Source organism: Neptunitalea chrysea, assembly GCF_027924145.1.
GTDB classification, from domain to species: Bacteria; Bacteroidota; Bacteroidia; order Flavobacteriales; family Flavobacteriaceae; genus Neptunitalea; species Neptunitalea chrysea.
Genome location: NZ_BRVP01000002.1, coordinates 1 through 57,671, shown reverse-complemented (window position 1 = coordinate 57,671; position 57,671 = coordinate 1). Strand labels below are relative to the sequence as shown.

The following is a 57,671-nucleotide window of genomic DNA, read 5'->3' as shown; positions in this document are numbered from 1 at the left end:
TGAGTACATTCTCCCTTCTTGTACTTATTTTTAATTTTAGCACCTTTCCTTTTAAACGTTATTTTAAATCCAGAAACGATAAAGAATAAAATACTAATGGCGGCAACTAATAAAATAAAAGCCCAAATTATACTATTCTCCCCGGTATGAATGCTAAATCCCAAACGGTAAGCCATTTCAGAAAAAGGGTAATACTTTTCACTAACAACTTCTCCGGTACGTTGATTTATTAAAACTTCTCTATCATCAAGATAGAAACGATAAAAATCTGAAACATCTGTTGAGAACGGAAATTCTATAGATTTAATTTCTGTAAAAGATATATTATTAAAGGCTTCAAAATCTTCCTCAGAAACATTAGAAGTATCCTTTAAAAAGGCTTTATTTACTTCATGGCTAATACTGGTCTTTGAAACTATCTTTAATTGAAAAATGGATAATACCACCCCTGTAATACTTATTAAAATAATAGGTATTAATAACAATCTTCCGAGATATACATGTCCGAATTGAAAAAAATTATCTTTAACAATCTTAGACAAAATATTCCGTATCCCTTGTTGTCTTTTAATTATTAAAATAAATCCTGTAATACTTATTAAAAAAAGTAAAAAAGAGGTAATCATCATAAAGACTCTTCCTGTTCCATGCAGAAATAAAGATCGATGTAATGTTTTAGCAAACTTGTATACCTTTCCATCTTCTTTAATATGGCCTACTTTAAGCGCTGTAGTAGGATCTACATAAAAATCTGCAGCATCACCATCTTCTGTAATAACAGAAGCAACTACTCTATTATCAGGTTTTACACTTATCTCTAAAACCTCAAGATAATTTTGTTTTAAATTATGGATAAATATGCCCATAGGTTCATTACTTGCCTTAGGTATATCATAATTACTAACCTCAGATTCTAAAGGTGAAAAGGCAAGAATGCAACCTGTTATAGCCGCAATAGCAATAAACAAAAAAGAGCATACAGCCAATGTTAAATGGCTGTATCTCCATATTGATAAAATCATTAAAAATATTATTTAGAAATAAATCGTACGTAACGAATGTATCCCGTACCCTCAAACTTTCCGTTTAAATTTTCAGATGTTAAGGCTACTTCCAAATCGGTAGCATAATACTCCTGATCTTCTACTGCACTTTCAAAACGTATTTTATACCCTTTATCTACTGTATCCTCAGGAACATCAAGAACAATTACAGAACGTGCACCAGGATTTATGGTAGCACCACTAATAGCATCTACATCACTATTTGCATGACCAATTCCTCTGTACCAATCCTGTAACGATTCATACCATTCGTTATCATCTCCTACCATATAAAGTGTTTTTTTATAGGTTTCTTTATCATTTAATAAAGAAATCGCTATATAAGCACCTTCACCAGCATAATTTTTTGTTTGTAATAAACACTTCACGGTTTTATTTTGGTAGGTATTTGTACTCTTAAAGCTAAAAGAAACTAATGCTATTAATATAACAGCTACTACTCGATAAGCTACTTTTTTCATATTTAAATGCTATTCTATTATTTTAAAAAATTAATTTGAGCCTTTTGCTTTGTAAGCAATTCATTTTCTGAAGCTAAATCATAAGCTGTTTCATCAAAATCTGTAGCAATAGAAATAGCTGCACCATTGTCTACAAGAAAATGTAAAATTTTTGTATCCTTCGCAATCAATGCCGCTTTCAATAAAGGAGTATAACCATCGTTGTTTTTTGCATTTATATCGATTTTAAGTTCTGCAGCTTTTTCTAATAATGCAAAATTTTCTGTTTCTACAGCTAAGTGAAATAAATTATTACCATTTGGTTGACTCTTGGTTACATCAAATCCATACTCGCCTAAAATAGCTAACTTCTCATCGTTTATAGTTTTAGTAATACTTCTATTGTTAACCGAAGCTACCCAATAATATAATAAACTATTACCTTCTTTATCATTTAAGTTTAAAGATGCTCCTTTCTCTAAAAGATAGCTAACTATAGAAGAAGAATTATACTTAACAGCCCTAGCCAATGCATTTACGCCCTCATTATTTGCATGATTAACATCTTTAACTTTTACCAAAAGTAAATCTAAAATATCTTTATCACTTCTAGATGCTGCATTAATAAATGCTGTGTTACCCTCTTTATTTACCTGATTTACATCTATACCTTGCTCTAGAAAGTAAGAAATAAGGCTTATATCATCAGTTCTGCCACTTACTAATAATAAAGGGGTATTACCCTCTTTATCGGTTACATTTAAAGATACATCTTTAGATGCTAAAAACTTGAACGTTTTTAATGAAGGTACTCCTCTTCTTGTTCCCTTTGCTGCAAAAATTGCTGCATTAACACCGTATTCATTCGTTTTTTTAGGATTTACATCTTTTTCTAACAAATACTCCATAACAGGAATATTACCACCACGAGCAGCATAACAAAATGCACCTATTCCGTTATTATCTTCATCTTTGACTGATAAACCTTTGGATTCAAAATAAGAAATTAACGAAACATCCTTTAGTCTAGACATAATTAATTGCATGGCATTTGCCCCATCATGATTCGTCATTTTAATGTCTGCTCCATTCTTTATTAATACCTCATATAATTCTTTATTCGCTACACCTGCAAAGGCAGCAAAGTTAATAGCATTATATCCATGAGATCCTTCAAGGTTTACATCTGCTCCTTTTTCTATAAGCATCTTAACCATAGGATAATTTCCTTTATACGCTGCCCAAATTAAATAAGTTCTTCCATCATGAGTACGTCTGTCTACAGGTACTTCTTTTAAAGAAACTAAATAATCAACAACCTCTACAGGAGCACCTTCTAATATAGCTAAAGCCGTAGCATCAAAACTTCTGGAATTCATTTCCAAGACACTGTTACCTCCCTTAATTTTTTCTTTTACATCTTGAACCGTCGGATTCTTTTTCCAGTATTCGTTGGATAGAAAAACATTTTTCTGTCCCCAACTAATTGCGGTAAACAATAATGAAACTATTGCTATTCTTAATTTTATCATTTTAGTTATAACATTGTAATTTTTCGTTATCAAAAATAATTCTAAATAACGAATTATCCTAGAATGATTCTAAATAGATTAAAACAGCATCATTCTATTTTAGTTGCTTAACGGCAAAAATAAAATTTACATGAGTATATATCATCACTTATAAGAAATAATATATAATTTATATTATAGCTTCTAAATATTTCGTATACTAATCATATACTTTTAAGTACTTGCTAAATTGGAAAAGATAAAACATTATTTAAACCAAATTGCTCCAATCAATACTGATGATTGGAATCTTTTTGCTTCTAAACTGTCTTATGAAACATATCCTTCAAAAACAATCTTATTGAACCAAGAAGAAATAGAAAATCACCTATACTTTATAGACGAAGGCATTATAAGGTTATATTTTCAAGGAGAAGTTGATGATATTACATTTGGGTTCGGATTTCCTAATTCATTCATTAGCTGTTATGATTCGTTTTTAACCCGACAAAAATCTTCTTATTGTATGTCCATCTATCACAAAGGTTAACTTATGGCGAATTAGTTATGCTAACTTAAATACTATTTATATGCAAACCCCTATTGGTAATCTAATAGGTAGATTAATAGCCGAAAATCTGTTCATAATAAAATCTAAGAGAGAAATTTCATTCTTAAAAGAGACTGCTGAAAAACGATATCTAAATTTGTTTAATGAGCGACCAAATGTCATAAAAGAAATACCTTTAAAATATATTGCCTCTTATATTGGTATTACTCCACAAGCATTAAGTAGAATACGAAAAAGAATTTCTTAACCTAGGTTCATTTTATTGCCTTTAGAGACAATCTATATTTGTGAAAAAAATATTATGAAGCCTTTTATAGTTCTTTTAGCTACTTTTAGTTTACTACTTATTAGTACTAAATTGTATGGCAACACTTATGATTTTAAACTATCAGGACGAGTTGCATTAATTATTATGTTATTGTTCACTTCTATCGCACATTTTATATATACCAAAGGTATGGCTGCCATGATACCACAACCTATTCCTTATAAAAAAGAAGTAGTTTTATTTACAGGAATATTAGAAATTCTATTCGCTATAAGTTTACTGTTTCCAACTATATCCATTCAGGTTGGTTGGGGCTTAATCCTTTTTCTTTTATTGATAACTCCCGCAAATATCTATGGTGCTATAGCATCTATTAACTATCAGAATATAAATAGCCTAGGACCAGGAATTTCTTATCTATGGATACGTATTCCAATTCAAATTATTTACCTATGCTGGGTCTATTTTTTTATTATTAAGTAACTACTTAATTACTATACGTATTCAAAAAAAACCGTCTACTAATGTAGACGGTTTAATAGGTTCTAACCTAACCTTGTAATGGTTTTTCAACTATTCACTTTATAAGATGCAACCATTAAACTCTCTTAAAAGCAATAATATAATTATAAAAGGGAATTAATCTAAGTAACCAACTACCTCATAGGTTACACCACTTACATCTACTTTTTCATGGTTCTTAGATTAAAATTCTAATACAAGTTTCCAACATATTTTTTACACCTATAAATTAATTCTACGTTTACCTCCATTTTATATACAATTACCACTATTTAATAGATGAGAAAAATTGGCTTAATCATAGTATAAAATTTAACTATAAAAAAAAGGATCATCCCTAAGTAAGATGATCCCTTTTTTTGACGATAACCTAAAAGTTAAATAGTTCTAATAATGGTTACTAATAAATTCTTTAGTTCTCAAAATTTAGAATACGTATTACCATTAATACTCTCCCGATGAACTGCTATGAAAATGGGGGAATGCAATTATTAAACTAATGTTGTTATCAATTTTAATTATTAATCACATTTCAAATTTCGTTCTTTAATTACTTAAAATGAAATAGAATCGACATTGCCATAATTATACTGTACGGAATCCTGTATTTTATAGACGAACACGTATTTCTATCTACTTATTTAAGAAATTATATAAAAAAAGTAGATTTTTAAAGGCAATATACACGCTATTTGAACAGTAATTATGTTAAAGAATAATGAATTAGAATTGTTACGTATTTAAAATTGTTACTTTTGTGCATATGAAATCTCTTTTCACTCAAATAATTGGCTTCCTATTGGCATTAGTTGTCATGTTTTCTACGGTATCATATACCATAGATAGCCACTATTGTGGAGATCAGTTAGTTTCCAGGTCTTTAATACAAAAAGCCGTTACTTGCGGAATGGAAATTAAGAAAGAGACTTCTTCTACTTGTACCAGTATTTTAAAATCTAATTGTTGTAGAAATGAAACTTCAATAGTTAAAGGACAAAAAGAGTTACAAAATTCTTTTTTTGATTTATCATTTACGCAGCAAGCCATATGTACAACTTTTACCATTTCTTACCTTAATTTATTTGAAGGTTTAGAAAATACTATTGTCCCTTTTAAAGACTACCGGGCGCCACTGGTCGTCAAATCCATACATAAAATAGACGAAGTTTATATCATTTGATTTATAAATAATTAAGACTGTTATAGCATCTATTATGAAGGCTATAATATGAACCTGTTTCATTTATGTCTAATTATTTAACAATCATATATATATGCTTAACAAAAGCATCAAATTTTTTATAGACAACAAACTTGTATCCGTTCTGTTACTTATAATTCTAGTAACAGCAGGAATTATATATGCTCCTTTTCAATGGGATAAAGGTATTTTACCTACCAATCCTGTGGCGGTAGATGCGATTCCTGATATTGGAGAAAATCAGCAAGTTGTATACACAAAGTGGGATGGCCGTTCTCCTCAAGATGTAGAAGATCAAATAACCTATCCCTTAACCTCTGCTTTAATGGGCATTCCTGGAGTTAAAACCATTAGAAGTTCTTCTATGTTCGGTTTTTCTATCATTTATATCATTTTTGAAGAAGATGTAGAATTCTATTGGAGTAGAAGTAGAATATTAGAAAAGCTTAACGCACTACCATCCAAATTATTACCAACTGAAGTTCAACCAACTTTAGGTCCAGATGCTACAGGTCTTGGACAAGTTTTTTGGTATACCTTAGAAGGTAGAGACTCTTTAGGTAATGTAACAGGAGGTTGGGATCTGCAGGAACTAAGAAGTATTCAGGATTATCAGGTTAAATATACACTATCTTCAGCGAGCGGAGTTTCTGAGGTAGCATCCGTAGGTGGTCATGTAATGGAATATCAGGTAGATATTGATCCTGAAAAATTGCGCCAATATGGCATCACTCTCAATCAAGTGGCAAGTGCCATTAAAAAATGTAATACGGAAATAGGCGCCAGAACATTAGAAATTAATAAAGCTGAATATTTAGTGAGAGGTTTAGGCTATATTAAATCTATCAGTGATATTGGAAATTCTGTGGTAACTTCCATTAATTATACGCCAATACTCATAAAAGATATAGCAAAGGTTTCAAAAGGCCCTGAACCTAGAAGAGGTATTTTAGATAAAGAAGGTGCAGAAGTTGTTGGAGGGGTTGTTGTAGCCAGATATGGCGCTAACCCTATGAAGGTTATTTCTAATGTAAAAGAAAAGATAAAAGAAATAAACACTGCGTTACCTAGCAAAACCTTAACCGATGGAAGAACTTCTAAGCTCACCATAGTTCCTTTTTATGATCGTTCAGAACTTATAGCCGAAACTATTGGTACACTTGACGAAGCACTTACCCTAGAAATTTTAATTACTATCTTGGTAATCATGGTTATGGTGTTTAATCTAAGAGCTTCTATACTTATTTCTACCTTACTTCCTGTAGCCGTTCTAATGGTATTTATTGCAATGAAATGGTTTCAGGTAGATGCTAACATTGTAGCACTCTCAGGTATTGCCATTGCCATTGGTACCATGGTAGATGTAGGTGTTATTCTATGTGAAAATATTATAAGACATTTAGAACATCATAAAGGTACAAAATCAATAAATACAATTGTTTATAACGCTACCGCAGAAGTATCTGGTGCCATTGTTACGGCTGTATTAACAACCATTATAAGTTTTGTACCGGTTTTTACAATGATTGGTGCAGAAGGAAAATTGTTTAGACCACTGGCTTTTACAAAAACGTTTGCTTTAGCATCTTCCATTATTGTAGCTTTATTTTTAATACCACCTTTTGCTGCTATTGTTTTCAAAAGAAAATCAATTCAAAAAACAGCCTTTTTAATTGTGCAGTTTTTACTAATAGCTCTTGAGCTGGGAGCCGTTGTATATGGCTATTGGATTGGTCTTGCACTTGTTGCTTTTAGTATTTTTTCAATACTATTGAAACTAGGATATATTACAACACAACAAAATAACGTATATCAGGTAATTGTTTCGGTTGCTACTATTTCATTACTATTAGCCAACTATTGGAGACCTTTAGGCTTACAACATAGTTATATAACCAATCTGATTTTTGTTGCTTTAGTTTGTTTCGGTTTATTAGGCTTTTTCTCCCTATTCAGAAAAGCCTATACAAAAATTTTAGCATGGGCTCTAGAAAACAAACTTTTATTTTTAGCTATTCCGGCAACATTGGTTTGTTTTGCGGTGTATATTTTAAAAAATACCGGGAGAGAATTTATGCCATCATTAAATGAAGGTTCCTTTCTTTTAATGCCCACTTCATTACCTCATACAGGTGTCGAAGAAAATAAACGAATTTTGCAACAGTTAGACATGGCAGTAGCCACGATTCCCGAAATTGAAACTGTGGTTGGAAAATCTGGTAGAACGGAATCGGCACTAGACCCAGCCCCTCTTTCTATGTATGAAAATATAATTCAGTACAAACCGGAATACTTAAAAGACAACGAGGGGAGCCTTTTACGATTTAAAGTGAACGCAGAGGGTTTATTCATACTTAAAAACGGTGACTTTGCATATAACCCAAACATGCTTGTTAAAGAAGAAGCCATTAAAAAGAATACAATTAGCGATGTATATAAACTAACTTCTCAAGATTTAATTATTGATACACATGGAGAATTATTTAGAAGTTGGAGACCCTCAATTAAAAGTCCAGACGATATATGGAAAGCCATTGTTTCAGTAACCAAATTACCAGGTATTACATCGGCACCTAAATTGCAACCTATAGAAACCCGATTAGTTATGTTACAAACCGGTATGCGAGCACCTATGGGAATTAAAATTAAAGGACGTAATCTTAAACAAATTGAAAATTTTGGGGTTGCCTTAGAAAAAGTTTTAAAAGAGGCAACAGGTGTAAATAAGGATGCGGTATTTGCCGATAGAATTGTAGGGAAACCTTATTTATTAATAGACATTGACAGAGACAAAATTGCTAGGTACGGATTATCTATAGAAGCAGTTCAATACCAATTAAAAATTGCTGTAGGTGGTATGCCGTTAACCCAAACTATTGAAGGTAGAGAACGTTATAATATACGTGTTCGTTATCCCAGAGAATTACGTGATACGCCAACGGATTTGAGTGCTATTTATATACCAATAAATAGTGGTTCATCTATACCCTTAAGTGATATAGCAAGTATTAAATATGAAAAAGGACCGCAAGTAATAAAGAGCGAAGATTCGTTCTTAACGGGATATGTACTTTTTGATAAACTTGACAATTTTGCAGAAGTAAATGTGGTAGAAAATGCAAAATCATTAATTAATAAAAAAATTGAAAGTGGTGAGCTTAAAATTCCGAATGGAATTAGTTATTCATTTACCGGTACTTATGAAAATCAAATACGTGCAAATAAAACACTCTCTTTTGTAGTTCCTATTGCTTTATTGATTATTCTACTTATACTTTATTTTCAGTTTAAATCGTTAGCTACCTCCCTAATGATATTCTCTGGAATATTAGTTGCATTCTCAGGTGGTCTTTTAATGATTTGGTTATACGGCCAAAGTTGGTTTTTAAATTTCTCTTTTTTCGGAGAAAATCTAAGAGATTTGTTTCAAATGCATCCCATTAATTTAAGCGTAGCTATTTGGGTTGGATTTATTGCGCTATTTGGTATTGCAACCGATGACGGAGTTGTTATGGCTACCTATTTAACTCAAACTTTCAATAATGCTAAAAACGATTCCATAAAACATATTAGAACGCATGTTATTAACGCAGGGGAAAAACGGATTAGACCTTGTTTAATGACTACTGCTACTACCCTATTAGCCTTATTACCAGTATTAACATCAACCGGTAGAGGAAGTGATATTATGATTCCAATGGCAATTCCTGCATTTGGAGGTATGCTAGTAGCTTTAATAACCTTATTTATTGTACCCGTTTTATATTCCTGGAGAGAAGAAATTAAATTAAAAAAACAAAGTAAGTCATGAGAATAAATATACAAACACACTGCTTCTTATGCATTGTATTCATGCTAATTACTATAAACATGACTTTTTCTCAAAGCCTGGATAGTTTAATAAAAATTGCTATTGACAACAATCCCGAAATACAACAATTACAGCTACAATATGAGATTTCTAATGAGAAGATAAATGAAGTTGGCTCTTTATCAAATACAGAATTCGGCGTCGGGTATTTTGTATCGGAACCCGAAACAAGAACAGGGCCGCAAACCTTTAAACTTTCGGTAAAACAAATGTTCCCTTGGTTCGGGACATTAACAGCTAGAGAAAATTACCAAAATTCTTTAGCCGATGTTGAATTTGAAAATTTAAGCATTGCTAAAAGAAAGCTAGCACTTTCTGTGGCTAAGTCATATTATAAACTCAATGCAATTTATGGTAAACAAGTGATCACAGATAAAAATATCACCTTATTACAAACCTATGAAGAACTTGCTTTAAATGCTGTGGAAATAGATAAAGCTTCCCTTGTAGATGTTTTAAAAATTAAAATGAGACAGAATGAACTAATCGGAGAGATACAGGTATTAGTTGAGAACTATAAAGGAGAATTAGCGACCCTTCAACAATTACTAAACACTTCTGATACCATTACATTACGTGATTACAAAGTCCTTTCTATACCTTCAGATATAGTTCTTAACGAAACCACAGATAGTCTTCAACTACATCCTGAATTAATTAAATATGATAAACTATATAAATCTGTAAGCCAATCTGAAGTCGTAAATCAAAAAGGTAAAAACCCTATTATAGGTGTCGGACTCGATTATATAAATGTTGCTGAACGTACCGATATGTATGTTACGGATAACGGAAAAGATATTGTAATGCCCATGGTTACACTATCAATTCCGGTTTTTAATAAATCGTACAAATCAAAATCAAAACAACATCAATTAGCACAGGAGAAATTATTAGCCGCAAAACAAGAAAGATATAATCAACTCGTTGCTGTCTTAAAACAAAACATCGCTAATAGAAATGCTGCCAAAATTAAATTTGAAACGCAGACAAAAAATATTGATCAAGCAGACAAAACGGAAAAAATTTTAATGAAAAGCTACGAAACAAATACACTAAAATTTAATGATTTAATAGATGTTCAAGAGTTAAAATTAAAATTTCAGTTAATGCAAATCGATGCTGCTTTATCTTATTATTTACAAACTATAAATATTCATTATTTAAGTAATAACGCATGAAAAAATATATATCGTACATACTACTTTTAATTGTTGGTATTGCTTTAGGATGGTTACTTTTTCACACATCAACCCCTAATAATAACAATAATGAGAGCCATAATCATACAAATACAGAGCAATTATGGACTTGTTCCATGCATCCACAGATTATACAAAATAAACCTGATGATTGTCCTATTTGCGGTATGGAACTGATTCCTTTAGAACAAAATTCAAATGGTCTTGCACCAAATCAATTTAAGCTATCTGAAAACGCTATGGCATTAGCCAATATTCAGACAAGCATTGTTGACTCGACTGCTGATAACGAGAACGGACTTAATTTATCTGGAACTATTACAGAAAATGAAAAAGGAAATAAAACGCAAATAAGCTATTTTTCAGGTAGAATTGAAAAACTCTATGTAAATTTTGAAGGACAAAAAATAGCTTCAGGACAACAACTAGCTACCATTTATTCACCACAATTAATAACCGCTCAACAAGAATTACTTACGGCCATTAGCTTACAAGAAAGTAATCCTAAATTATATAATTCAGTGGTTAAAAAACTAAAATTATGGAAGTTATCAGACAGTCAAATACAAACCATAGAAACAAGTGGTAAAATAATAGAATACTTTCCTGTATATGCTACTATAAGTGGTACTATCTTAGAGAAATTAGTTAATGAAGGTGATCAAGTGAAACAAGGGCAAAGCTTATTTAAAATAAGTAATTTAAATACCGTTTGGGCAAATTTTGATGTGTATGAGAATAACATTAAACATATACAAAAAGGACAAGAAATAGGTATTAAAACAACCGCTTATCCTGGTGAAAATTTTTCCGGAAAAGTTACTTTTATCAATCCGGTTCTTAATACAACATCGAGAACAATTACAGTACGAACTGAATTAAAAAATGATAAACAGCTTTGGAAACCCGGCATGTTTGTAGAAGCACTTATAAAAACTAAAAACAACAAATCAACTAAAAAATGTTACATACCCGAAACGGCTATATTATGGACAGGTAAACGCTCTGTTGTATATATTAAAGTAAATAAGCAAGATCCTGTTTTTGAAATGCGAAACGTTACTCTAGGGCAAAAATCAGGGAATACTTATGAAGTTTTAGAAGGGCTACAAGCAGGTGATGAAATTGTAACCAATGGAACCTTTACAGTAGATGCAGCAGCACAACTACAAAATAAACCTTCTATGATGAACCAACCTTCTGAAAAAAATGCTACTCATGATAAGGAGATTGATACAATTAAGAGGTTTGAGGTTTCTAATATGTTTATGAAACAATTAAACTCCTTATACACTGATTACATAGCTCTTAAAACAGCATTAGTAAACGATGATTTTGAAAAAAGTAAAACCTATATACAAGATATTGATGAGAGTTTGGCTAAAGTAGATATGAAGCTTTTAAAAACCGCTGAAAGTCATAAAGTATGGATGAGTACTAAAAAAAACATTAATGACGCAGTTAGTTCTTTTAAAAAGGCTGAAACTATAGCACAACAACGCGATAGTTTCTATATCATTTCTCAAAAAATGATCCAATTAATTAAAGCCTTTGGCGTACAAAAACAAGTCTTTGTACAGTATTGTCCTATGGGCAATAATAATAATGGAGCTTTTTGGTTAAGCAACGATAATGAAATAAAAAATCCGTATTACGGTAATGCTATGTTAACCTGTGGAAATGTAGCAGAAACAATACCTGAATAAAAATAAGTTTTAATTAATAATAAATCAATTATGAAAAAAGTAATTTTAGCCATTGCTGCTATCGCAACCATTAGTTTTACCAGTTGTAATGAAACTAAAAAAGAAAAGGAAACAGAAAAATTTGATACTGCCAGTGTTGAAGGATTAGAAATAACCACTTTTGGAGTAAGAGGAAACTGTGGAATGTGCAAGTCTACTATAGAAAAAGCTGCAAATGGAGTTGATGGCGTAGCAAAATCTAATTGGGATGTAGATCATAAAGTAATTAAAGTTGCTTTTGATAGCACTAAAACTACGCTTACCGATATTAAAAAGGCCATTGCAGCTTCCGGTTATGATACTGAGAATTTTTCAGGTTCTGAAAGTGCATATGAGGGGTTACCTGCATGTTGTCATTACGATCATGAAATGAAAATGAATCAGTAAACTACTTCGAAGCATTTACTATCAACCACCAAGTAAGTAAAAAAGAGGCTGTCTTAAAAGTATTTATGACGGTCTTTTTGTTTTAGGTATTTTGTTTTTTTGTGAATCATACTTCTAAATCGGCTATTTGAGATCGTTCAAATTAAGTTATCCTTAATGTTCTAAGGATATTATTTAGATGTTTTAATTAAAGTATCTATTTTGTTTTTAATTCTATCGATAGTCATGTCATAATTAAACCAGTGAATCTTTTCATTTCTCCTAAACCAGGTTAATTGTCTTTTTGCAAATCTTCTTGTATTTTTTTTAACCTCATCAATTGCAAATTCCAATGTCCAATCACCTTTCAAATAATTAAAAAACTCTCTATACCCAACAGTCTGCAAAGCATTTAAATGTTTATAATCATTTAGTTGTTCAACCTCATGAAGCAATCCACTATCCACCATTATATCTACTCTCCTATTAATTCTATCGTATATCACTTCTCTATCAGCCTCTAAACCGACATAAATACTTTTAAAATTTCTTGAACCATTACCGGTATTCAAAAATGAAGAATAAGTTTTTCCGGTTCCAATACAAATCTCTAATGCTCGTACTAAACGATGCGGATTATTAATATCTACCTTGTTATAGTAATCAGGATCTTTTTCCAATAACAACACTTGTAATTCCTCTATAGCTTTTTGATTAAGCTCTTCTCTAATACTAGGAGAAACCTCCGGAAAATAATCTAATCCTTTCACTAAAGCATCTACATATAAGCCACTACCTCCTACAACAACAACGATATCTTTTGTTTTAAATAGCTTATTTAAAAGTTCAAGACCGTCTCTCTCAAAATCTCCTACACTATAATTCTCCGTAATACTTATATGCTGAATAAAATGGTGTTTTGCAGCCGACAATTCATCTGAAGAAGGTACAGCAGTACCAATAGCCATCTCTTTAAAAAATTGTCTAGAATCAGCTGAAATTATTTCAGTATCGAAGTAATTAGCCAATTTAATTCCTAAAGCTGTTTTACCTATAGCAGTAGGACCAACTACACAAATAATATATTTAGTTTTATCTAACTTCAATGATTTATAAACTTTTTTATAACCTATTTTAAAAGCTACAATTTTTCTCCGCAATTATAGCAAAATTTTGCCTCATCCGTATGGTTATCACATTGACAATTACTACAAATCTGTGTATTTAAATGTACTTTATTAGATTGTCTGGCAAATTCAATTGTTACAATTCCTGTTGGTACAGCAATAATTCCATACCCCAAGATCATTATCAACGATGCCACAAACTGCCCTAGATTAGTAGCCGGGGCTATATCTCCGTAACCTACAGTAGTTAAGGTTACAATAGTCCAATATATACTTCTGGGAATGCTCGTAAATCCGCTTTCTTCTCCTTCTATTAAATACATGATGGTTCCTAAAATAACCGAAATAATAAGTACTGTATATATAAACACTACTATTTTAGTTCTGCTTGCTTTAAGAGCCTCTTTAAGCTGAGAAGCCTCTCCTAAAAAACGTACTAATTTTAAAACCCTAAAAACTCTTAAAAGTCGCAACGCTCTAAACGCTATAAGAACATGTGAGCCAGCAAAGAAATAGGATACATATAGCGGTATGGTTGAAATAAAATCTATAAGTCCGTAAAAACTGAAAATATATTTTAGTGGGCGTTTAATACTAATTATTCTAAGAATATATTCTATAGTAAATAAAATAGTAACACTCCATTCTAAAATCAAAAATAAATCACCATACGTAACATTTATAGATGCTACAGACTCCAACATTACCAGTACAATACTAAAACATATTAGAAAAAGTAGCCCAATATCAAACCATTTACCAGCCTTTGTATCGGCCTCGTAAATAATTTCATAGAGCTTCTTTTTCCAACGTTCATTCATATTTAACTATAAGGCTTTCTTGTTCAAAATAAGTGTAAGATTAGTAATATCTACTAATTTACTAAATGCTTTTTTCAACTCATCATATTCTTCAGGTAGAAATACTGATTTATAAACATAAAAATCAGTTTTAAAACTAATGTTGTTACCCTGAGATATTACTTTAAAATTCAACTTAATTAAATTTTTGTATTCGTAGGTAAAACTTTCAGGGATGTTGGTAATATCGTAATTATCACTAAGTTTAATCAGCATATTTATGCTATACCCTAATGGATAACCGAAATCTACCGGATATGTTCTTTCTTTTAGTTTAAAAGGGTTCTCGTTAAACAACATTGATTTAAGTGGAGATAGAAAAACCCTATCTTCTTCCATTAAATCTTCATACGTAACATGATAATTCTCTATCAATACCTTTTCAGCATCTGAAGCATTGTAATTTTCATAATTACTGATAAAAGCATTATTATCATCACTCAAATCATTTTCTAACGATTCCAAATATACTTCTCTCCTCAAAGAATTAATTTTTTGCCTTTTACTTACCGCATGAAATCCGCTATATTTATTAGACGATTTAGAGATTATAGCTCCAACTGAATCTATTTCGTACTGGACAAAAATATTACTTTTAGACAATGATGTCATATAAATGTTATCCCATTTGCTTTCATTCTTAAAATCAAAAACTCGACCGTAATCATTTATTGCACGGATAGGTAATAATCCAAAAGGTAAATATGATTCTGTTATATCTAAATAATAAACTTTATCATCCAATACCAATTTCACTACAACGTAATTAAAATCGAGCATTACAGGATAAAGCAATGTTGGAAGACCATCTTCTCGTTCCCTTATTAATACCATATAAACATCAAACCCTGAAGCTTTTAACATATTTAATAAAACAAGATTCATTTCTGATCTAGAGCCTGTTTTATTTTCATAAGCTTTCTTTACATCTATATTGTTATATAACTTATAGGTTTCATCCCAAACCATTCTGTTTTGTAAAAAATAGTAAATAGATTTAGCTTTCTCTACTCCTTCAGGCATAAGAGCTATATCAACTGGTATCAGTTTTTCAAATGCTTTTTCTTTTCTAGCTTGTTTCCCTAAATCTTCCGTTTTTACTTCTTTATCTACTGCTTTCCATGTTTTTGTAAATGTTTGTTTAACACCTCTAAAATTTTCATACTCACTCAATTCATAATCTATACAAGCCTTATAGTTTTTACTTGACGTCATATATTTTTCCTCCTTAAAAGCAGGAATGTCTTTCATTACATAATTATTAATACCACAACCTGCATGAGTCCCTCCATAGATTACACAATCTCTTTCTAATTTTGAAGTATGAGAGGCAAGAGGAATGGTTCCTACTATTTTGGCATTATAGGTATAATTACCTGGTATTTTAGTTTCATACTCACTATATAGTTTAGGTATATCTGATTGAAAATTCCAAGACGGAAAATGTCTATCATAAGGTGAAGTTTTTGTATACTCGACATCAAATACCGTTCCCTCTTTAACTTTTGGTATGGTAAATTTCGCCAACTCAATACTCGATGAGTAATCTTCCTTAAAAATATCTGATTTTGAAACACTTATAGACTCACCATCAGCATTATAAGATTTCGCCTTAATACTCACAATCCGCTCTCTATGTCCACCTTTCTCACTTTTATAAAGGGGTATTTCAAAAGTAGCCTTATTAAAGCTTTTTTTATCAAAAATCTTATATCTTGCTGTGTATGTATACTGAATATAAAAGCCTCTATAACTATCGAATATTATTTCAGAGACCCCTTTTTCATATAAAATTAAAGCACCTGCTTCAGGGTCTTTATCATATGATTTCATCTGTAAAGATTTCGCATCAACATTCCCGTATTTAAAATTTACATCCTGAGAAAAACATAAAGAAAATACGGTGAATAAAATTGTCGTAAATAAAAATTTCATTGGTTAGGTTTTTAATTCAATAATCTTAATTACTTTTCTTTTTCTTAAATATGATTGAATTATATGTTGGGCATTCCCGTTATTTTGTAATGGGGTTACAATATTTTCTAACACGCTTAAATGATTAATCTGGTAATTCAAATTATAAAATCCGATACCTTTTAACTGATTCTTTTCTATTAAAATAACGCTGCGTTCATCTACGCTTCTCCCCTTGTCAACTATTGCCATATCAGGATATTGATACGTATATTTTAAAATAGCCTGTTCAAATCTCGTATTGTATTCTTCAATAGGTTCTTTACCAATACATGCGCCTTTACATTTGTCTATTGTATAATTAAAACAATTCTTTTTAGCTTCAGACAAGCCCAAAAGTTTATGACAAAGAATAAAATCATCTGCCATTTTATAAAGAGCATTCTTAGCTTCAAAAATAGAGGTAAAAGTCATTAGAGGAACTTCATCTTTAACATTTGAAACTTTATGTATGATAACCGTCTTATAGCCAGACGACAACTCTTTAAGATAAAAACCAAAATTAAATAATGTTCTTTTGCGGCTCTTATTTAATTTTGGTTTATTAACTTTTATTTCTTCATTTTCCTTTAATAAGGCTACTAATTCACTTCCGGTTTCTTCATAGGTTACAGCAACAACATCTTTCTGAATAATCAGCGCACTCTTATTCTTATTTGTAAAATGCTGGTTTACTCTTTTCTTTATATTCTTACTTTTACCTATATAGATAATTTCGCCATCACTCTTATGAATATAATATACGCCTGTAACCGTCGGTAATTGCTCTACAATATCTAATAACTTAGGAGCCATACGGTGCTCCATATCGCTTTTAATAGCGCCTTTTATTATTTCTTTAGAAGAATCTTTTGAAAGTAATAATTTAAATAACTTAACCGTAGCCATAGCATCTCCGTTAGCTCTATGTCTATCGCTCACGGGTATACCCAACGATCTAACTAATTTACCCAAGCTATATGATGGCTTATCAGGTATCAACTTTTTAGATAGCTCTACGGTACAAATGGTTTTTCTAGAATAATCAAAACCTAAACGTCTAAACTCCGTTCTTAGAATTCTGTAGTCAAATTTAGCATTATGAGCAACTATAATACAATCTTTCGTAATTTCAACAATACGCTTAGCTACCTCATAAAATTTAGGAGCTGTAAGCAGCATTTTATTATTTATACCAGTAAGCTTAACCACAAATGGCTGTATATCCTTTTCAGGGTTTACTAAAGAAATAAATTGATCTACAACTTGGTGTCCATCATACCTGTAAATGGCTATTTCTGTAATCCCTTCTTCATTAAACTTACCTCCAGTTGTTTCTATATCTAAAATTGCGTACACAAATATATCTTATTTTAAAACTACAATTTAGTGATAATTTCTGGCACCAAAAATACTACTACCAATTCTTACCATTGTACTCCCGTTTTTAATCGCTACTTTATAATCACCACTCATCCCCATAGACAGTACTTTCATTTCTATATTTAAAGTGGTTGTATTCTTAAGTTTATCAAATAATTTCTTCAAAGAAGAAAACTCTCTTTCTATTTGTTCTTCATTCTCGGTAAAGGTAGCCATTGCCATAAGCCCAACCACCTTAACATGTGATAAAAGTGAAAACTCTTCTAAAGCTAATGTTTCCATTAATTCTTCCTCACTAAAACCAAATTTGGTATCTTCTTCTGCAATATGTATTTGAAGCAAGCAAGAAATAACTCTATCATTTTTTTTTGCTTGTTTATTAATCTCCTTTAAAAGTTTAAAACTATCAACACCATGTATTAAACTTACGTAAGGCGCCATATATTTTACCTTATTAGTCTGTACATGTCCAATCATGTGCCACTCTATATTCTTAGGTAAAACTTCCCATTTCTCGGTCATTTCCTGAATCTTATTCTCTCCAAAGATACGCTGACCAGCATCGTAGGCCTCCTGTAAATCTGCTATAGGTTTTGTTTTAGAAACCGCTACCAAGGTAACTTGTTCTGGTAATGTTGATTTAATATCTTTTAAATTCTCTTGTATCTGCATAACTTAAAATTCATAAATAGTTAGCCCACTAACTAATTTGGGCTCTATATAAGTACTTTTAGGGGGCATTTGTAAACCCGCATCAGCAATGTGTTTTAATTCTTCTACCGTAATGGGTAGCATTCCAAAACCTACATCAAACTCCTTATCATCAATTTGCTTTTTCATTTTTATGATATTGTCTTTACCGCAACCATACGATATTCTACTATCATTTCGTAAATCGTAAATCCCTAGTATAGGTTCCAAAATGGTTTTAAAAAGTATCTGCGTATCCAGCTTACTTAATGAATCTGGAAAATTATACTTTGACTTTCTAAGGTATAAAGAATAAAATTCTCCATCAAGATACATACTAAAGTGATATTTCTTAGAAGGTTTATAGAGTTCTAGTCCTCTATTTTCTATTCGAAAAGTTTCATCTAACCGAAATAAAAATTCTTCTTTTGATAATCCATTAAGTCCTTTTACCAATCGGTTATATTCAGAAATCTTCAAATTAGACTCAGGAATTAAAAAACTCAAAAAATAATTATAGTTCGTATTCCCTGTAGCATTATACATTTCTTCTGAAAGTAAATAGGAAGAAGCAGACCTATGATGTCCATCTGCAATATAAACAGCATTCATCCGTTCAAAATGTGACTGTATAAGCTCAATTTGTTTTTTGTCTTCTATCCTCCATAAAGAATGCAACTGTTGTTCAACTGTTGCAAATTGATAATCAGTTTCAGATGCCGTGATGTTAGCTATAATCTCATTAATTACATCATTATCAGGATAGGTTAACAGTACTGGTTCTGTATTAAAACCAACTACCTTTAAATATTCCTTAAAAACCTCTTCCCTCTTCTGTATCGTATCCTCATGCTTTTTTATGAGATCCTTTTTATAATCGTCTACACTGGCTGCCGCAATAATACCAATATAGGTATCATGATGCGTTTCTATCTGATAAATGTAATAGCATTCCTTTTTACTATATTCATAGATATCTCTTTCATGAAATTCAAGATATCTGTTCTTTACCATATTAAACCGTTGCTCCCCACTAATTTCATGCTGAAACTTAAAACCTGGTGTTAAGATATGCAGAAATGAATATGGATTATAGGCTAACTTAGCCTTTAATTCTTTCTTTTTGTAGGTTTCATAAGATCTTGAAACTACTAAAGAAGTAAAAGCTTTATTAGGTAAAACGGCTTTAAATGGTATTACTTTTGGCATATTATATAAACATCTTCGCTACTTTCTCTGCTTTTTTAGACTCACTATACTCATAGAAGCCTTCTCCTGATTTTACACCCAATTTTCCGGCAGTAACCATATTTACTAATAATGGACACGGAGCATACTTCGGGTTTTTAAATCCGTTATACATTACCTCTAAAATTGAAAGACACACATCTAACCCTATAAAATCGGCTAGCTGTAAAGGTCCCATAGGATGTGCCATTCCTAATTTCATTACGGTATCAATTTCACTTACTCCTGCCACGCCATTGTATAAGGCTTCAATACTCTCATTTATCATTGGCATTAAAATACGATTGGCAACAAAACCCGGGTAATCATTTACCTCTACAGGAACCTTACCAAGAGTCTTAGAAAGTGACATTGTAATTTCTGTTACTTCATCAGAAGTATTGTATCCTCTAATAACCTCTACCAATTTCATAATTGGTACCGGATTCATAAAATGCATTCCTATAACCTTTTCAGGTCTAGAAGTTACAGCCGCTATTTTAGTAATTGAAATAGAAGAAGTATTGGTAGCTAAAATGGTTGCTTCATCACATACATCATCTAGTTGTTTGAATATTGCTAGTTTTAAATCTACATTTTCTGTTGCCGCCTCTACAACCAACTCCATTCCTTTTACGCCATCAGGTATATCTGTATAAGTAGTAATATTTTTTAAAGTATTTTCTTTATCCTCAGCCGATATCTTTTCCTTTGCTACCATTCTATCAAGATTACCACTAATAGTAGAAAATCCTTTTTCTAATGCAGCTTCCGATATATCTATAAGATTTACTTTAAAATCGTACTGAGCAAATGTATGCGCAATACCATTCCCCATAGTACCGGCACCAATAACTGCTATATTTCTCATGATCTATTCAATATTAGTTCTTATCAAATGCTTCAATAATTCCTTTAGCTACTCGTAAGGCTTCAGTACCCTGTTCTAAAGTAACTACCGGAGTTGTATCATTTTCTATTGCATCCGCAAATGTTTCCAGCTCATCTAAAATAGCATTATTAGCATCAATATCAGGGTTCTCAAAATAAATCTGCTTTCTTTCGCCCTCGGCATTCTGTAAAATCATATCAAAATCTCCAGGTACCTGAGGAGCATCTTTCATTTTTACTACCTCTACTTTTTTCTCTAAAAAGTCTACTGCTATGTATGCATCTTTTTGAAAGAAACGAGACTTACGCATGTTTTTTAAAGATATTCTACTAGCTGTTAAGTTTGCTACACAACCATTTTCAAAAACCAAACGTGCATTAGCTATATCAGGTGAATGACTAATAACTGCTACTCCACTGGCACTAATATGTTTTACCTTAGAATTAACAACACTTAAAATAGCATCTATATCATGTATCATTAAATCTAATACCACAGGTACATCTGTACCTCTAGGATTAAACTCAGCCAATCTGTGTGCTTCGATAAACATGGGTGTATTTATTTTTTCATTCACTGCAGTAAATGCAGGGTTAAATCTTTCCACATGTCCTACTTGCCCTTTTACTTTATTTTCAGTAGCAAGCTTTATGATAGACTCAGCTTCTTCAACCGTGTTCGAAATAGGTTTTTCTAAAAAAACATGTTTCTTTTTATTAATAGCCTTTACCGCACATTCGTAATGTGAAAGTGTTGGTGTAACAATATCAACAACATCTACTGCTTCTATTAAACCTTCTATTGTATCAAAATAGGTATACCCAAACTCCTCTACAATTTTCTTAGCATTGTCTTTATCAGGGTCATAAAACCCCACTAATTCGTATTTATCTGATTGATTAAGTAATCTTAAATGTATTTTTCCCAGGTGCCCCGCACCTAATACTCCAGCTTTAAGCATAAGTTTTATTCTTTTTTACAAAAATAAGGCTTCTTAAAGGTTTAGCAAGAAAATAGCGCTAGTAAACACTTCTAAAAGCACCTTGTTAGTATCTTTTTAATTTTAATAAAGGTAGTATTATTATTTTTGTCAACACAACCCAGTAAACAATGCTTAAAGATACTCCAAAACATCAAGGTAAACGTAACCAACTTATAAAGATTCTTGAACAAAAAGGTATTACCGATAAAAAAGTTCTGGAAGCTATAAAGAATATCCCAAGACATTTGTTTATGGATAGTACATTTGAAGATCATGCCTATCAAGACAAAGCATTTCCTATTGGAGCCGGGCAAACTATATCGCAACCCTTTACAGTTGCTTTTCAGACCCAATTATTACAGATACAACCCAATGATAAGGTTTTGGAAATAGGAACAGGAAGTGGGTATCAATGTGCTTTACTAGTAGCTTTAAACGCCAAAATATATTCTATAGAAAGGCAATTGGAGTTATTTAAAAAAACCAACTTATTCTTGCCTAAAATTGGTTTAAAGCCTAAGAAATTAATTTTTGGAGATGGTTATAAAGGATTACCAGCAGAAGCCCCTTTTGATAGTATTATTGTTACTGCTGGAGCACCTTTTATTCCTAAACCTCTTATGGGACAACTTAAAATTGGCGGACGCTTAGTTATTCCTGTTGGCAACGATCCTCAAATCATGACATTATTAGTTAGAAAAGGACCTAAAGAATTTGAAAAAACTACCTTTGGAGAGTTTCGATTTGTTCCTATGCTAGAAAATAAAAATTAGTTGTAATAAACAATCCATTTACCGAAATCTTTTTGTTTAGGTAATTTCTCTTTTATAAAATTAAAAGGTTCATAAATACCATATTTCTTTTTAACCAGTACATAATTTTTACCCGAACTAAGCAACTCTCTAAATCTATCCGCTTCAGCTTTTAGATACACATTTATGTGATGTTCTTTCCATGCATCATTGTCCTGAAATTGAGTTTCTCTAACCACGGTATCATGTAAGTAGTTAACCTCAAAATATTCAGTATCTGAATAAAATGGAATTGAAGAAATCATAAAGTCAAAGGCAAATATTCTTTTCCCCTCGTTAGTACTTTCATTATCTATAAAACGTACTATTGGCTTAAATGAATTTATAGCATTGTGATTCTCTTTCATAAAAAAAGTACCACTAAGAACCACTATACATAAGAAGGTACAGCCTAAACCATATATTATTTGTGGTTTGTAATTATTTCTAAGATATTTTATATATACAAAATATGTGGTGATAGTTAAAGCTACTACTATTAGTAACGGAATTAAAGTAATCACAATTCCTTCTAAGGGTAGAAAATACAGGAAAACAAAAGCTCCGGCAAAAATGCCTAGTAACACCAAATAAGAAATTTTCATAGCTTTTAGTAAGCTAAAAGAACATTCTTCTAAAGCTTTAACCAGTAGTAAAGCTATCACCCAAAATAAAGGTAAAATATAGAATATACGCTTTGTACTAAATGCCGAAAAAATGACAAAAAGTATACCTACATAATAAATAAACATTTTATCTAACCTTGTACCCTGTAAAAATATTCTTTTTATCCGAGCTACAAACCCTATTATATAGGGAAAAAGAACCCCTAAAACAATTGGGATATAAAACCAAAAAGGTTGCTCTCTATGAAAAGATTTTGAAGCCATTCTATCTACTGTCTGGTTAAGTACAAAATAATGTAACAATTCTGGTTTTTGATAAATAATTAATACATACCATAACAATCCGATTACTAAAAACAGCAGAAATCCAATAATTTGATGTATTGTTAATTTAAATTTCTCTTTTAAAACCATTCTATACAAAAACGTAAAACTATATAGATATAATAATGCAACCGGCCCCTTGGTCTCAAAAGCTAGTCCCATTAAGAAATAGTAGAGGTACAAATTCCAAACACCTTTACCCTCTTTTATATAAACAACCCAATGATAAATAGCTGCAATTATAAATAGTGTTAGAAAAACATCGGTAGTAAGATTCCTCCCTCCCATAATTAATATTGGGATTGAAAAATAACACATTGCCGTATACAATGCCATCCGCTTATTATGATATAAATGAATAACAAGCTTATAAACTAGCACTAATTGTAAAATAACCGCTATTTGTAAAAAAAATCGTGCACCAAACTCATTGATTCCAAATAGAGCATATCCGAAAGTTGTAATATAGTAAGTAACAGGAGGTTTATGATAATGGTAAATACCAAGTAATTGCGGATTTAAATAATCTCCTGAAAGTACCATTTCTCGGCTAATTTCTGCATAACGAGCTTCACTCGTTTCTGCAACTCCCCAGCCTCCTAAATTGAAAAATAAAAAAAATGCTGCCAAAGCAGCAAAAATTATAAAATAACGATGTTGCCTATAAATCATTCCCCAAAATATAAGTACAATAAATTAATAATTAAGATGTTTGGTCAAGATACTATTTAAAGAATTAACAACAACATAAAATAACTGCAAATAAAAATGAAAATTATCTTATATTTTATTAAAATACGTATATATACGTATAATTCAAAACCACTTTAATCTATATGTTTGCAATGTATTAATCATTTAATATTCCTCTCATAATAATGATTTTACAAACGAGTACTTTTCTGTGTACTACGTAAGTTTTTTAAGCAATAAGTTTTTTATTGTTTCAAGGTTTGGGGTGAAAAGCTACTGTAAAGTAGCTTTTCTTTTTTTATATTACTTATATGCTTTTTTAATCCTATCCAGGTTTCTTTTGTTATCTCTATCTTTAATAGTTTCTCTCTTATCATATAATTTTTTACCCTTAGCTAATGCTACATCCATTTTAGCCAATCCTTTATCAGTAAGAAAAACCCTTAAAGGAACAATAGTTAGACCTGCATTTTTAACCTCTTTATTTAATTTACGAAGCTCTTGCTTCTGAAGTAATAATTTACGTTCTGTCTTTGGCTTATGATTGTAATGTGTACCATAAGCATACTCTTCTATTGTCATATTCACTACAAACAATTCACCACGCTCATTAAACTCACAAAAACTTTCAGCAATAGAAGCCTTTCCTAGTCGAATCGACTTGATCTCGGTACCGGTTAATACAATCCCCGCCGTATACTTATCAAGTATTTCATATTCAAACCTAGCTCTTTTATTCTGTATGTTAATTTTTTTCTGCATAAGAATACAAAATTACAATAATTTTCAGCAATTTAATAACTACTAAAACTCCAATTAATAAAGCGTTATTCCCCCCTATAGCTCCTTAAAAAAGAAAGAGAGATACGTTTGTATCTCTCTTTACTTTATTGAAAAATATTTTTTACTAGACCAATGATAAAGCTATCTCTATCATATCTTTAAAAGTAGTTTCTCTATCTTTTGAACTTGTAGACTCTTGAGTTACCAAACTATCAGAAATAGTTAATACAGATAAAGCCTCTACACCAAACTTAGCTGCAATGGTATAAAGAGCTGCTGTTTCCATTTCTACGCAAAGTACCCCATGATTAGCCCACTTCTTATAATAATCAGGATTCTCCTGATAAAAAATATCACTACTTAAAATATTACCAGTTTTATAACTTATGTTATGATCATCGGCAAAAGCTGCCGCCTTTCTTAATAAGTTAAAACTAGCCGTTGGTGCAAATGTTTCCCCATGAAAAGTAGCATCATTAATAGCGCTGTTAGTAGATGCTGACATGGCTAAAACAATATCTCTAAGCGCTACATCTATTTGATAAGAACCTGCACTACCTACACGTATTAACTTTTTTACTCCGTAATCATTAATTAGCTCATGAGTATAAATTGCTATTGATGGAATTCCCATACCACTACCCTGAACAGAAACTCTTTTTCCATTGTAATAACCAGTATACCCTAACATACCCCTAACATTATTATACAATTTAATATCTGTTAGAAAATGTTCTGCAATCCATTTTGCTCTTAATGGATCTCCCGGAAGTAAAATAGTTTCTGCGATATCGCCAACATTGGCCTCAATATGTAAACTCATAAATTCATTTTCCGTAATTATTCTATAACCTAGTCTTCAAATCTTTCAATTACTTCCATACTTACCCCTGTATTAGAGAAACCTCCATCATGGAATAAGTTTTGCATAGTAACTTTTTTAGTTAGGTCAGAGAATAAAGTTACTGTATAATCAGCACAGTCTTGAGCAGTTGCATTACCTAGTGGAGACATTTTTTCTGCATAAGCAATAAATCCACCAAAGCCTTTAACTCCTTGTCCTGCTGTTGTTGGTGTAGGAGATTGTGAAATTGTGTTTACACGTACATTTTTATCCTTACCAAAGAAATAACCAAAGCTACGAGCAATAGACTCTAAATATGCTTTGTTATCAGCCATATCATTATAATCAGGAAAAGTTCTTTGTGCAGCCATATACGTTAATGCTACAATACTTCCCCACTCGTTCATAGCATCTTGCTTATATAAGGTTTGCATTACTTTATGAAAAGAAACAGCAGAAACATCCCATCCTTTGGTTGTAAAATCATAGTTCTGATCAGTATAATGACGACCTTTTCTAACATTAACAGACATCCCTATTGAATGTAGTACAAAATCAATCTTACCTCCTAAGATTTCCATAGATTTAGTAATTAAGTTCTCTAAATCTTCTGCACTAGTAGCATCAGCAGGAATAATTTCTGAACCTGTTTTATCAGCAAGTTCTTGTATTTGTCCCATTCTCATAGCAATAGGGGCATTTGTTAAAACAAATGTACCACCTTCCTGATGTACTCTTTCAGCTGTTTTCCACGCGATAGAGTTTTCGTCTAACGCACCAAATATGATTCCTTTTTTTCCTTTTAGTAAATTATACATGTTCCTATGTTTATTTCTTAATTTCTAACCCACAAAGATAGTTTAATTTTTTAACTCAAAAGTTCTTTCGCATGTGTTAAGGCCGATTCTGTAACTTTTTCTCCTCCAAGCATTTGTGCCAACTCAGTTATTCGCTCTTGTTTTGTTAGTGATTTTAAATTACTTGTAGTACCCAGTAAAGTACTCTCTTTATACACCTTAAAATGCGTATTTCCTTTAGCTGCTACTTGGGGTAAATGTGTAATACAAAACACCTGCATATGCTCACTCATAGATTTCATTATATCTGCCATCTTAATTGCAATTTCTCCAGAAACTCCGGTATCTATCTCATCAAACATAATAGTTGGCAACTTCATATATTTTGACAGAATTGATTTTATGGCTAGCATAATTCTAGACAATTCACCTCCTGATGCAACTTTCTTTAAATCCCCAAAATGCCCTCCTTTATTGGCTGAGAATAAAAATGTAAGATGATCTTTCCCATTTAATAAATACCTATCCTGTAACGTAACTTCAATTTTAAATTTAGCATTAGGCATCCCTAAATCACTTATAATAGCCTCTAGTTCTTTAACTAAAACAGGAATTGCTTTCTTGCGAGCTTTATGGATTTTAGTAGCTAAAGCATCTAATTTATTTTCGAGGTTGGTTAATTCCAATTGTTTTTCTGCAATCGCTTCTTCTGCATTTTCTGTTACCGAAACTTTCTTCTCTAAACTGGCCTTAACCTCTAATAATTCAGCTATACCAGAAACACCATGTTTCTTCTCTAAAGCAAATAATTTATGTAAGGTTACCTGTAACTTTTCTAAAGTAACCGGATCTGATTCTAACCCCTCCTCTAAAGTAATCAGTTCGGTATTAATATCATCTACCTCTATAAGTATAGATTGAATTCGCTCATTTAACGCATTATAAACACTTCCAAAAGGCGCTAGTTTACCAAACACTTGTTTTAACTCTGTCACCGTAATTTGCAGCCCTACTTCTTCTACATTTATTAACTGTAACGAATGTGCTAGTTTCTCTCTAATATCCTCTACATTAGAAAGCTGATCATAAGTAGACTCAAGTTCTTCTTTATTTAAGGTTTCTAATTTTAACTCTTGTAATTCCTTTAATAAAAAAGTGTTGTACTCGTATTCTTTAGCTGCCTCTTGTTGTTCCGCTATAAGCTTTTTGTATGCAGATTTGGTTTTATTATAAACACTCAAAAGAGATTTGTAGTCTGAAATAGTATTAAAATTAGATGAAACAGCATCTATGATGGAATACTGAAACTCTTCCTCTGTAAGTTCAAGTGTCTGATGCTGAGAATGTACATCAATCAACCTAACTCCCAAATTATTTAGTACAGATAACTTCACAGGGGTATCATTAATAAAAGCTCTAGACTTACCGCTAGGTAAAATCTCTCTTCTAACAATAGTTTCTTTTTCATAATCTACATCATTATCCTCAAAGAACAATTGTAAATTATAATCGGCTATCTGAAAAGCTGCCTCGATTACACATTTCTCTTCCTTGGATTTTAACACCGTAAGATCTGCGCGTTTACCTAAAACCAAAGACAAGCCTCCTAACAATATAGATTTACCTGCACCTGTTTCCCCGGTAATAATAGTATAGCCACGAGAGAACTTAACTTTAAGTTCATCTATTAAGGCATAATTTTTTATAGAAAGTGAAGTTAACAATAATACTCAATTTAGAGTTCAAATATAATTGTTATTTTGTTGAGAATAAAACGCCTAATATTCTATTTTTCGCCAATAAGTCTTATATGTTGGCATAAGTTGATTTAGCGAGTTCGTAAGTTGTGTAGTATTCATTTCAGGACCTCCTGTAAATAACTGAACTATTTCATCTGTTTTAGAATCGAAGAAAGTTTGCAAAAGATATGAATTAGGACGTCTGGCATTCATACTTTTAAACAACTGTAAACTTGATGCTATAGTCTTTTTTGCAGCCTCTGGCTTAGATTCCATTCTATCTAACCCTTTTAAATGATAGTTGTATAATACCGTTCTATATTCTCTATAAAAATTAGATGTAAGATTGTCTATCAACATATATCTTGTTCTATCACCATCATTTTGTTTCCAACCTAAAAAATTGCTACTCTGAGCTATATTAACAATTTTCTTTGCCTCATTATAATACATTGTACCTCCACGCATTTTAAACGAATCGGCATCAACACCTAAAATAACATACGCATAAAACGCTAAAACAGAGGTTAAATTAGATTCAAATCTGTTCGAATTATAATACAATGGCTCAAATTCCTGATATGTAAAAGAAAACTGCTTATCATTTATATTTAAAATAGGAGTCGTATACGAAGAGTTAAAAACAGGTCTTGAAGATTGCACTTGGATTGAGCCTGAAAAACTATTATCGGAATACGAATCTACAATAATCTGCATATTGCATTTGATGCGTTCCTTTGGCTTAAAAGTTTTGTTAGTCCATTTTTTACTATTCATAAACTCATTAAGAGCCGTTTCTAATGTTGCAAATATCTGCTTATTTGTTTGTCCTACCTTTTGGGAATTAACGGTAACAATACAACTCAGCTCTTGACTATATGATACTACAGTACAAACTAAAAAAACAACCAAGAAAAACTTACGCATGTAATCTGATAATTATTTCGTTAAATATATCTTTTGCCACTTCATCTTTCGATTTAACGTCAAAAGGTGTTACTGAATCGGCATCAATAAAGGTAATCTTATTTGTTGGTTTTCCAAAACCAGCACCTTTATCGTTTAAAGAATTTAGAACTATAGCATCTAACTTTTTTCTAGTCAGTTTTCCTTTAGCATTCTCCAATTCATTTTCAGTTTCTAAAGCAAAACCAACTAAAAACTGTTTCGATTTAGTATCCCCTAACGATGCTAAAATATCCTTTGTAGGCGCTAGTTCTATTGATAACGTAGAAGTACTCTTTTTTATTTTCTGTTCTGCTACATTTGCCGGCTTATAATCTGCAACTGCCGCAGCAAGAATAGCAATATCCACAGCACTATAATACTCATGAACGGCATCATACATTTCCTGCGCACTTGTTACTCTAATTAAATGTACCGGAGCATTGGGTTGCATATGCGTAGGACCCGAAACTAAAATAACTTCAGCTCCTAGCCTGTGTGCCTCTTCTGCAATAGCATATCCCATTTTACCCGAAGAATGGTTCCCTATAAACCTAACTGGGTCTATAGCCTCATAAGTTGGCCCTGCTGTAATAAGTACTTTTTTTCCATGCAAAGGCGCATGCTTAGCCAAATCTTTTTCAAGAAATGCTACTATATTTTCTGGCTCTGCCATACGACCTTCTCCAACTAAACCACTGGCCAATTCACCCGATTCAGACGGAATCATATTATTCCCGAAAGACTCCAGAATTTTAAACGTATTCTTTGTACTTTCATGCTTAAACATGTCTAAATCCATAGCCGGAGCAAAATACACAGGACATTTTGCAGACCTGTACACAGTAAGCAATAAATTATCACTATCGCCCGTAGCCATTTTTGCTAACGTATTAATAGTAGCTGGTGCAATAAGCATGAGGTCTGCCCATAATCCTAATTCCACATGATTTGTCCACTCACCAGAATGAGTATCTTTAACAAAATCTGAATATACTGGATTTTTAGAAAGGGTAGAAAGCACTAAAGGCGTCACAAATTCTTTGGCATTTTTTGTCATTACCACCTGAACCTGTGCGCCAGCTTTAATAAATAAACGTACTAAATATGTAGTTTTATAAGCGGCAATACCGCCGGTAACTCCTAACAGGATTTTTTTACCGCTTAAAAAAGACATTGTTCGTATTATTTTTCTGTGTTTCTAAAATAAATTTTACCATCTAACCACTCTTCTACTGCAAGCGTATGTGGTTTTGGTAATTTTTCGTAATACTTAGAAACCTCGATTTGTTCTTTATTTTCAAAAATCTCTTCTAAGCTATCATTGTATGTTGCAAACTCATCTAACTTTTCAATTAGCTCCTTTTTAATTTCAGAGTTAATTTGAATTGAACGCTTAGCAACAATAGCAATAGCTTCATAAATATTTTGTGTTGATGCATCAAACTCATTTTTATCATAAGTAACGGTTGATACAGGTGCTTCAGTTTTCTTTAAATTACTCATTCTCTCTTGTAATATTTATGATCTTTTACTTAATTCTTCTTTAATATCTTCTTGTATCTTACTTGCCTGATCTGCAAATGTAGTATTTGGGAAATACTTTAACAAATCATCATAAGCTTCCTGAGCTTCTAACAACCTATCTTTAATTAAATATTCGTAACTATTTATAGCCAATTTATACGAAGCATCTAATTTCACAAATAAAGCCTCTTCCTTGTAAGATGACCCTGGATAATCTAATAGAAAATTATCTATTGATTTAATACTCGACTTATAATAATATGTTTTACTATAGTTCTTAGCTATCTCTAGCTCTTTCTTTTCAAGCTTACTTGTAAGTTTCTGAACCATTTCATTGGCCTCCGATAAAAACTCAGATTGCGGATAATTATTAATAAACCCTTGAAGTTTATTTAATGCTGAATATGTATCCGCCTGATCAATAGAAAAAACAGGAGACAACATATACGATGACTTTGCGGAATAAAACGCGGCTTCTTCCGATTTCTGACTATTAGGATATGATGTTGAAAAACGCTCAAACTGATATGCAGCTGTATAGTAATCCTCATCTTTATATAAAGCATCTGCATACATGAAAACTACTCTTTCCCCTTGAGGTTTACCAGCATATTTAGGTAATATTTGTTCAAACAGTCTATTCGCTTTTGGATATTTACCTTCTTTGTATAAACTTTCAGCTAAATCGTACTTAACCTTTACATCTTCACTTTTAAGTGCTTTTTGATAAGAGCTACAAGAAGTTGCAACAATAAATACTATAACTAAGTAACCTACGTATTTCATATTTTTAAACATTCTGCAAAATTAGATATTTTAATGGTATTACAAAAGATTTTTTGCTCGGCTAAAATATACTTTTAAAGTGTGTATAAATAGTACAAACCTAAACTTTAACTTTATTTTTGTATTGTGCTATTAAACTTACCATGATCAAACTCCATTACACCTTCTTCATTAAAGGTAAATGCCTTTTCAAAACGGCTGTCTAAAAGTAATTCATTAAGCACATAAGAATGCACTTGGTGTACCTCCTGATTAAAAGAATCATCGTAATACGAGATTAATATAACGATCTCTGCATGTAATTGTTTTAATTCTTCTAAAGAATAATTAATTAAAGGGCTTTTATCATTAATAGGATGAACTACTGTCCAAGTAGTAGATAAATAGGTTATGGTATCTCTTTCAAGCTCTAAGTTATAAAAATTACTTTTATAACGATCTCCTACTAAGTCCGATTTTAATAATATCACATCTACTTTAGGTCTAATCATAGCAGCTCTTCGGGTATTCATAATTCTAAACATTATGCTATTTACTCCACGATGTTCATTTAGTACTACATGCTCGCTAAAATCCAAACTCGCTTTGGGTTTTGAAAATCTACCATACAACAATCCTGTAACAAACGAAAAACAAATAAGCCCTAACATCGCCTCAAATGAAGAAATAAGCCCCGTAACAATCCCTTCGGGTGAAATACCTCCATATCCTACAGTAGTAATCGTTTGTGCAGAAAAGAAAAAAGCATTAAAAAAATCATGACCTAAACTAGCTGTAGAAGGAGTAAGATTCTCTATACCTATAAGCAAATAGATTAGTGCAAATACAATATTTATAACTGTATAGGAAACTATTACCAGTATAAAAAATTTCAGCCACGATATATCTATTAAATAGCTATACGCGGCTGAAATATTTCTTTTTTTATTTAAATGCTTAATATTTAACGTTCCGTCTTTGTTTACGTAACGTTGCATATTACGCGTTGAAAAATTACCAAAACCTGGATCGTTGAGCCTTTTAAACATTACACTGATATAGCATTAAAAGCTTCTGTAAAACGCACTAATTTAGCATATAAATGTTCTGATGCTGGTACCAATGGTAAACGAACTGATTTAGAACACACTCCATGTATTTCTAATAACGCTTTAATACCAGCCGGATTTCCTTCTTCAAAAATATAATCAATACACTTCATTAATTTATATTGAAGAGAAAATGCTTCTTTATGTTTACCTAACAATCCTAAACGAATCATCTCTGAAAACTCTTTGGGAACACCTTGACCTATTACTGAAATAACACCAGCTCCTCCGGCTAAAACCATTGGCAATGCCATCATATCATCTCCCGAAATAACTAGGAAATCCTTAGGCATTGCATTTAAAATTCGCATTGCTTGTGTTAAATCACCAGATGCTTCCTTCACCCCTATGATATTATCAAATTCGTGTGCCAAACGTAATACCGTTGAAGGTAACACATTAGAGCCCGTTCTTGCTGGTACATTATATAATATAATAGGTAGCGGAGAGTTCTCAGCTACCATTTTAAAATGCTGATAAATACCTTCCTGTGTTGGTTTATTATAATAAGGAGAAACCGATAATATAGCATCGAAACCATGCATATCTGTTGTAGTCAACTCGTACACCAACTCAGCAGTATTATTACTCCCCATTCCTAAAACCATAGGAACTCTTCCGTTATTTACAGTTCTAACGGTACTTATAACTAACTGTTTTTCCTCCTTATTTAAAGTAGCTGTCTCTGCAGTAGAACCCAAAACAACAAGGTATTCTACTCCTCTATCTATAACATAGTTTACCAAACGCTCTAATGCCTCTACATCAACCGCATTATCTTCTCTGAAAGGAGTCACTAAAGCAACACCTGTCCCTAAAAATTTTGATCGCATCTCTACTTCTTTATTACTTTCAAATAATTCTTTAACATTTCAAAAAACTGCGTTGTTTTATCAAAATCACAGTTCAATATCAAATCATTACAATTCTTATCAATAGTTGGAAAACCAACTTTAATAGATGCTTTAGTCAAGGTTGAAACCAACACTAACTCATACACCTCTTCAGAAAAGTAATTAATTAACACATCATACTTTTTATTCACAAACCCAGAAAGAGGCTCACTCTTTAATTTACCAATTAACCCCACCTCCTTCTTTTGATATACCGGTATTACATATTCTATTTCTACTTCTTTTTTCTTTACATAACCTATTACTTCGAGTGATGCATTTTTTAACGCTAACGTTTTAAATGCTGTAAATAAAAGATTAGGATTTTTAAAGTTATCTAAGTCCACTAAAATGGCAACTTTCTTTATCTCATTAAATTCAAATCTGACAGTATCATTATCTCTCGCCCCATTTCTTAATTTATTGATAATTTTTTTCCTTACACCATCTAATATCATCTAATTTTATTATTTTCCTGATTACAAATTTATTAAATATTTTTTTTTAAAACTTTGTTATATAACTATTTTTTAAACTATGGAAATCAAACATTTTGTTATAATTATAACATTATTTTTATCTTTTAGCTGTTCCAAAGAACCGCAAAAATTAAGGGAAATAAAAGCATCCCAAATTAATATTAACGATTCTTTAAGTCAAGTTACTGAGATAGAAAATTTTATAAAACCCAAAAGAGACTATATAAAATCTGACCTTAACAAAGTTTTGTGCTACAACCCTGAATACTTAAGTAAAAAAGCGATTAACCTAAATACAGCACTCGGAAATCTAATGGCCGACATAGTATACGAGCAGGTCAATCCTATTTTTCATGAGCGCACTCAAAAAGATATTGATTTTGTCTTATTAAATTACGGCGGTATTAGAGCCACTATTCCAGAAGGTAACGTTACTACAAGAACCGCCTATGAGGTAATGCCTTTTGAAAACTCTATTGAAGTTGTTGAATTACCTTATGAAGCTATTTTAAAAATAGCCGATTACTTAATTAAAAACAAAAAAGCACATCCTGTATCCAAACAATTTCATCTTGAAATTAGTCCTACCGATGCTATACGAAATTATACAATTAAAGGTGAAATACCTAATAAGAACCAAACTTATAATGTTGCTACCTCAGACTATCTTTTATCAGGAGGAGATAATATGGAATTTTTCAAAGATTCTATCCAAACTACCTCTCTAGACTATTTAATTAGAAAAGCCATGATTGACTATTTCGCTAAACAAGATACCTTAAAAACGGCAACCGATAAAAGACTATACCTTTATAAATAGACTATGAAACGAAGAGATTTTATACATAAAACTGCAGCCGGTGCTGCACTTGTTGGACTAGGAAGTGTAAGTCTTACTGCCTGCAACAACAATCCAAAAAGCCATATCACCATTTTACATACAAATGATGTTCATAGTCATATAGATCCGTTTCCGGCAGATCATCCTGTCTTTCCTAATCAAGGTGGAGTTGCTAGAAGAGCCACCCTAATTGAACAGGTTAGAAATGAAAATCAAAATACGTTACTACTAGATGCAGGTGATATATTTCAGGGAAGTCCCTATTTTAACTATTATGGTGGAGAACTTGAGTTTAAGTTAATGAGCATGTTACGTTATGATGCTGTAACTATTGGTAATCATGACTTTGATAATGGAATTGACGGATTACTAGCTCAAATGCCAAATGCTAATTTTGATTTTGTTTGCGCCAACTATACTTTTGTTAACACTCCGCTAGAAACATTAATTAAGCCTTATAAAATTTTTGTTAAAGGAGGAGTTAAAATTGGCGTTTTTGGTTTAGGCATAGAACTAAAAGGCTTAGTTGACAAGAAAAACTATAAAGAAACAGTATACTTAGACCCTATTGAAATTGCACAAGACATTGTTAAAGAATTAAAAGAAGACGAAAAGTGCGATTTAGTTATCTGTTTATCACATTTAGGATATCAATATAATAATAATCCAAACAAAGTATCTGATTTAGTTTTAGCTGCAAACACAAAAGACATTGATTTAATTATTGGTGGTCACACACATACATTTTTAGAAAAACCTGCTATAGTTAAAAATAAAATAAACAAGGATGTATTGGTGAATCAAGTAGGTTGTTATGGGATTAATGTCGGCAGAATCGATTTTTATTTTGATAACGAATCTGTAGTAACATCAACAGGGAAATCTATAATTGTTTAATGATATTTAATCTTCAGTATATATTTGGACATACAATAATTAGCAATGCTAAAACCTGGTATTATAATAAATGAGTTGATAAAACTACTATAGGATATAAACATAACATAAGCTCTTAGCAATACTGTAGTAAACAAGATTGTACCACTTAAAAATAAGTAAATATTAGATTTTATAGAGTTCTCATTTACTATTTTTATAAAAACTGTAAATACAAAAAATCCAAGTCCAGAATTATGAATTAGCAGCGGTATTTCCAATTCTTCAAAATATTTATAAAAGTAAATCGATGGAACCAAATACAAAAGCAAAAAAGGGAAACTCACTTTTATTATAGTGCTTACTTTTAGATGATTCACTTTAGATATTACTAGAAATGCATAAAGATATAGCCCAATACCAAACAAGGGTAACGAAAACAACTCCACTCTGATTACTGAATCTACAAAATCAGCTAATGTAAGAACCAGTAAACTAATTAAATAAACATAATTTAAACCTTTACCTTGCTTCTGTGTAATGTAAAATAAGGATATAATAGGAATCGTTAAAAAAGAAAAAACACCATTATAAAAATCAATTTTAAAGTACCCTAGAACACCATATAAAAAGGTATTTAGAAACAAAAGCATCGGGAATAATTTTACCTTCATTTAGGGCTATTTGGGGTTGTATTTGGCATTTTCTTTATCTACAACATACAACGTCATAAACAAATGTGCCCCCAAAAATAAGAAATTGATAATAAAGTCGTTAACTATTTTATTGAAATATATAAATTCATTAAACATAAAAAGTATAGACATTAAAATAATTGCTGTACTTGATACTAGTGAATATATTTTTCCTTTTCCTTTAGAAACCATAAATTTTATCCAAGTACTCACAACAAAAACTCCCATAAAAAAATTATATATAAGAATTAATTCTACAGATACACCTCTCAAATAAGCACTTAAATAGTAAAAGGTTACAATATACAATCCTGTATATGGAATAGCGGGCAATAAAACATTTTTAACAGTCATTTTATCTCCTAACTCACGTAAAATGTAATAACTATAATATGCCAAATTCAATGCATATAAAACTATATACATATTGTAAACAACAGGATAAAAGCTATTAATAACATCTCCTATAAAAACAAAAGTCAAAGAAACTATAAAGAAATAATCTATCTTAACAGATTTCAAAACATAATAAACTATTAGTAACGGAATCGAAAATACTGCTATTACCCTAGAGAATCCATAAATGTCAAGAAAGTATAGCACACAATAAAATACTGCATGCAAACACAACAGAGCTAAAAAGAAATTGGCTAATTTTTTCTTAAACATTATATCTTCAAATCATTTCTTTAAAATCATATTCAGAAATTATTGGTACACCTAGTTTTTCAGCTTTGTTTTTTTTACTAGGCCCCATATTATCACCCGCAACAATATAATTGGTTTTCGAAGATATTGAAGAAGCTACTTTCCCTCCATTATCTTCAATCATCTTTTTCAACTCATTTCTAGAAACTGACTCAAAAACTCCTGACACTACAAAAGTAACTCCTAATAATTTTTCAGTTTGACTTTCTAAAATTTCCTTAGCTATTTCAAATTGAAGCCCGTACGACTTTAATCTACTTATAAGCACTATATTCTCTTCACTCTTTAGAAAATCTACAACACTTTCAGCAATTTTAACTCCTATTTCATCCACAGCTACTAATTCTTCCAAACTCGCACTTATAATAGCATCTATAGATTTATAATGCTTCGCTAATTTTTTAGCTACAGTTTCTCCTACATATCTAATTCCTAAAGCAAATAACACTCTTTCAAATGGAATCTCTTTAGACTTCTCTACTCCTTGTACTAAGTTCTCTGCACTTTTCTGAGCCATGCGCTCCAACGGTAGTAACTCGCCTACTTGTAGGGTGTATAAATCAGCATAATTAGTAATTAAACCTTCTTTAAATAATAATTCTACAGTTTCTGCTCCCAAACCTTCTATATCCATCGCTTTCCTCGATATAAAATGTTGAATCCTACCTGTAATTTGCGGCGGACACCCCATGTAATTTGGGCAATAGTGTTGCGCTTCTCCTTCTTTTCTAACAAGTTCAGCTCCACATTCCGGACAAGCATTAATGTAATTTGTTGGTACAGAATCAACCGGTCTTTGAGCAAAATCAACCCCTACAATTTTAGGAATAATCTCTCCTCCTTTTTCTACAAAAACCATATCACCTTCTCTAATATCCAGCTTTGCTATTTGGTCGGCATTATGTAAAGAAGCTCTTTTTACAGTTGTTCCGGCAAGTAAAACCGGTTCTAAATTAGCTACTGGAGTTATGGCTCCCGTTCTACCAACCTGATAGGTGATTTTATCTAGTTTTGTTACTACTTGCTCTGCTTTAAATTTATAAGCCATAGCCCATCTAGGGGCTTTAGCAGTATAACCCAACTCTTCCTGATGCTGAAACGAATTCACTTTAATTACAACACCATCGGTTTCATAAGGCAAATTATGTCTATAAACATCCCAGTAATTCACAAATTCCATTACCTCTTTTGTAGAATTACAAAGCTTCGATTCTTTAGGTACCTTAAACCCCCAGGCTCTAGCTTTTTCTAAGCTCTCAAACTGCTTAGTTATCCCTAAATTCTCTCCTACTATATTATATAACAAACAATCCAAAGGTCGTTTAGCTACCTCTGCACTATCTTGTAATTTCAAACTTCCACTTGCCGTATTTCTCGGGTTCATATATGGATCTTCTCCCGCTTCAATACGTTCTTGATTCATTTTAGCAAACCCCTCATAAGGCAAAACAATCTCTCCTCTAATATCAAATTTAGCCGGATAATCTCCTGTTAACTTTAATGGTACTGAACGAATTGTTTTTACATTATTGGTAACATCATCCCCTTGAAATCCATCTCCTCTGGTTACTGCTTTAACCAACACCCCATTCTCATAGGTTAAACTCATCGAAGCACCATCATACTTTAACTCACAAGTAAACGCTACCGTATCATCTCCAATAATTTTCTGAATACGCTTTTCCCAATCTTCCAAATCTTCTTTAGAATACGAATTTTCTAAAGAATACATCCGATAATCATGCACTACGGTTTCAAAATTTTTTGTCACCATACCACCTACTCGTACCGTTGGCGAATTAGCATCAAAAAGCTCCGGATACTTTGCTTCTAAATCCTGCAACTCTTTAAGCTTCATATCAAATTCATAATCTGATATCACAGGAGTATCTAAAACATAATACTGGTAGTTATAATTTGTTAACGCTTCTCTTAATTGAAGTATTCTTTCTTTATCAGTCATAAACTATGCTTTAATAGCTTTTAACATTCTATAATTTCCGTAAATATCTTTACGTAATGTTACCTCTTTAAATCCTTTAGAAGTAACTAATTCTTTGGTTTCCTTAGCTAAATATTGGTTTATCTCAAAATATAAGAGTCCGCCCTCTTCTAGGTTAGTTAAAGCAATATCGCTTATTTTATCGTAGAAAAGAAGTGGATTTCCATCAGAAACAAATAAAGCTGTATCAGGCTCATACTCCAATACATTCTTCTTCATTTCCTTTTTTTCTAATTCCCTAACATAAGGCGGATTAGATACAATAACTGAACATAATGGTAAATCTGACATCTGAGAATCTACTTTTAAAATATCCTGTATTTTAAAAGTCACATTTACCTTATTCAATTTAGCATTATTATAAGCCTTCTCTAAAGCCTTTTCAGAAACATCTAGTGCCAATACTGCTGCTTTTGGTAGTTCATGAGCTACCGTTATGGCAATACATCCGCTTCCGGTTCCTATATCCAACACTTGCGGATTTTCAATCCCTACCCCTTTAACATCCGAAACAATCCAATCTACCAATTCCTCCGTTTCAGGTCTTGGTATCAAAGTATTTTCATCTACCTCAAAAACCAAATCATAAAAAAACGCTTTACCTATTATATATTGTATAGGTCTTTCTTTTTTTAACCCCTCTAAAGCATGTAACATTAAATCACGTTGCTCCTCATTTATTTCAAGATCAGGTTGTAATGCAAGTTGAAGTCTGGATATCTTAACGAAATGCTCCGTCAACATAAAGAAAAAACTATTTATTTCTTCTTTATCAGTCAACCCAAATAATGCATCCTGAAAAGCTATATGTAATTCTTTTAATTTCATTATAAATCCTTAATCATCCATACTGGGCAAGAAGTATGACCTGTACACCCCATTGGGGTTTCTAAATACTTAAAATTAAATTTCTTGTATAACTTTTGGGCTTCTTCCATAAAAGGCATGGTTTCCAAATAACATTTCTCAAAACCAAAATCTTTTGCCGCTTTTAAACACAACTCCATTATATTAAATCCGGCTCCTTTTCCTCTGGCTTCTCTTAAAAAATACATCTTCTGAAGTTCACAAATATCAGATGAATCATTTTGCAACGGGGCTACACCGGCTCCACCAACTATTACACCTTCAGACATTACTACAAAATAATTAGATCGTGGTAACTGATAGGTTTCATACATCTTATCTAAAGACACATCTTCATATGCCGTGCCCGTTTTAGGAATATTTAACTCATCAAAAACACTTCTAATTAACTGCGCTACAACTTTATTATCTTCGGGTTGAATTTCCCTTATCTTCATTCCTGAATTTCTGTTTATAAAATAGTATTTTTGCGAGGTGAAGATACATGAAAAATACCTAAAACGCTGTATTCAATTAGCCAAAAATGGACTTGGTAGTACATACCCTAATCCTATGGTAGGAAGTGTCGTAGTATATAATAATCAAATAATAGGAGAAGGATGGCATGTAAAAGCAGGAGAACCGCATGCTGAAGTAAACGCGATTGCATCGGTTAAAAACAAAGAATTACTTAAAGAATCTACTATTTATGTAAGTCTGGAACCCTGTAGTCATTATGGAAAAACCCCTCCTTGCTCTGATTTAATTATAAGAAATGGTATTAAGAATGTGGTTATCGGAACTATAGACCCCTATTCTGAAGTTGCCGGAAGAGGTATTAAAAAATTAATGGAAGCCGGACACCATGTAACTATGGGAATTTTAGAAGATGAATGCAAAGATCTTAACAAACGTTTCTTTACTTTTCACACCAAAAAACGCCCTTACATTATTTTAAAATGGGCAGAAACAGCTAATAGATGTATTGCTCCTGAAACAAAAGATACTATTGCTCCTGTTTGGATTTCTAACACCTATGCTAAACAATTAGTGCACAAATGGAGAAGTGAAGAGCAAGCTATATTAATAGGCACAAATACTGCTTTAGAAGACAACCCTTCTTTAACCACCAGAGAATGGTATGGAAACAATCCAACGAGAATAGTAATAGATAAAAATTTACGTATCCCCGAAACATCTAATGTATATAATGATGAAGTAAAAACCATTATTATTACACAACATCTTAGGGAAAATGATATCAATACTTGCTTTGAGAAAATAGATTTTTCTAAAAATTTAGCTACGCAAATATGCGATATCCTTTATAAGTATAATCTACAAAGTCTTATTGTTGAAGGAGGAGCTAAAACACTTCAAACCTTTATAGACGAAAACCTATGGGATGAAACTCGTATTTTTGAGGGAGAAAACAATTTTATTGAAGGTATAAAGGCTCCTGAATTGCAGGGCACAGTAATTGAAAAAACAATCATTTTAAAAAACCAATTAACCATATTTAGAAATCATGATTAAAAATATCATATTCGATTTTGGGGATGTATTCATCAATTTAGATAAAACGGCAACCGTTGCCAAGCTTACCGAAAAGTTTGGAGCATTTGAGTTAACCCCCGAAATGCTAAAAGTTAATGATGACTACGAAATGGGCTTAATGAGCAGTGAAGCATTTGTTGACTTCTATAAAAGTGTATTTAAAAATGCGGCAACCGATGAGTTACTAGAAGCATGGAATGCCATACTGCTAGATGTTCCTCAACCAAGATTTGATTTTATAAAAAGTTTAGCTGAGAAAAATGAATATCGTTTATTCTTATTAAGCAACACCAATGACATACATATACAGTATTTTATAAATACTATTTCCCAAGAAAAATTTGACTTATTTAAAGGCTGCTTTGAGAAGTTTTATTTATCGTATGAGATAAAATTAAGAAAACCCAATGCCTCTATTTTTGAATACGTTTTAAAAGATAGTCAATTAACTCCCGAAGAAACCTTATTTATAGATGACACAGCAGAACATATTGCTACGGCAAAATCGTTAGGCATACACACATGGAACTTAATTCCTGGAAAAGATGATATCACCAATTTATTTAATCAACCACACCCCTTTAAGCAACACTAATATTGGATCAGGATTTTTACAAAACCTTAGAAGCACCTACCGAAGAAGTTTTATTTAAAGATAAAAACAGTAAGTTTTTTGGATACGCCTATCCGGTTACTACGGAAGACGAAATTAAAGATATTATTGACACAATAAAAAAACAACACTATAACGCCAGGCATTGGTGTTATGCATGGCAACTAGGCACAGAAACTATACATTACCGCGCAAATGATGATGGAGAACCAAACAACTCCGCAGGAATGCCCATTTATGGGCAAATACAATCATTTGAAATTACCAATGTACTCATTATTGTTGTTCGTTACTTTGGTGGTATTAAATTAGGAGTCCCCGGATTAATTAACGCATACCGAACCACTGCGCAAATAGCTCTTGAAGAAGCGCAAATTATTGAAAAAACAATTGATGCTGTATACAAAATCAATTTTGAATATAAAGACATCAATAATGTCATGCGAATTATTAAGGAAAAAAATCTCAACATTATTTCTCAAAAAATGGAAATGAATTGTGAGATTATTTTTTCTATCAGAAAATCAGAAGCAGAAATAAGTGAAGCTGCTTTTGTTCCTTACTACGAAATTATACTAAAGAGGATATCCTAACTTTTCAAGAATATCTTTAGGGCACCGCATTAGCTTTCTAGAGGTCTTACTCATAAACGCAAGAACAACCGTTGCTTTTGTTAATAACTCTCCATGTTCATTAGTAATTTCATAGTCAAAAGTGATTTTTACAGTGGGCTTTTCATGTAAATTAGTCTTAATATAAATTATATCATCATAGAAAGCTGATTTCTTATATTCTATATTTAGACTAATTACAGGTAACATAATTCCGGCATCTTCCATCTCTTTATAAGATACCCCTTTAACTCTAAGTAGCTCTGTTCTACCCATTTCCAAAAATTGTGGGTAATTTCCGTGATATACAACTCCCATTTGGTCCGTTTCTCCGTATCTTATACGAGTACTGCATGTATGTGAGAAATTCATATTGTAATATAGATTTTTTTTTACCGTTAAAGCAACGTTAAATTAATGTTAGACGATACGTGTATTTTTTTTTTAAAATTCAATACTCTAACCGTTTTTTTTTTCAATTTTTTGTTCACATATTTGTCTTACCAAACTAGAAGAAAAAGTTATTAATCTTACCCCTGTTAATAAAAAAAATTAAAGAAGAATGGATAAAACTGCTCAATCAGTGTGGGATCATTGTCTCCAATTTATAAAGGATAATATTCAGCCGCAAGCCTATAAGACTTGGTTTGAACCTATCAGAGCAGTTAAGTTGACAGACAACTCTTTAAGCATTCAGGTACCTAGTAAATTTTTCTATGAATGGTTAGAAGAACATTATGTGAAATTGTTAAAAGTATCTTTAACAAAAGAACTTGGCGATGGGGCAAAGTTAGTGTACATTATTAGAATGGAAAACACTTATGGTAACAAAAAACCGTTTACCGAAAAAATTCCAAGTAACAACAGACCTTCTGTTCCATCACAAGAGTTAGATGTTCCTCTCAAAAACAAAAACCCTGAATTAAAAAACCCTTTTATCATTCCGGGCATCCGAAATGTAAAAATAGAGTCACAGCTGAATCCTAACTATAGCTTTGATAACTTTTTAGAAGGTGATTCTAACCGCTTAGCGCGTTCAGCTGGTTTAGCTGTTGCCAGTAAGCCAGGAGGAACTTCTTTTAATCCGTTATTGATATTTGGAGGTGTTGGTTTAGGAAAAACACACTTAGCTCATGCAATAGGTGTAGACATTAAAGATAAATACCCTGAGAAAACGGTATTGTATATCTCTGCAGAAAAATTTACCCAACAGTATATTGAATCTGTAAAGAAAAATACCCGTAACGACTTTATTCATTTTTATCAGTTGATAGATGTACTGATTATTGATGATGTTCAGTTCTTTTCTGGAAAATCGGGTACTCAGGATGTATTCTTCCATATTTTTAACCATTTACACCAAAATGGCAAACAGGTTATCTTAACTTCTGATAAGGCACCGGTTGATATGCAAGATATTGAGCAACGTTTATTATCTCGTTTCAAATGGGGATTATCTGCAGAATTACAGAGTCCAGATTATGAAACACGTATCTCTATTGTAAAAAACAAATTATACAGAGATGGTGTAGAAATGCCTTTTGAAATAGTTGACTACATTGCTAAAAACATTAAAACCAATGTAAGAGAGCTTGAAGGAGCCATTATTTCATTAATTGCTCAATCTTCTTTCAACAAAAAAGAAGTAACGTTAGATTTGGCTAGTCAAATAGTTGAAAAGTTTGTAAAAAACACCAAAAGAGAAGTATCTATCGATTATATTCAGAAAATTGTTTCAGATTATTTCCAGATGGATGTTTCTACCCTACAATCTAAAACCCGTAAACGGCATATTGTACAAGCCAGACAATTGGCTATGTTCTTTGCAAAAAAATACACTAAGGCTTCTTTAGCCAGTATCGGTTCTCAAATAGGTAAAAGAGACCATGCTACTGTATTACATGCTTGTAAAACAGTAGACAACTTGGCTGAAACTGACAAACAGTTTAGAAAATATATAGACGATATCTCTAAAAAGCTTACCTTATAATGAAAACCAAAATTTTAATGGTTTGTTTGGGAAATATTTGTAGATCTCCTCTTGCCGAAGGCATTTTTAAAAACAGATTAGATTCTAATTTGTTTGAAGTTGATTCGGCAGGAACCGGAAGTTACCACATAGGTGAACTTCCCGACAGGAGATCCATAGCTATTGCCCGAGAGTTTGATATTGATATTACCAATCAAAGATGTCGTCAATTTAAAAAAAGTGACTTCGATGAGTTCGATCATATTTTTGTAATGGATCATAGCAATTATAGAAATGTTATTGCTTTAGCTGCTAATGAAACCGACAAACAAAAAGTTCAGCTCATACTTAACTTAAACTTTACGGGAGAAGATTTAGAAGTACCAGATCCTTATTACGGAGGAAACGATGGTTTTTTAAACGTCTACAAAATGCTAGATGGTGCCTGCGATGCCTTCATTGAAAAATACACCTAGTATGAATTACGGCAAATTATATCTGATACCTACTACCTTAGGAGAAACAGAACCTTTGAATGTACTTCCAACAGCAGTACAATCTACCATTTATGCTATAGATGAATTTATTGTAGAGAATGAGAAAACTGCTCGTAGATTTATTAAAAACATATGTCCGGAGAAATCTCAACCCTCTTTAAAGCTTCATATAATAAACAAATATACAGAGCTAGCAGAGCTTCCTGAGTTTCTTAGCAATTGCTTAAAGGGTACTGATGTGGGTATTATTTCAGAAGCAGGTTGCCCCGGAGTAGCAGATCCTGGTGCAGATGTAGTTAAAATTGCACACCAAAAAGGAATACAAGTAATCCCATTGGTAGGTCCCTCCTCTATTTTGTTAGCCATGATGAGTAGCGGATTCAATGGTCAGAATTTTGCCTTTAACGGGTATTTACCTATTGACAAAGGAGAAAAGAAAAATGCGCTAAAAACTTTAGAACGCCGTTCTAAAGAACTACAGCAATCTCAAATATTTATAGAAACGCCTTATAGAAATAATCAGCTTTTAGAAAGCATGTGTGGTATTTTACAAAACAACACGCAATTGTGTGTTGCCTGTGATATTACGCTATCTACAGAATATATAAAAACACAAAGCATTGGAAGTTGGAAGAAAACAAAAGTAGATTTACATAAGCGTCCGGCTATATTTATTCTCCATCAGTTTTAAAAATAAGAAACGCCCGGTATTGTAAGATTACCAGGCGCCTCTCCGCTTTAAATAAATATATAGAGTGTCAAATGCATCCGTAATTAAAACTGTGCTGCCTCTGTAGAGCCTTTCATAGCTACTGTACTAGAGGTACCTGCTGTTACAGTATTCTGTACAGCATCAAAATAGGTAGTCCCTACAAAACCTTGATGCTTAACAGCTCTAAAGCCATCTTTCTGTAAACTAAATTCACGCTCTTGTAATTCAGAATATCCAGCCATTCCTCTTTCTTTATATGCTTTAGAAAGTTCAAACATACTTGTGTTTAAGGCATGGAACCCAGCCAATGTGATAAATTGGAATTTATACCCTAATGCCGCAATTTCTTCGCGAAATGTTTCCATTTCGGCCACACTTAATTTAGCTGCCCAGTTAAAAGAGGGAGAACAGTTATACGCTAACATTTTTCCAGGATATTGCGCATGAATACCTTCAGCAAAACGTTTTGCCTCTGCCAAATCAGGTGTTGATGTTTCTAACCAAATTAAATCTGCATAAGGAGCATAACTTAATCCTCTGTCAATCCCCTGCTCTATTCCATTTTTTACATAAAAGAATCCTTCTAAACTTCTTTCTCCTGTTAAAAACTTATGATCTCTTGGATCTATATCGCTGGTTAGTAAATTAGCAGCATCGGCATCGGTTCTAGCAATAATTACTGAAGGTACACCTGAAACATCAGCAGCTAAACGAGCTGCAACCAACTTATTAACTGCTTCTTGTGTTGGCACTAACACTTTACCTCCTAAGTGTCCGCATTTTTTAGCAGAACTCAATTGATCTTCAAAATGTACCCCAGACGCTCCTGCTTCAATCATTGCTTTCATTAATTCAAAGGCATTTAAATTTCCACCAAAACCTGCTTCCGCATCTGCTACAATTGGTACTAAATAGTCTTTCTTATCGGCTATCCCATTTACATTCTGAATCTGGTCTGCTCTTAATAACGCATTGTTAATTCTTTTCACCACCATAGGTACACTATTAGCAGGGTATAACGATTGATCCGGATACATTTCTCCGGCTAGGTTTGCATCAGCAGCTACTTGCCATCCGCTTAAATAAATAGCTTCTAAGCCAGCTTCAACTTCCTGAATAGCCTGATTACCGGTTAAGGCTCCAAGCCCAGCAACAAAATCCTGATTGTTTAATTTTTCCCATAATTTCATAGCCCCTTGCTTAGCAATGCTATGCTCAATAATATAGGATCCTTGCAACGTAATCACCTCTTCTGCGGTATAAGGTCTTGTAATATCTTTCCATCTTGGATTGGTTTCCCAGTCGGTAATTAATTGTTGAATTCTAGCTTCTGTTTTCATAAATTTGTGTTTTACTAATTATTGAATGTCCCGTAAAATTTGTGTCCAGCAAGCTACGGGACGTTTTTTTTTAAATATATTGATACGCTGGTAGCGTTAAAAATTCCTCAAAACCTTCGTTTAAAACCAGTTCGTCAAACAAACGAATGGCCAATTCAAAGCGCCCTTCACAAAAAGCAGTATCTCCTAGCATAGCCTGAATATTAGCTACCTCACTGTTTAAAAATTCGTTATAGAGTTTTATAGAAAAAACCCTACCATCTTCTAATTTAGCACCAGCATGTAACCATTGCCACACCTGAGTCCTGGAAATTTCCGCAGTTGCGGCATCTTCCATCAAATTGTATAGTGCCACTGCTCCATTTCCTCGTAACCATGCTTCTATATATAATATACCTACATTGATATTTTTACGAATTCCTTCCTCTGTAATGGTTCCCACTGGTTGCTCTAATAAGTCTTCCTCTGTAATACTAATATCCTCAAGCATTTTATCCTTCTGATTTGGTTGCGGCATATACTCATCAAAAACATCCATAGCCACTTTTACCAATCCCGGATGCGCTACCCACGTACCATCATGTCCGTTTTTAACTTCTCTTAGCTTATCGTTTCTCACCTTCTCAATAGCGGTATTATTGGCTGCGTCATCATTTTTTATTGGAATTTGAGCTGCCATACCTCCCATCGCATGAATACCTCGTTTATGACAGGTCTGAATTACCAGTTTAGAATACGCTTCCATAAACGGAGTTGTCATAGTTACCTGATCTCTATTAGGCACTAAGAAGTTAGGTTGGTACCGTAACTTTTTAATATAAGAGAATATATAGTCCCACCTACCACAGTTCAATCCTACAATATGATCTTTCAATTCATAGATAATCTCATGTAATTGAAAACTAGCCGTAATAGTTTCTATAAGTACAGTAGCTTTAAAAGTCCCTTGAGGTACATTTAAACACTCCTCAGCATAAGAAAAAACCTTGTTCCACCAACGAGCTTCTAAATAGTGCTCCATTTTAGGAAGGTAAAAATAAGGAGCTGAATCTCGTTCCATCAACGTCTTGGTGTTTCTAAAAACGTACAAACCAAAATCTATTAACGAACCCGAAGCTACTTCATCGTTAAATAATAAATGTTGCTCATTCAAATGCAATCCTCTTGGTCTCACAATTAGCGTAGCTACATCTTCATTAAGTTGATAAGACTTATCTTTTGATGAATCATACAACGAAATCGTTTTCGTTATAGCGTCAGATAAATTCTGTTGTCCCTCTAAATTATTCTTCCATGAAGGCGAATTGCTATCCTCAAAATCAGCCATAAATGTTTTAGCACCACTATTCAGGGCATTAATAATCATCTTACGATCTACCGGACCCGTAATTTCTACTCTCCTATCTTGTAAATCTTCTGGAGTATCACCAGCAACCCAATCTCCGGTTCTTACCTCAGACGTTTCTACAGGAAATGTTGGCAGTTTTCCTTTTTCAAACAGCAACTGTTCCTGCTCACGTCTTGCTAGTAATGACTTTCGTTCTTCATTGAATTTCTCATGTAACTTGTACAGAAAAAACAACGCCTCATCGGTTAGCACATCAGGGTAGTAATTGGTTACCTCATTGCTAAACTGAGCTTTTACTTTATTCACTGCTAAATCAGACATACTATTTATTTGTTTGTTTGTGTGAACAATATTAAAACAAATAAAAACAAGAAACAAGCGAACGTTCGCTTTTTTTATTTATTTCGTTATTTTTTATTTATACGCAAAAAAGAATATCTTTGTTGTATGACAATAGAAGAAGAATATATCCGTCTTATTTTTGGGTTAAAACTGAAGCAAATCAGAACTGAAAAAAACCTATCTTTGTTTGGGCTTTCAAAACTTACAGGTCTTTCTAAATCATACTTAAATGAAATAGAAAAAGGAAAGAAATACCCAAAAACCGATAAGATTATAAGTCTTTCTGAACATTTGAGCGTACCTTATGACCAATTGGTTTCTACAAAGCTCGATAAGAATCTTGCACCTATTGGAGATATTCTTCAGTCTAAAATCTTAAAAGAAATACCTTTAGACTTATTTGGTATTCAAGAAAGGGACTTAATAGATATTATAGCCAATGCGCCTGCTAAAGTAAATGCGTTTATAAGTACTATTATTGAAATTTCTCAACAATACAACCTAAACAGGGAAAGCTTCTTTTTAGCCTCTCTACGCTCCTATCAAGAAGCACATAACAACTTCTTTGGAGAACTAGAAGAAAAGGTTGTTAAGTTTATAGAGGCCTATCAAATTGACACTACCACTAAGATAACCTCTAAAGAATTAGAGTCTATTCTCATTGAAGAATACGATTACACCATTAATGAGGAAGAGCTATCTAAACACTCCGAATTAGGGAACTTACGTTCCGTGTACATTCCTAAGACTAAAACATTGCTTATCGCTAATTATATTGATGAACCGCAGCGTGCTTTTATCTATGCTAAAGAAATTGCCTATAACTACCTAAATTATACAGAGCGCCTATTCACATTTAGTTGGATTAAGTTTGAAAATTTTGAACAGGTATTAAATAATTTCTATGCTTCTTACTTTGCGGGTGCACTTTTAATACCAAGAAAAATAATTACGGATAAGCTTCAATATTTCTTTAAGCAACCCAAACTTTTGCAAAAAGACTTTGAGGAAATTATAGAAACATTTAATGCATCACCGGAAACCTTATACCAACGTATCACAAATATTTTACCTAAGGATTTTCAGATGAAAAATTTGTTCTTTTTACGTTTTACACATAAGGTAGGAACCGATAAATATCAACTAAAAAAAGAGCTACATATTACTCATCAACAAGAGCCGAGAGCTAATGAAATGAATGAGCATTATTGTAGAAAATGGGTAGCTATAAAAACACTCCAAAATTTTAAGAACAACATTCACCAACATCACTTTGAAGCCCAAATTTCAACGTATCACCATAGCGATAATGAGTATCTGGTCTTTAGTTCTACAACCCACGATCCGTTTAAAGATAATTACCTAAGAAGTATTAGTATTGGTATTTTAATTACCCCAAGCCTACAACAAAAAATTAAGTTTTTAGAACAGCCAGAAATCACCGCTGAAGTAGTTGGAGTTACTTGCGAAACTTGTGCACTGACAAATTGTCAAGTACGCAAAAGCCCTCCTATACACATTGAGCAGATAGAAAAGAATAAAACAACTGAAAATATTGTAAATCAGCTAATAATAAAGTTTTCGTAAAGTAATACTTTAAAGTTTTTTGGCTTCTTCCCAAAAAATATCCATCTCTGAAAGGGTCATATCTTTTAGAGATTTTCCCATTTCAGAGGCTTTTTCCTCAAGGTAGGTAAAGCGTTTTATAAACTTTTTATTGGTACGTTCAAGAGCATTTTCAGGATCTACTTTTAAGAAACGAGCATAGTTAATCATGCTAAATAAAACGTCTCCAAACTCCGCTTCAATCTCAGATTGATTCTGCTGATATACCTCTTCCTGAAGTTCTTCTAACTCTTCTTTTAGTTTTTCAAAAACCTGTTGCGGTTCTTCCCAATCAAATCCAACTCCGGAAACTTTATCCTGAATTCGGTTTGCTTTTACCAGAGCAGGAAGGCTTTTTGGAACTCCTTCCAATACACTTTTCTTGCCCTCTTTTAATTTTAATTTTTCCCAGTTTTCTTTCACCTGTTTCGCATCCTTTACTTTGGTATCTCCATAGATATGAGGATGACGATAAATTAACTTTTCACAAAGCGAATTAATCACATCGGCAATATCAAAATCATTGGTTTCACTTCCTATTTTAGCGTAGAATACAATGTGTAATAAAACATCTCCTAACTCCTTCTTTACCTCTTGTAAATCCTTATCCAAAATAGCATCTCCAAGCTCGTAAGTTTCTTCTATGGTAAGAGGCCTAAGTGTTTCCATGGTTTGTTTTTGATCCCACGGACATTGCTCACGCAACTCATCCATAATAGTTAATAATCGGTCAAATGCTTTTAATTGTGTTTCTCTGCTATTCATAACAGTATACTTTATGATCTTGCAATAATTGCTTTATTAATATCTTTAATTAACTGAGGGCCTTCATAAATAAATCCGGTATACAACTGTACTAAATCTGCCCCAGCATCTAACTTATCCAAAGCGTCTTTAGCCGAATGAATACCACCTACCCCAATAATTGGGAATGCCTTATTGCTTTTCTCCGCTAAAAATCTAATTACCTCAGTACTACGTTTGGTTAATGGTTTTCCGCTTAATCCACCGGTTTCTTTTACCAAGTTAGCCTCCGATTGTAAATCATCCCTACCAATAGTGGTATTAGTAGCAATCACACCATCAATCTTAGTTTCCGAAACAATATCAATAATATCCAGTAATTGCTCATCGGTAAGATCTGGTGCTATTTTTAACAATATAGGTTTCTGTGAAGGCTTTTGGCTATTCTTTTCCATTAACGTTCTCAATAACAAGGTTAATGGTTCTTTATCCTGTAATGCTCTTAAATTAGGTGTATTAGGACTACTTACATTTACCACAAAATAATCTACATAATCAAATAAAGCGTCAAAGCATATTTTATAATCTTCCACAGCCTCTTCATTTGGGGTAACCTTGTTTTTACCTATATTCCCTCCTATCAATACATCGGTATTCTTTTTCAAACGTTCTACCGCTTCTACTACACCACCATTATTGAATCCCATTCTATTGATAATAGCTTGATCTGCTTTTAACCTAAACAATCGTTTCTTAGGGTTTCCTGGTTGTGCTTTAGGAGTTAAGGTACCTATCTCAATAAAACCAAAACCTAAGTTTGATAATTCCTTATAAAGCTTAGCATCCTTATCAAAACCTGCTGCCAATCCTACAGGGTTTTTAAATTTCAACCCAAACACTTCTCTTTCTAAAGCTGGATGAGTTACATCAAACTTGCTTTTTAATATACTTTTTACAAAAGGCATCTTTTGAGAAAATCGTAAAAAAGAAAAAGTAAAATGGTGCACTTTCTCAGGATCAAAACTAAATAAAACAGGTCTAATGAGTTGTTTATACATACTGGATAATGTTGTGTGTTTAAAAGCTATGGCAAAAGTACGTTATATAGATTTTATTATAAAGAAAACTTTAGAATAGCTTAAATAGATTGTACTTTTGAATTTATACAATTGAAAAATTCATTTTTATGAAACCTATTATTGATAGATTTATAAGTTATATAACCATTGATACGCAATCGGATCCTGCTTCTGAAACTACCCCTAGTACAGAAAAGCAATGGGATTTAGCAAATAAACTTGTTGAAGAATTAAAAGAAATAGGGTTAGACGATGTAACCATAGATGAAAATGCATACATTATGGCTACCTTACCTTCTAATGTAGAGCACGAGGTACCCACGATTGGATTTATTGCGCATTTTGATACGAGTCCTGATTTTTCGGGTACAAATGTAAATCCACAGATTATAGAAGATTATGATGGAAAAGATATTGTTCTAAATGAAGAAGAAAACATTATTCTAAGTCCTGATTATTTTGAAGATCTCCTTTTATACAAAGGGCAAACCCTTATTACTACTGATGGTACTACCCTTTTAGGTGCAGATGATAAAGCCGGTATTACAGAAATTGTAACCGCTATGGAATACCTAATTGAACATCCTGAAATAAAACATGGTAAAATTAGAATAGGGTTTACTCCTGATGAAGAAATAGGCCGTGGCGCTCACAAATTTGATGTTGAAAAATTTGGTGCTCAATGGGCGTATACCATGGATGGCAGTCAGATTGGAGAGTTAGAATTTGAGAACTTTAATGCTGCCGGTGCTAAAGTAACTTTTAAAGGAAAAAGCGTTCACCCTGGTTATGCAAAAGATAAAATGGTAAATGCTATTACCTTAGCAAATGAGTTTATGAACGCCTTGCCAAAAGATGAAGTACCTGAAAAAACTACCGGACGAGAAGGATTTTTTCACTTACATACCATTTCAGGGTCTATTGAAAATACCACTCTTGAATATATTATAAGAGATCATGACAGAAAGGCTTTTGAAGCTCGTAAAGAGTTATTATATAATATTGAGGCCGACCTAAACTCTAAATTCGGAGATGTTGTTTTACTAGACATTAAAGATCAGTATTATAATATGAGAGAAAAGGTAGAACCGGTTATTGAAATTGTGCATACGGCTAAAGAGGCTATGGAAGCTTTAGATATTAAACCTATCATAAAGCCTATTAGAGGAGGTACAGACGGCTCTCAACTAAGCTTTATGGGATTACCGTGTCCTAATATTTTTGCAGGAGGACATAATTTCCACGGAAAATTTGAATACGTTCCTGTAAAAAACATGGAAAAGGCCACTGAGGTAATTGTAAAAATTGCTGAACTTACCGCTAGCAAAGCCACGGAAGCCTAATAAAACTAGTGGCTTATGGAAAAAGTAATTGCTTATATTGAAAAACATAACAAGTGGAAAGCAGGATTGGAGAGAATTCGAACTGTTATTTTACAAACCGAACTGGAAGAAACTATTAAATGGGGAGCGCCTGTTTATACCATAAACAATAAAAATGTTGTTGGCATTGGGGCTTTTAAAAATCATTTCGGGCTTTGGTTTTTTCAAGGAGCATTACTTAAAGATAAGCACGGTGCATTATTAAATGCTCAAGAAGGCAAAACTAAAGCCTTACGTCAATGGCGTTTTGAAAGTGTTGAGGATATCAACGAAACCTTACTACTTGAATATATTAAAGAGGCTATCGAAAATCAATTACAAGGATTAGAAATAAAACCGGATCGATCTAAGGCTATAGAACTTGATCCGGTTCTTCAATCAGCACTTGATAACGATACATTATTTAAAGAAGCATTTGATAAACTTACGCCTGGTAGAAGAAAAGAATACGCCAGCTATATTTTAGAGGCTAAACGAGCAGCTACCAAACTAGCACGCTTAGAAAAAATAACACCTATGATATTCCAGGGGATTGGTCTTCATGACAAATATCGTAATTGTTAACTAAACCACTTCGGGGCAAGTCTCGGAGCATTTAATCTCAATTATTGAGTAAAATGGATTTAAAAACTCATTACAACGATTTGTATAATAGGTCTATTGAAAAAATAGGCTCTGGTAACTACACTACCGATTCTTTAATTGACGTAAAAAATGATACCCGATTAGGAGTTACTTTAGTCATAAGACCAAGTGAAACTGTTAATAAAAAAATTCAAGAATTTTTATTAGAAGTTAAGCAGATTGAGCCCGAACAATACTTTTATCCTAATACAGATATTCATATTACCCTGATGTCTATTATATCATGCTATAATGGATTTGATCTAACGGCTATTCCATTGAAAGAATATCTTCATCTAATACAAACTAGCATTAACCATATTCCTCCCTTTAAAATTTCATTTAAAGGTATTACAGCGTCAGATTCGTGCATTATTATTCAAGGATTTCCAGAAAGTGATATAATCAATACATTAAGAGATCAGCTCCGAACGAATTTTAAAAATTCTAATTTACAACAGAGCATAGATAAACGCTATACCATTCAAACAGCACATTCCACTGTGGCTCGGTTTAAAACAGCTTTAAAAGATCCAGTTCAACTAGCTAAACTTCTCGAAAGTTATAGAGATTTTGACTTTGGAGTATTTACGGTTAATAAAATAGAATTTGTTTGTAATGACTGGTATTTAAAACACCAAAAACTTACTAAACTGGCAGAATTTAAGCTTGAAACTCCCTAACTTCTACTAAACATCTTTAGATATTGCTTCTGAATCTGTATCTTACTAACAAAACCCATCATTATGAAAAACTTTTTAATCGTACTGGTATGTATAGTATCTTCTGTTGGATGCTCTCAACCCAAAGAACTTGAAATTATACCTGTAGAACATGCCTCCTTTATTTTAAAAACTCCAGAAGCCACTATTTTCGTAGACCCTGCTGTACAGGGGAATATTTTTAATGCACATGGTGCACCAGATATCATATTGTTAACAGATATCCATGGAGATCATTTGAATATAGAGGTTTTAAAAAGTCTAAAATTAGCCAATGCAATCATGATAGCTCCGCAAGCAGTTGCCGACAAATTACCGGAAAGCTTGAAAAAACATCTAGTGGTTATGAACAATGGAGACATAAAAGATCTTTCCGGAATCTCATTTGAGGCTACCCTTATGTATAACTTACGAGAGGAAGCTAAACAATTTCATACCAAAGGAAGAGGCAATGGATATGTGTTAACTATAAACGACCAAAGAATATACATAAGCGGAGATACGGAAGATATTCCTGAAATGCGTAACCTTAAAGATATTGATATGGCGTTCGTATGCATGAATCTACCCTATACCATGACGGTTGATAAAGCCGCTGAGGCCGTTTTAGATTTTAAACCTAAAATGGTATATCCTTACCACTACAGAGGACAAGACGGGAAAAGCGATATTGCTAAATTTAAAGAATTGGTAACTTCACAAAATAAAACCATTCAAGTAAAACAACTTAAATGGTACCCATAGACGAATAACAGACTAAACACATATTAATAAAGCGCCACTTATAGCATCTAAGTAGCGCTTTTTTATATAGAAAGTATTCTAAAAATCTTACATAGCAGCAGCGCTCGTATATTCTTCAGTTAAATCTATGGCTAGATCTTTAACTGGAATATCTATAGTAATCTCTAATAATTGAGACAAATCGTCTTTGTAAGTTTCCAACAACTGTTTAAAATCAATTAAAAACACAGAAGGAGAATCGTACATGCGAACATAATACTTCAAGTTTTGAGTATCTGAAACGGTAATCCATTCTGTAAAATCGCTTTCTCCACTTACAGGTTGAGCATCTGTTTTGGTTCTGCTAATTCCAAACGGAATATCTACTGTATTCAATACATGAATAGCAAGATTAACTGCTTCCTTCCCTGTCTGTTGTGGAAAAGCATAATTTACCATCATAGCAGCTCTCACAAATCTATCTACCGGGGTAGAACTTGCAGGTAACCCTATAAATCCGGTACCTTGAGATGGTGAACTCACTGAAAATCGTGTTCCTGTATGCTCAGATTGATTAACAGGTGTTATGTTAGCGTAATTAATTAGGTTTTGTGTTTGCCAAGGAAAAATAGGATCATTAGTTAAAACACCTATTTCTGTATTATCATAAATATGCAACTGTCCATCTGTATACTCCACTACAATGGCATTACCTTGGGCATCATTCACCGGAAAATGTAATAGAAACCCTTTATATTTTTCAGGCATTAAATCACCAAGAGGATTTGTTACCACCAAATTAGGCAAGTTATTTTTCACATCTTCACAATTAGCACAGGTACTTAAAATCCAATTAGTCACATAAGGATACCATAATACCGAATTTGCTGGTGCACCTTTGCCACTTTCATACATACTACAAGTCAGGGTCATATCTCCGGTAACCAACCCTTCACTATTCATTCCATTGGTAGCTAACCCCGTTCCTAAAGCATTCATTCCTATAAAAGAATAAAGACCTTTCCAAGTAAGTAGCTTTGCATCATTCATTACTTTTAAGTCCGCTACGTCAGCACCTAATAATTCAAACTTCTTACACAGAATAATTTTGTCCTGAACATAAGGATATCCTTCCGGACGAAAAAATACATTAGAATCCATAAATACAGCATTTTCCATGCTGCGTCCTACGATGGTGTTTCCATCTTTACTGTTGATTGTAATACTTGTACACATAACAAAAAAATTAGATTAAGGTTTAACATTTATAAAATTTGGGAGCTTATATTTTTATTGATATGTTAAAAGTATAATATATTAATATTCAATAACATACGTATAAAATGGTATTCTTATGGTAGTAAAGCATAAAGAGTGCTAAAAGTGCTATACAAAAAAGGTTACCCAAAATTGGATAACCTTCTCTACTCTTTAAAATGATAGTTATATATCAATTCGTTGCTATCTTCTCTAAACTAGAAAATATACTTTGAGCTATCTCTTTTTGAGAAGCTTCATTCGTTAATTTGACTTTATCTTCTTCATTGGTTAAAAAAACCAAGCTCTAACATTACTGAAGGAACTAAAGACGCCATAAATCAATCATAAAAAAAGCCGCTAAAAAGCGGCTTTTACTATATTATTT

General features: G+C 32.4%; 55 protein-coding genes (1 of these 55 running past the window's edge). 22 read left to right on the top strand and 33 right to left on the bottom strand.

All coding sequences use genetic code 11. The features are described 5' to 3' along the window. The 3 genes in view from NBRC110019_RS01400 to NBRC110019_RS01390 are tightly spaced (at most 17 nt apart) and all read right to left on the bottom strand, a layout consistent with a single transcriptional unit that may run on beyond the window. Positions 1–1,022, bottom strand: the beginning of a protein-coding gene (locus NBRC110019_RS01400; protein ID WP_281751569.1) for a PepSY domain-containing protein. The gene continues 1,177 nt to the left of window position 1, outside the view; only the first 1,022 of its 2,199 coding nucleotides appear in the window; its start codon is at positions 1,020–1,022; its stop codon lies off the left edge, out of view. 8 nt (positions 1,023–1,030) lie between these two features. Continuing rightward, positions 1,031–1,525 (bottom strand): DUF2271 domain-containing protein, encoded by a 495-nt coding sequence (locus NBRC110019_RS01395; RefSeq protein ID WP_281751567.1) that lies wholly within the window; start codon positions 1,523–1,525, stop codon positions 1,031–1,033. Between the two features lie 17 nt (positions 1,526–1,542). Beyond that, positions 1,543–3,036, bottom strand: a complete 1,494-nt coding sequence (locus tag NBRC110019_RS01390; RefSeq protein ID WP_281751565.1) for an ankyrin repeat domain-containing protein — start codon at positions 3,034–3,036, stop codon at positions 1,543–1,545. A 229-nt stretch (positions 3,037–3,265) separates the two neighbouring features. Here NBRC110019_RS01390 and NBRC110019_RS16840 point away from each other — a divergent pair, with 229 nt between their 5' ends. The 8 genes from NBRC110019_RS16840 (at position 3,266) to NBRC110019_RS01355 (ending at position 12,782) form a co-directional block, all read left to right on the top strand. Beyond that, complete coding sequence (locus NBRC110019_RS16840) at positions 3,266–3,565, top strand: cyclic nucleotide-binding domain-containing protein (RefSeq protein WP_309297635.1); 300 nt, start codon at positions 3,266–3,268, stop codon at positions 3,563–3,565. Between the two features lie 40 nt (positions 3,566–3,605). Next, positions 3,606–3,833, top strand: a complete 228-nt coding sequence (locus NBRC110019_RS16835; RefSeq protein WP_309297634.1) for a cyclic nucleotide-binding domain-containing protein — start codon at positions 3,606–3,608, stop codon at positions 3,831–3,833. Between the two features lie 54 nt (positions 3,834–3,887). Then, positions 3,888–4,337, top strand: coding sequence for a DoxX family protein (locus NBRC110019_RS01380; RefSeq protein ID WP_281751564.1), 450 nt, complete (start codon positions 3,888–3,890; stop codon positions 4,335–4,337). An 802-nt stretch (positions 4,338–5,139) separates the two neighbouring features. Then, complete coding sequence (locus tag NBRC110019_RS01375) at positions 5,140–5,556, top strand: HYC_CC_PP family protein (protein WP_281751562.1); 417 nt, start codon at positions 5,140–5,142, stop codon at positions 5,554–5,556. Between the two features lie 94 nt (positions 5,557–5,650). After that, positions 5,651–9,388: an efflux RND transporter permease subunit gene (locus NBRC110019_RS01370; protein ID WP_281751560.1), complete on the top strand. Its 3,738-nt coding sequence runs from the start codon at positions 5,651–5,653 to the stop codon at positions 9,386–9,388. Continuing rightward, positions 9,385–10,629, top strand: a complete 1,245-nt coding sequence (locus tag NBRC110019_RS01365) for a TolC family protein (RefSeq protein WP_281751558.1) — start codon at positions 9,385–9,387, stop codon at positions 10,627–10,629. The genes NBRC110019_RS01370 and NBRC110019_RS01365 overlap by 4 nt, the downstream gene beginning before the upstream one ends. Beyond that, on the top strand, positions 10,626–12,356 hold the full coding sequence (locus tag NBRC110019_RS01360; protein WP_281751556.1) for an efflux RND transporter periplasmic adaptor subunit: 1,731 nt from the start codon (positions 10,626–10,628) through the stop codon (positions 12,354–12,356). The genes NBRC110019_RS01365 and NBRC110019_RS01360 overlap by 4 nt, the downstream gene beginning before the upstream one ends. A 30-nt stretch (positions 12,357–12,386) precedes the next feature. Beyond that, positions 12,387–12,782 (top strand): heavy-metal-associated domain-containing protein, encoded by a 396-nt coding sequence (locus tag NBRC110019_RS01355; protein WP_281751554.1) that lies wholly within the window; start codon positions 12,387–12,389, stop codon positions 12,780–12,782. 170 nt (positions 12,783–12,952) lie between these two features. On the opposite strand, the gene miaA is transcribed toward NBRC110019_RS01355, so the two are convergent. The 8 genes from miaA to NBRC110019_RS01315 are packed head-to-tail and all read right to left on the bottom strand — an operon-like array spanning position 12,953 to position 21,854. Beyond that, positions 12,953–13,867, bottom strand: coding sequence for a tRNA (adenosine(37)-N6)-dimethylallyltransferase MiaA (gene miaA / locus NBRC110019_RS01350; RefSeq protein ID WP_281751552.1), 915 nt, complete (start codon positions 13,865–13,867; stop codon positions 12,953–12,955). 35 nt (positions 13,868–13,902) lie between these two features. Next, positions 13,903–14,709, bottom strand: coding sequence for an ion transporter (locus tag NBRC110019_RS01345; RefSeq protein ID WP_281751550.1), 807 nt, complete (start codon positions 14,707–14,709; stop codon positions 13,903–13,905). 6 nt (positions 14,710–14,715) lie between these two features. After that, a complete protein-coding gene (locus NBRC110019_RS01340) occupies positions 14,716–16,683 on the bottom strand; it encodes a DUF3858 domain-containing protein (RefSeq protein WP_281751547.1) in 1,968 nt (655 codons plus the stop codon). Positions 16,684–16,686: 3 nt separating this feature from the next. Next, the gene (locus NBRC110019_RS01335; protein WP_281751545.1) at positions 16,687–18,060 is read right to left on the bottom strand and encodes a 3'-5' exonuclease family protein; all 1,374 of its coding nucleotides are present in this window, start codon (positions 18,058–18,060) and stop codon (positions 16,687–16,689) included. Between the two features lie 27 nt (positions 18,061–18,087). After that, on the bottom strand, positions 18,088–18,756 hold the full coding sequence (locus NBRC110019_RS01330) for a YggS family pyridoxal phosphate-dependent enzyme (RefSeq protein WP_281751543.1): 669 nt from the start codon (positions 18,754–18,756) through the stop codon (positions 18,088–18,090). A gap of 3 nt (positions 18,757–18,759) precedes the next feature. Beyond that, the gene (locus NBRC110019_RS01325) at positions 18,760–19,983 is read right to left on the bottom strand and encodes a DUF1015 domain-containing protein (protein ID WP_281751541.1); all 1,224 of its coding nucleotides are present in this window, start codon (positions 19,981–19,983) and stop codon (positions 18,760–18,762) included. A 1-nt stretch (position 19,984) separates the two neighbouring features. Next, complete coding sequence (locus NBRC110019_RS01320) at positions 19,985–20,872, bottom strand: 3-hydroxybutyryl-CoA dehydrogenase (protein ID WP_281751539.1); 888 nt, start codon at positions 20,870–20,872, stop codon at positions 19,985–19,987. 13 nt (positions 20,873–20,885) lie between these two features. Then, positions 20,886–21,854, bottom strand: coding sequence for a Gfo/Idh/MocA family protein (locus NBRC110019_RS01315; RefSeq protein WP_281751537.1), 969 nt, complete (start codon positions 21,852–21,854; stop codon positions 20,886–20,888). A 149-nt stretch (positions 21,855–22,003) separates the two neighbouring features. Between NBRC110019_RS01315 and NBRC110019_RS01310 the strand changes: the two genes are divergently transcribed. After that, the gene (locus tag NBRC110019_RS01310) at positions 22,004–22,648 is read left to right on the top strand and encodes a protein-L-isoaspartate(D-aspartate) O-methyltransferase (RefSeq protein ID WP_281751535.1); all 645 of its coding nucleotides are present in this window, start codon (positions 22,004–22,006) and stop codon (positions 22,646–22,648) included. Here the strand turns inward: NBRC110019_RS01310 and NBRC110019_RS01305 are convergent. The 12 genes from NBRC110019_RS01305 to NBRC110019_RS01250 all read right to left on the bottom strand — a co-directional run bounded on the left by NBRC110019_RS01305 (position 22,645) and on the right by NBRC110019_RS01250 (position 34,169). Then, a complete protein-coding gene (locus NBRC110019_RS01305) occupies positions 22,645–24,288 on the bottom strand; it encodes an ArnT family glycosyltransferase (RefSeq protein ID WP_281751533.1) in 1,644 nt (547 codons plus the stop codon). The genes NBRC110019_RS01310 and NBRC110019_RS01305 overlap by 4 nt on opposite strands. Before the next feature lie 324 nt (positions 24,289–24,612). Continuing rightward, positions 24,613–25,071, bottom strand: a complete 459-nt coding sequence (gene smpB / locus NBRC110019_RS01300) for an SsrA-binding protein SmpB (protein WP_281751531.1) — start codon at positions 25,069–25,071, stop codon at positions 24,613–24,615. Positions 25,072–25,216: 145 nt separating this feature from the next. Continuing rightward, the gene (deoD, locus tag NBRC110019_RS01295) at positions 25,217–25,915 is read right to left on the bottom strand and encodes a purine-nucleoside phosphorylase (protein ID WP_281751529.1); all 699 of its coding nucleotides are present in this window, start codon (positions 25,913–25,915) and stop codon (positions 25,217–25,219) included. A gap of 29 nt (positions 25,916–25,944) precedes the next feature. Continuing rightward, positions 25,945–26,754 (bottom strand): enoyl-ACP reductase FabI, encoded by an 810-nt coding sequence (locus NBRC110019_RS01290; protein ID WP_281751527.1) that lies wholly within the window; start codon positions 26,752–26,754, stop codon positions 25,945–25,947. 50 nt (positions 26,755–26,804) lie between these two features. Continuing rightward, on the bottom strand, positions 26,805–28,457 hold the full coding sequence (gene recN / locus NBRC110019_RS01285; protein WP_281751525.1) for a DNA repair protein RecN: 1,653 nt from the start codon (positions 28,455–28,457) through the stop codon (positions 26,805–26,807). Between the two features lie 54 nt (positions 28,458–28,511). After that, positions 28,512–29,399 (bottom strand): type IX secretion system protein PorD, encoded by an 888-nt coding sequence (gene porD, locus NBRC110019_RS01280; RefSeq protein WP_281751522.1) that lies wholly within the window; start codon positions 29,397–29,399, stop codon positions 28,512–28,514. Then, complete coding sequence (gene coaBC / locus NBRC110019_RS01275; protein WP_281751520.1) at positions 29,392–30,594, bottom strand: bifunctional phosphopantothenoylcysteine decarboxylase/phosphopantothenate--cysteine ligase CoaBC; 1,203 nt, start codon at positions 30,592–30,594, stop codon at positions 29,392–29,394. Before coaBC ends, porD begins: the two co-directional genes overlap by 8 nt. Before the next feature lie 8 nt (positions 30,595–30,602). After that, on the bottom strand, positions 30,603–30,923 hold the full coding sequence (locus NBRC110019_RS01270; RefSeq protein ID WP_281751518.1) for a DNA-directed RNA polymerase subunit omega: 321 nt from the start codon (positions 30,921–30,923) through the stop codon (positions 30,603–30,605). A 15-nt stretch (positions 30,924–30,938) separates the two neighbouring features. Continuing rightward, positions 30,939–31,730, bottom strand: coding sequence for an outer membrane protein assembly factor BamD (locus tag NBRC110019_RS01265; protein WP_281751516.1), 792 nt, complete (start codon positions 31,728–31,730; stop codon positions 30,939–30,941). Positions 31,731–31,843: 113 nt separating this feature from the next. Continuing rightward, on the bottom strand, positions 31,844–32,758 hold the full coding sequence (locus NBRC110019_RS01260; protein WP_281751514.1) for an ion channel: 915 nt from the start codon (positions 32,756–32,758) through the stop codon (positions 31,844–31,846). Beyond that, complete coding sequence (gene dapA, locus NBRC110019_RS01255) at positions 32,758–33,651, bottom strand: 4-hydroxy-tetrahydrodipicolinate synthase (protein WP_281751512.1); 894 nt, start codon at positions 33,649–33,651, stop codon at positions 32,758–32,760. Before dapA ends, NBRC110019_RS01260 begins: the two co-directional genes overlap by 1 nt. Positions 33,652–33,653: 2 nt before the next feature. Then, positions 33,654–34,169 carry a DUF6913 domain-containing protein gene (locus tag NBRC110019_RS01250; RefSeq protein WP_281751510.1) on the bottom strand — a complete coding sequence of 172 codons (516 nt, stop codon included), beginning with the start codon at positions 34,167–34,169 and terminating at the stop codon, positions 33,654–33,656. A gap of 79 nt (positions 34,170–34,248) precedes the next feature. Here NBRC110019_RS01250 and NBRC110019_RS01245 point away from each other — a divergent pair, with 79 nt between their 5' ends. Together NBRC110019_RS01245 and NBRC110019_RS01240 are read left to right on the top strand one after the other, a co-directional pair. Beyond that, a complete protein-coding gene (locus NBRC110019_RS01245) occupies positions 34,249–35,010 on the top strand; it encodes a 5'-nucleotidase C-terminal domain-containing protein (protein WP_281751508.1) in 762 nt (253 codons plus the stop codon). 3 nt (positions 35,011–35,013) lie between these two features. Continuing rightward, a complete protein-coding gene (locus NBRC110019_RS01240) occupies positions 35,014–35,928 on the top strand; it encodes a bifunctional metallophosphatase/5'-nucleotidase (RefSeq protein ID WP_281751506.1) in 915 nt (304 codons plus the stop codon). A 659-nt stretch (positions 35,929–36,587) separates the two neighbouring features. Here NBRC110019_RS01240 and NBRC110019_RS01235 read toward each other — a convergent pair. Genes NBRC110019_RS01235 through NBRC110019_RS01220 form a run of 4 tightly spaced genes read right to left on the bottom strand, consistent with a single transcriptional unit; the run spans position 36,588 to position 40,616 of the window. Then, positions 36,588–37,271 carry a hypothetical protein gene (locus NBRC110019_RS01235; RefSeq protein WP_281751504.1) on the bottom strand — a complete coding sequence of 228 codons (684 nt, stop codon included), beginning with the start codon at positions 37,269–37,271 and terminating at the stop codon, positions 36,588–36,590. Between the two features lie 7 nt (positions 37,272–37,278). Then, positions 37,279–39,273, bottom strand: a complete 1,995-nt coding sequence (gene ligA, locus NBRC110019_RS01230) for an NAD-dependent DNA ligase LigA (RefSeq protein WP_281751502.1) — start codon at positions 39,271–39,273, stop codon at positions 37,279–37,281. Positions 39,274–39,276: 3 nt separating this feature from the next. Further along, the gene (gene prmC / locus NBRC110019_RS01225; protein ID WP_281751500.1) at positions 39,277–40,140 is read right to left on the bottom strand and encodes a peptide chain release factor N(5)-glutamine methyltransferase; all 864 of its coding nucleotides are present in this window, start codon (positions 40,138–40,140) and stop codon (positions 39,277–39,279) included. Beyond that, positions 40,140–40,616, bottom strand: coding sequence for a GNAT family N-acetyltransferase (locus NBRC110019_RS01220; RefSeq protein ID WP_281751498.1), 477 nt, complete (start codon positions 40,614–40,616; stop codon positions 40,140–40,142). Before NBRC110019_RS01220 ends, prmC begins: the two co-directional genes overlap by 1 nt. 37 nt (positions 40,617–40,653) lie before the next feature. On the opposite strand from NBRC110019_RS01220, the gene ribD reads away from it, so the two are divergent. The 3 genes from ribD to NBRC110019_RS01205 are packed head-to-tail and all read left to right on the top strand — an operon-like array spanning position 40,654 to position 42,921. Continuing rightward, positions 40,654–41,694: a bifunctional diaminohydroxyphosphoribosylaminopyrimidine deaminase/5-amino-6-(5-phosphoribosylamino)uracil reductase RibD gene (ribD, locus tag NBRC110019_RS01215; RefSeq protein WP_281751496.1), complete on the top strand. Its 1,041-nt coding sequence runs from the start codon at positions 40,654–40,656 to the stop codon at positions 41,692–41,694. Beyond that, positions 41,687–42,310, top strand: a complete 624-nt coding sequence (locus NBRC110019_RS01210; protein WP_281751494.1) for an HAD family hydrolase — start codon at positions 41,687–41,689, stop codon at positions 42,308–42,310. The genes ribD and NBRC110019_RS01210 overlap by 8 nt, the downstream gene beginning before the upstream one ends. Continuing rightward, a complete protein-coding gene (locus NBRC110019_RS01205) occupies positions 42,310–42,921 on the top strand; it encodes an IMPACT family protein (protein WP_281751886.1) in 612 nt (203 codons plus the stop codon). The genes NBRC110019_RS01210 and NBRC110019_RS01205 overlap by 1 nt, the downstream gene beginning before the upstream one ends. Here NBRC110019_RS01205 and NBRC110019_RS01200 read toward each other — a convergent pair. Next, the gene (locus NBRC110019_RS01200; protein WP_281751492.1) at positions 42,904–43,311 is read right to left on the bottom strand and encodes an acyl-CoA thioesterase; all 408 of its coding nucleotides are present in this window, start codon (positions 43,309–43,311) and stop codon (positions 42,904–42,906) included. The genes NBRC110019_RS01205 and NBRC110019_RS01200 overlap by 18 nt on opposite strands. A gap of 190 nt (positions 43,312–43,501) precedes the next feature. On the opposite strand from NBRC110019_RS01200, the gene dnaA reads away from it, so the two are divergent. Genes dnaA through NBRC110019_RS01185 form a run of 3 tightly spaced genes read left to right on the top strand, consistent with a single transcriptional unit; the run spans position 43,502 to position 46,096 of the window. Next, the gene (gene dnaA, locus NBRC110019_RS01195; RefSeq protein ID WP_281751489.1) at positions 43,502–44,929 is read left to right on the top strand and encodes a chromosomal replication initiator protein DnaA; all 1,428 of its coding nucleotides are present in this window, start codon (positions 43,502–43,504) and stop codon (positions 44,927–44,929) included. Then, positions 44,929–45,384 carry a low molecular weight protein-tyrosine-phosphatase gene (locus NBRC110019_RS01190; protein ID WP_281751487.1) on the top strand — a complete coding sequence of 152 codons (456 nt, stop codon included), beginning with the start codon at positions 44,929–44,931 and terminating at the stop codon, positions 45,382–45,384. Before dnaA ends, NBRC110019_RS01190 begins: the two co-directional genes overlap by 1 nt. 1 nt (position 45,385) lies before the next feature. Beyond that, positions 45,386–46,096 carry an SAM-dependent methyltransferase gene (locus NBRC110019_RS01185; RefSeq protein WP_281751485.1) on the top strand — a complete coding sequence of 237 codons (711 nt, stop codon included), beginning with the start codon at positions 45,386–45,388 and terminating at the stop codon, positions 46,094–46,096. An 83-nt stretch (positions 46,097–46,179) separates the two neighbouring features. On the opposite strand, the gene aceA is transcribed toward NBRC110019_RS01185, so the two are convergent. Next, positions 46,180–47,457, bottom strand: a complete 1,278-nt coding sequence (aceA, locus tag NBRC110019_RS01180) for an isocitrate lyase (protein WP_281751483.1) — start codon at positions 47,455–47,457, stop codon at positions 46,180–46,182. Between the two features lie 70 nt (positions 47,458–47,527). Beyond that, positions 47,528–49,126 carry a malate synthase A gene (gene aceB / locus NBRC110019_RS01175; RefSeq protein WP_281751481.1) on the bottom strand — a complete coding sequence of 533 codons (1,599 nt, stop codon included), beginning with the start codon at positions 49,124–49,126 and terminating at the stop codon, positions 47,528–47,530. Between the two features lie 126 nt (positions 49,127–49,252). Here aceB and NBRC110019_RS01170 point away from each other — a divergent pair, with 126 nt between their 5' ends. Next, entirely contained in the window at positions 49,253–50,734 is a 1,482-nt protein-coding gene (locus NBRC110019_RS01170; RefSeq protein ID WP_281751479.1) for a helix-turn-helix domain-containing protein, read from the top strand. A 9-nt stretch (positions 50,735–50,743) separates the two neighbouring features. On the opposite strand, the gene mazG is transcribed toward NBRC110019_RS01170, so the two are convergent. Both mazG and NBRC110019_RS01160 read right to left on the bottom strand, forming a co-directional pair. Beyond that, a complete protein-coding gene (gene mazG, locus NBRC110019_RS01165) occupies positions 50,744–51,517 on the bottom strand; it encodes a nucleoside triphosphate pyrophosphohydrolase (RefSeq protein WP_281751477.1) in 774 nt (257 codons plus the stop codon). Positions 51,518–51,528: 11 nt separating this feature from the next. Next, positions 51,529–52,554, bottom strand: a complete 1,026-nt coding sequence (locus NBRC110019_RS01160; RefSeq protein ID WP_281751475.1) for a quinone-dependent dihydroorotate dehydrogenase — start codon at positions 52,552–52,554, stop codon at positions 51,529–51,531. 128 nt (positions 52,555–52,682) lie between these two features. Here NBRC110019_RS01160 and pepT point away from each other — a divergent pair, with 128 nt between their 5' ends. The 4 genes from pepT to NBRC110019_RS01140 all read left to right on the top strand — a co-directional run bounded on the left by pepT (position 52,683) and on the right by NBRC110019_RS01140 (position 56,047). Beyond that, entirely contained in the window at positions 52,683–53,918 is a 1,236-nt protein-coding gene (gene pepT / locus NBRC110019_RS01155; protein WP_281751473.1) for a peptidase T, read from the top strand. 15 nt (positions 53,919–53,933) lie between these two features. Continuing rightward, positions 53,934–54,521: a YdeI/OmpD-associated family protein gene (locus NBRC110019_RS01150; RefSeq protein ID WP_281751470.1), complete on the top strand. Its 588-nt coding sequence runs from the start codon at positions 53,934–53,936 to the stop codon at positions 54,519–54,521. 53 nt (positions 54,522–54,574) lie between these two features. Beyond that, a complete protein-coding gene (locus tag NBRC110019_RS01145) occupies positions 54,575–55,264 on the top strand; it encodes a 2'-5' RNA ligase family protein (protein ID WP_281751468.1) in 690 nt (229 codons plus the stop codon). Between the two features lie 63 nt (positions 55,265–55,327). Next, the gene (locus NBRC110019_RS01140; protein ID WP_281751466.1) at positions 55,328–56,047 is read left to right on the top strand and encodes an MBL fold metallo-hydrolase; all 720 of its coding nucleotides are present in this window, start codon (positions 55,328–55,330) and stop codon (positions 56,045–56,047) included. An 87-nt stretch (positions 56,048–56,134) separates the two neighbouring features. Here NBRC110019_RS01140 and NBRC110019_RS01135 read toward each other — a convergent pair whose 3' ends face one another. Next, positions 56,135–57,262 carry a linear amide C-N hydrolase gene (locus tag NBRC110019_RS01135; protein WP_281751464.1) on the bottom strand — a complete coding sequence of 376 codons (1,128 nt, stop codon included), beginning with the start codon at positions 57,260–57,262 and terminating at the stop codon, positions 56,135–56,137. Positions 57,263–57,671 lie beyond the last annotated feature (409 nt).

Bases quoted from the DNA above. Each gene is read 5' to 3' on its own strand.
- NBRC110019_RS01235 (WP_281751504.1), bottom strand. From the start codon at position 37,271: ATGTTTAAGAAAAAATTAGCCAATTTCTTTTTAGCTCTGTTGTGTTTG.
- aceA (WP_281751483.1), bottom strand. From the start codon at position 47,457: ATGAAAACAGAAGCTAGAATTCAACAATTAATTACCGACTGGGAAACC.
- NBRC110019_RS01265 (WP_281751516.1), bottom strand. From the start codon at position 31,730: ATGAAATACGTAGGTTACTTAGTTATAGTATTTATTGTTGCAACTTCT.
- NBRC110019_RS01170 (WP_281751479.1), top strand. From the start codon at position 49,253: ATGACAATAGAAGAAGAATATATCCGTCTTATTTTTGGGTTAAAACTG.
- NBRC110019_RS01305 (WP_281751533.1), bottom strand. From the start codon at position 24,288: ATGATTTATAGGCAACATCGTTATTTTATAATTTTTGCTGCTTTGGCA.
- NBRC110019_RS01140 (WP_281751466.1), top strand. From the start codon at position 55,328: ATGAAAAACTTTTTAATCGTACTGGTATGTATAGTATCTTCTGTTGGA.
- aceB (WP_281751481.1), bottom strand. From the start codon at position 49,126: ATGTCTGATTTAGCAGTGAATAAAGTAAAAGCTCAGTTTAGCAATGAG.
- ligA (WP_281751502.1), bottom strand. From the start codon at position 39,273: ATGACTGATAAAGAAAGAATACTTCAATTAAGAGAAGCGTTAACAAAT.
- mazG (WP_281751477.1), bottom strand. From the start codon at position 51,517: ATGAATAGCAGAGAAACACAATTAAAAGCATTTGACCGATTATTAACT.
- prmC (WP_281751500.1), bottom strand. From the start codon at position 40,140: ATGAAATTAAAAGAATTACATATAGCTTTTCAGGATGCATTATTTGGG.
- NBRC110019_RS01190 (WP_281751487.1), top strand. From the start codon at position 44,929: ATGAAAACCAAAATTTTAATGGTTTGTTTGGGAAATATTTGTAGATCT.
- NBRC110019_RS01210 (WP_281751494.1), top strand. From the start codon at position 41,687: ATGATTAAAAATATCATATTCGATTTTGGGGATGTATTCATCAATTTA.
- NBRC110019_RS16835 (WP_309297634.1), top strand. From the start codon at position 3,606: ATGCAAACCCCTATTGGTAATCTAATAGGTAGATTAATAGCCGAAAAT.
- NBRC110019_RS01355 (WP_281751554.1), top strand. From the start codon at position 12,387: ATGAAAAAAGTAATTTTAGCCATTGCTGCTATCGCAACCATTAGTTTT.
- NBRC110019_RS01250 (WP_281751510.1), bottom strand. From the start codon at position 34,169: ATGATATTAGATGGTGTAAGGAAAAAAATTATCAATAAATTAAGAAAT.
- NBRC110019_RS01340 (WP_281751547.1), bottom strand. From the start codon at position 16,683: ATGAAATTTTTATTTACGACAATTTTATTCACCGTATTTTCTTTATGT.
- NBRC110019_RS01360 (WP_281751556.1), top strand. From the start codon at position 10,626: ATGAAAAAATATATATCGTACATACTACTTTTAATTGTTGGTATTGCT.
- porD (WP_281751522.1), bottom strand. From the start codon at position 29,399: ATGCGTAAGTTTTTCTTGGTTGTTTTTTTAGTTTGTACTGTAGTATCA.
- NBRC110019_RS01270 (WP_281751518.1), bottom strand. From the start codon at position 30,923: ATGAGTAATTTAAAGAAAACTGAAGCACCTGTATCAACCGTTACTTAT.
- NBRC110019_RS01370 (WP_281751560.1), top strand. From the start codon at position 5,651: ATGCTTAACAAAAGCATCAAATTTTTTATAGACAACAAACTTGTATCC.
- NBRC110019_RS01260 (WP_281751514.1), bottom strand. From the start codon at position 32,758: ATGTTTAAAAGGCTCAACGATCCAGGTTTTGGTAATTTTTCAACGCGT.
- NBRC110019_RS01145 (WP_281751468.1), top strand. From the start codon at position 54,575: ATGGATTTAAAAACTCATTACAACGATTTGTATAATAGGTCTATTGAA.
- smpB (WP_281751531.1), bottom strand. From the start codon at position 25,071: ATGCAGAAAAAAATTAACATACAGAATAAAAGAGCTAGGTTTGAATAT.
- NBRC110019_RS01160 (WP_281751475.1), bottom strand. From the start codon at position 52,554: ATGTATAAACAACTCATTAGACCTGTTTTATTTAGTTTTGATCCTGAG.
- NBRC110019_RS01325 (WP_281751541.1), bottom strand. From the start codon at position 19,983: ATGCCAAAAGTAATACCATTTAAAGCCGTTTTACCTAATAAAGCTTTT.
- NBRC110019_RS01150 (WP_281751470.1), top strand. From the start codon at position 53,934: ATGGAAAAAGTAATTGCTTATATTGAAAAACATAACAAGTGGAAAGCA.
- NBRC110019_RS01320 (WP_281751539.1), bottom strand. From the start codon at position 20,872: ATGAGAAATATAGCAGTTATTGGTGCCGGTACTATGGGGAATGGTATT.
- deoD (WP_281751529.1), bottom strand. From the start codon at position 25,915: ATGAGTTTACATATTGAGGCCAATGTTGGCGATATCGCAGAAACTATT.
- NBRC110019_RS01315 (WP_281751537.1), bottom strand. From the start codon at position 21,854: ATGCTTAAAGCTGGAGTATTAGGTGCGGGGCACCTGGGAAAAATACAT.
- NBRC110019_RS01330 (WP_281751543.1), bottom strand. From the start codon at position 18,756: ATGCAGATACAAGAGAATTTAAAAGATATTAAATCAACATTACCAGAA.
- NBRC110019_RS01135 (WP_281751464.1), bottom strand. From the start codon at position 57,262: ATGTGTACAAGTATTACAATCAACAGTAAAGATGGAAACACCATCGTA.
- NBRC110019_RS01220 (WP_281751498.1), bottom strand. From the start codon at position 40,616: ATGAAGATAAGGGAAATTCAACCCGAAGATAATAAAGTTGTAGCGCAG.
- NBRC110019_RS01290 (WP_281751527.1), bottom strand. From the start codon at position 26,754: ATGTATAATTTACTAAAAGGAAAAAAAGGAATCATATTTGGTGCGTTA.
- NBRC110019_RS01345 (WP_281751550.1), bottom strand. From the start codon at position 14,709: ATGAATGAACGTTGGAAAAAGAAGCTCTATGAAATTATTTACGAGGCC.
- pepT (WP_281751473.1), top strand. From the start codon at position 52,683: ATGAAACCTATTATTGATAGATTTATAAGTTATATAACCATTGATACG.
- dnaA (WP_281751489.1), top strand. From the start codon at position 43,502: ATGGATAAAACTGCTCAATCAGTGTGGGATCATTGTCTCCAATTTATA.
- NBRC110019_RS01380 (WP_281751564.1), top strand. From the start codon at position 3,888: ATGAAGCCTTTTATAGTTCTTTTAGCTACTTTTAGTTTACTACTTATT.
- NBRC110019_RS01365 (WP_281751558.1), top strand. From the start codon at position 9,385: ATGAGAATAAATATACAAACACACTGCTTCTTATGCATTGTATTCATG.
- NBRC110019_RS01395 (WP_281751567.1), bottom strand. From the start codon at position 1,525: ATGAAAAAAGTAGCTTATCGAGTAGTAGCTGTTATATTAATAGCATTA.
- NBRC110019_RS01390 (WP_281751565.1), bottom strand. From the start codon at position 3,036: ATGATAAAATTAAGAATAGCAATAGTTTCATTATTGTTTACCGCAATT.
- NBRC110019_RS01375 (WP_281751562.1), top strand. From the start codon at position 5,140: ATGAAATCTCTTTTCACTCAAATAATTGGCTTCCTATTGGCATTAGTT.
- NBRC110019_RS01310 (WP_281751535.1), top strand. From the start codon at position 22,004: ATGCTTAAAGATACTCCAAAACATCAAGGTAAACGTAACCAACTTATA.
- NBRC110019_RS01185 (WP_281751485.1), top strand. From the start codon at position 45,386: ATGAATTACGGCAAATTATATCTGATACCTACTACCTTAGGAGAAACA.
- coaBC (WP_281751520.1), bottom strand. From the start codon at position 30,594: ATGTCTTTTTTAAGCGGTAAAAAAATCCTGTTAGGAGTTACCGGCGGT.
- dapA (WP_281751512.1), bottom strand. From the start codon at position 33,651: ATGCGATCAAAATTTTTAGGGACAGGTGTTGCTTTAGTGACTCCTTTC.
- NBRC110019_RS01200 (WP_281751492.1), bottom strand. From the start codon at position 43,311: ATGAATTTCTCACATACATGCAGTACTCGTATAAGATACGGAGAAACG.
- NBRC110019_RS01245 (WP_281751508.1), top strand. From the start codon at position 34,249: ATGGAAATCAAACATTTTGTTATAATTATAACATTATTTTTATCTTTT.
- NBRC110019_RS01240 (WP_281751506.1), top strand. From the start codon at position 35,014: ATGAAACGAAGAGATTTTATACATAAAACTGCAGCCGGTGCTGCACTT.